The organism is Marinobacter sp. DUT-3 (assembly GCF_050379435.1).
Taxonomy (GTDB): domain Bacteria; phylum Pseudomonadota; class Gammaproteobacteria; order Pseudomonadales; family Oleiphilaceae; genus Marinobacter.
This window is the reverse complement of sequence record NZ_JBNRMG010000001.1, coordinates 345635-403305: the sequence shown is the minus strand read 5'-3', so window position 1 is coordinate 403305 and position 57671 is coordinate 345635. Positions and strand designations below refer to the sequence as shown.

General features: G+C 56.9%; 53 protein-coding genes and 1 pseudogene (2 of these 54 running past the window's edge). 17 read left to right on the top strand and 37 right to left on the bottom strand.

The window, feature by feature from the left end:
* Positions 1 to 960 carry the 5' portion of a maltose ABC transporter permease MalF gene (gene malF / locus ACQUWM_RS01850; RefSeq protein WP_428920996.1) on the bottom strand. The gene continues 534 nt to the left of window position 1, outside the view, so the window shows 960 of its 1494 coding nt (coding positions 1-960); the start codon lies at positions 958 to 960; its stop codon lies beyond the left edge, outside the window.
* Positions 961 to 1125: 165 nt separating this feature from the next.
* Positions 1126 to 2325, bottom strand: coding sequence for a maltose/maltodextrin ABC transporter substrate-binding protein MalE (gene malE, locus ACQUWM_RS01845; RefSeq protein ID WP_428920995.1), 1200 nt, complete (start codon positions 2323 to 2325; stop codon positions 1126 to 1128).
* A 262-nt stretch (positions 2326 to 2587) separates the two neighbouring features.
* Here malE and ACQUWM_RS01840 point away from each other — a divergent pair, with 262 nt between their 5' ends.
* Together ACQUWM_RS01840 and ACQUWM_RS01835 are read left to right on the top strand one after the other, a co-directional pair.
* The gene (locus ACQUWM_RS01840; protein ID WP_428920994.1) at positions 2588 to 4414 is read left to right on the top strand and encodes an alpha-amylase; all 1827 of its coding nucleotides are present in this window, start codon (positions 2588 to 2590) and stop codon (positions 4412 to 4414) included.
* Positions 4415 to 4416: 2 nt separating this feature from the next.
* Positions 4417 to 5304, top strand: coding sequence for an aldo/keto reductase (locus ACQUWM_RS01835; protein WP_428920993.1), 888 nt, complete (start codon positions 4417 to 4419; stop codon positions 5302 to 5304).
* 26 nt (positions 5305 to 5330) lie between these two features.
* Here the strand turns inward: ACQUWM_RS01835 and ACQUWM_RS01830 are convergent, their stop codons facing one another.
* From ACQUWM_RS01830 to ACQUWM_RS01805, 6 genes are all read right to left on the bottom strand, one after another.
* Complete coding sequence (locus ACQUWM_RS01830; RefSeq protein WP_428920992.1) at positions 5331 to 7079, bottom strand: ABC transporter substrate-binding protein; 1749 nt, start codon at positions 7077 to 7079, stop codon at positions 5331 to 5333.
* Positions 7080 to 7338: 259 nt separating this feature from the next.
* Complete coding sequence (locus tag ACQUWM_RS01825) at positions 7339 to 7614, bottom strand: DUF2160 domain-containing protein (RefSeq protein ID WP_428920991.1); 276 nt, start codon at positions 7612 to 7614, stop codon at positions 7339 to 7341.
* Positions 7615 to 7625: 11 nt separating this feature from the next.
* Positions 7626 to 8432, bottom strand: a complete 807-nt coding sequence (locus ACQUWM_RS01820) for a carbohydrate ABC transporter permease (RefSeq protein ID WP_407000165.1) — start codon at positions 8430 to 8432, stop codon at positions 7626 to 7628.
* A gap of 10 nt (positions 8433 to 8442) precedes the next feature.
* The gene (locus tag ACQUWM_RS01815) at positions 8443 to 9309 is read right to left on the bottom strand and encodes a carbohydrate ABC transporter permease (RefSeq protein WP_407000163.1); all 867 of its coding nucleotides are present in this window, start codon (positions 9307 to 9309) and stop codon (positions 8443 to 8445) included.
* Positions 9306 to 10409, bottom strand: a complete 1104-nt coding sequence (locus ACQUWM_RS01810) for an ABC transporter ATP-binding protein (RefSeq protein ID WP_428920990.1) — start codon at positions 10407 to 10409, stop codon at positions 9306 to 9308. Before ACQUWM_RS01810 ends, ACQUWM_RS01815 begins: the two co-directional genes overlap by 4 nt.
* The gene (locus tag ACQUWM_RS01805; protein ID WP_407000159.1) at positions 10409 to 11503 is read right to left on the bottom strand and encodes an ABC transporter ATP-binding protein; all 1095 of its coding nucleotides are present in this window, start codon (positions 11501 to 11503) and stop codon (positions 10409 to 10411) included. The genes ACQUWM_RS01810 and ACQUWM_RS01805 overlap by 1 nt, the downstream gene beginning before the upstream one ends.
* Positions 11504 to 11837: 334 nt before the next feature.
* Between ACQUWM_RS01805 and ACQUWM_RS01800 the strand changes: the two genes are divergently transcribed.
* On the top strand, positions 11838 to 13736 hold the full coding sequence (locus ACQUWM_RS01800; protein ID WP_428920989.1) for a sigma-54-dependent Fis family transcriptional regulator: 1899 nt from the start codon (positions 11838 to 11840) through the stop codon (positions 13734 to 13736).
* On the opposite strand, the gene glpK is transcribed toward ACQUWM_RS01800, so the two are convergent.
* The gene (gene glpK / locus ACQUWM_RS01795; protein WP_407000155.1) at positions 13737 to 15209 is read right to left on the bottom strand and encodes a glycerol kinase GlpK; all 1473 of its coding nucleotides are present in this window, start codon (positions 15207 to 15209) and stop codon (positions 13737 to 13739) included. It lies immediately after the preceding gene.
* Positions 15210 to 15413: 204 nt separating this feature from the next.
* Here glpK and ACQUWM_RS01790 point away from each other — a divergent pair, with 204 nt between their 5' ends.
* Both ACQUWM_RS01790 and glpD read left to right on the top strand, forming a co-directional pair.
* On the top strand, positions 15414 to 16172 hold the full coding sequence (locus ACQUWM_RS01790; protein WP_407000153.1) for a DeoR/GlpR family transcriptional regulator: 759 nt from the start codon (positions 15414 to 15416) through the stop codon (positions 16170 to 16172).
* Positions 16173 to 16334: 162 nt separating this feature from the next.
* Positions 16335 to 17864 (top strand): glycerol-3-phosphate dehydrogenase, encoded by a 1530-nt coding sequence (gene glpD, locus ACQUWM_RS01785; protein ID WP_428920988.1) that lies wholly within the window; start codon positions 16335 to 16337, stop codon positions 17862 to 17864.
* A gap of 9 nt (positions 17865 to 17873) precedes the next feature.
* On the opposite strand, the gene ACQUWM_RS01780 is transcribed toward glpD, so the two are convergent.
* The 4 genes from ACQUWM_RS01780 to edd form a co-directional block, all read right to left on the bottom strand.
* A complete protein-coding gene (locus ACQUWM_RS01780) occupies positions 17874 to 18491 on the bottom strand; it encodes a uracil-DNA glycosylase family protein (protein ID WP_428920987.1) in 618 nt (205 codons plus the stop codon).
* Positions 18488 to 20008, bottom strand: a complete 1521-nt coding sequence (locus ACQUWM_RS01775) for a sensor domain-containing diguanylate cyclase (protein WP_428920986.1) — start codon at positions 20006 to 20008, stop codon at positions 18488 to 18490. Before ACQUWM_RS01775 ends, ACQUWM_RS01780 begins: the two co-directional genes overlap by 4 nt.
* Before the next feature lie 154 nt (positions 20009 to 20162).
* A complete protein-coding gene (locus ACQUWM_RS01770; RefSeq protein WP_428920985.1) occupies positions 20163 to 21128 on the bottom strand; it encodes a glucokinase in 966 nt (321 codons plus the stop codon).
* Complete coding sequence (edd, locus tag ACQUWM_RS01765) at positions 21125 to 22945, bottom strand: phosphogluconate dehydratase (RefSeq protein ID WP_428920984.1); 1821 nt, start codon at positions 22943 to 22945, stop codon at positions 21125 to 21127. Before edd ends, ACQUWM_RS01770 begins: the two co-directional genes overlap by 4 nt.
* A gap of 169 nt (positions 22946 to 23114) precedes the next feature.
* Between edd and gap the strand changes: the two genes are divergently transcribed.
* Complete coding sequence (gene gap, locus ACQUWM_RS01760; protein ID WP_428920983.1) at positions 23115 to 24119, top strand: type I glyceraldehyde-3-phosphate dehydrogenase; 1005 nt, start codon at positions 23115 to 23117, stop codon at positions 24117 to 24119.
* Between the two features lie 68 nt (positions 24120 to 24187).
* Positions 24188 to 25636 carry a pyruvate kinase gene (gene pyk, locus ACQUWM_RS01755; RefSeq protein ID WP_428920982.1) on the top strand — a complete coding sequence of 483 codons (1449 nt, stop codon included), beginning with the start codon at positions 24188 to 24190 and terminating at the stop codon, positions 25634 to 25636.
* A gap of 20 nt (positions 25637 to 25656) precedes the next feature.
* Here pyk and ACQUWM_RS01750 read toward each other — a convergent pair whose 3' ends face one another.
* The 4 genes from ACQUWM_RS01750 to ACQUWM_RS01735 form a co-directional block, all read right to left on the bottom strand.
* A complete protein-coding gene (locus ACQUWM_RS01750) occupies positions 25657 to 26604 on the bottom strand; it encodes a sodium-dependent bicarbonate transport family permease (protein WP_428920981.1) in 948 nt (315 codons plus the stop codon).
* A gap of 60 nt (positions 26605 to 26664) precedes the next feature.
* Positions 26665 to 27027 (bottom strand): DUF7352 domain-containing protein, encoded by a 363-nt coding sequence (locus tag ACQUWM_RS01745; RefSeq protein WP_428920980.1) that lies wholly within the window; start codon positions 27025 to 27027, stop codon positions 26665 to 26667.
* Between the two features lie 76 nt (positions 27028 to 27103).
* Positions 27104 to 28021: a LysR family transcriptional regulator gene (locus tag ACQUWM_RS01740; RefSeq protein WP_428920979.1), complete on the bottom strand. Its 918-nt coding sequence runs from the start codon at positions 28019 to 28021 to the stop codon at positions 27104 to 27106.
* Between the two features lie 133 nt (positions 28022 to 28154).
* Entirely contained in the window at positions 28155 to 28661 is a 507-nt protein-coding gene (locus ACQUWM_RS01735; protein ID WP_428920978.1) for a hypothetical protein, read from the bottom strand.
* A 214-nt stretch (positions 28662 to 28875) separates the two neighbouring features.
* Here ACQUWM_RS01735 and ACQUWM_RS01730 point away from each other — a divergent pair, with 214 nt between their 5' ends.
* Together ACQUWM_RS01730 and ACQUWM_RS01725 are read left to right on the top strand one after the other, a co-directional pair.
* Positions 28876 to 29457: a TetR/AcrR family transcriptional regulator gene (locus tag ACQUWM_RS01730; protein WP_428920977.1), complete on the top strand. Its 582-nt coding sequence runs from the start codon at positions 28876 to 28878 to the stop codon at positions 29455 to 29457.
* Positions 29458 to 29597: 140 nt separating this feature from the next.
* Positions 29598 to 31868: a molybdopterin-dependent oxidoreductase gene (locus ACQUWM_RS01725; protein ID WP_428920976.1), complete on the top strand. Its 2271-nt coding sequence runs from the start codon at positions 29598 to 29600 to the stop codon at positions 31866 to 31868.
* A 64-nt stretch (positions 31869 to 31932) separates the two neighbouring features.
* Here ACQUWM_RS01725 and ACQUWM_RS01720 read toward each other — a convergent pair whose 3' ends face one another.
* Together ACQUWM_RS01720 and ACQUWM_RS01715 are read right to left on the bottom strand one after the other, a co-directional pair.
* Positions 31933 to 32658, bottom strand: coding sequence for a hypothetical protein (locus tag ACQUWM_RS01720; RefSeq protein WP_428920975.1), 726 nt, complete (start codon positions 32656 to 32658; stop codon positions 31933 to 31935).
* Positions 32655 to 33161: an RNA polymerase sigma factor gene (locus tag ACQUWM_RS01715; protein WP_428920974.1), complete on the bottom strand. Its 507-nt coding sequence runs from the start codon at positions 33159 to 33161 to the stop codon at positions 32655 to 32657. The genes ACQUWM_RS01720 and ACQUWM_RS01715 overlap by 4 nt, the downstream gene beginning before the upstream one ends.
* Before the next feature lie 127 nt (positions 33162 to 33288).
* Here ACQUWM_RS01715 and ACQUWM_RS01710 point away from each other — a divergent pair, with 127 nt between their 5' ends.
* Entirely contained in the window at positions 33289 to 34608 is a 1320-nt protein-coding gene (locus ACQUWM_RS01710) for a S8 family serine peptidase (protein WP_428920973.1), read from the top strand.
* 10 nt (positions 34609 to 34618) lie between these two features.
* On the opposite strand, the gene ACQUWM_RS01705 is transcribed toward ACQUWM_RS01710, so the two are convergent.
* The 4 genes from ACQUWM_RS01705 to ACQUWM_RS01690 all read right to left on the bottom strand — a co-directional run bounded on the left by ACQUWM_RS01705 (position 34619) and on the right by ACQUWM_RS01690 (position 37877).
* Positions 34619 to 35587, bottom strand: coding sequence for a surface lipoprotein assembly modifier (locus tag ACQUWM_RS01705; protein WP_428920972.1), 969 nt, complete (start codon positions 35585 to 35587; stop codon positions 34619 to 34621).
* A gap of 66 nt (positions 35588 to 35653) precedes the next feature.
* Positions 35654 to 36163, bottom strand: coding sequence for a hypothetical protein (locus tag ACQUWM_RS01700; protein WP_428920971.1), 510 nt, complete (start codon positions 36161 to 36163; stop codon positions 35654 to 35656).
* 96 nt (positions 36164 to 36259) lie between these two features.
* A complete protein-coding gene (locus ACQUWM_RS01695; RefSeq protein WP_428920970.1) occupies positions 36260 to 36865 on the bottom strand; it encodes a GNAT family N-acetyltransferase in 606 nt (201 codons plus the stop codon).
* 31 nt (positions 36866 to 36896) lie between these two features.
* Complete coding sequence (locus ACQUWM_RS01690; protein WP_428920969.1) at positions 36897 to 37877, bottom strand: helix-turn-helix domain-containing protein; 981 nt, start codon at positions 37875 to 37877, stop codon at positions 36897 to 36899.
* An 11-nt stretch (positions 37878 to 37888) separates the two neighbouring features.
* Here ACQUWM_RS01690 and ACQUWM_RS01685 point away from each other — a divergent pair, with 11 nt between their 5' ends.
* The 5 genes from ACQUWM_RS01685 (at position 37889) to ACQUWM_RS01665 (ending at position 44504) form a co-directional block, all read left to right on the top strand.
* Positions 37889 to 39364, top strand: a complete 1476-nt coding sequence (locus tag ACQUWM_RS01685) for an alanine/glycine:cation symporter family protein (RefSeq protein ID WP_428920968.1) — start codon at positions 37889 to 37891, stop codon at positions 39362 to 39364.
* A complete protein-coding gene (locus ACQUWM_RS01680) occupies positions 39342 to 40745 on the top strand; it encodes an aspartate ammonia-lyase (RefSeq protein ID WP_428920967.1) in 1404 nt (467 codons plus the stop codon). Before ACQUWM_RS01685 ends, ACQUWM_RS01680 begins: the two co-directional genes overlap by 23 nt.
* The gene (locus tag ACQUWM_RS01675; protein ID WP_428920966.1) at positions 40742 to 41773 is read left to right on the top strand and encodes a type I asparaginase; all 1032 of its coding nucleotides are present in this window, start codon (positions 40742 to 40744) and stop codon (positions 41771 to 41773) included. The genes ACQUWM_RS01680 and ACQUWM_RS01675 overlap by 4 nt, the downstream gene beginning before the upstream one ends.
* A 160-nt stretch (positions 41774 to 41933) precedes the next feature.
* Positions 41934 to 43178 carry an FAD-dependent oxidoreductase gene (locus tag ACQUWM_RS01670; protein ID WP_428920965.1) on the top strand — a complete coding sequence of 415 codons (1245 nt, stop codon included), beginning with the start codon at positions 41934 to 41936 and terminating at the stop codon, positions 43176 to 43178.
* Between the two features lie 147 nt (positions 43179 to 43325).
* Positions 43326 to 44504: a magnesium transporter gene (locus ACQUWM_RS01665; RefSeq protein WP_428920964.1), complete on the top strand. Its 1179-nt coding sequence runs from the start codon at positions 43326 to 43328 to the stop codon at positions 44502 to 44504.
* A 24-nt stretch (positions 44505 to 44528) separates the two neighbouring features.
* Here the strand turns inward: ACQUWM_RS01665 and ACQUWM_RS01660 are convergent, their stop codons facing one another.
* The 13 genes and pseudogenes from ACQUWM_RS01660 to ACQUWM_RS01600 form a co-directional block, all read right to left on the bottom strand.
* A complete protein-coding gene (locus tag ACQUWM_RS01660) occupies positions 44529 to 44681 on the bottom strand; it encodes a hypothetical protein (RefSeq protein ID WP_407000123.1) in 153 nt (50 codons plus the stop codon).
* A complete protein-coding gene (locus tag ACQUWM_RS01655; protein ID WP_428920963.1) occupies positions 44668 to 45291 on the bottom strand; it encodes a GNAT family N-acetyltransferase in 624 nt (207 codons plus the stop codon). Before ACQUWM_RS01655 ends, ACQUWM_RS01660 begins: the two co-directional genes overlap by 14 nt.
* Positions 45292 to 45303: 12 nt before the next feature.
* Positions 45304 to 46623, bottom strand: a complete 1320-nt coding sequence (locus ACQUWM_RS01650; RefSeq protein WP_428920962.1) for a glycerophosphodiester phosphodiesterase family protein — start codon at positions 46621 to 46623, stop codon at positions 45304 to 45306.
* 152 nt (positions 46624 to 46775) lie between these two features.
* The gene (locus ACQUWM_RS01645) at positions 46776 to 47252 is read right to left on the bottom strand and encodes a GNAT family N-acetyltransferase (RefSeq protein WP_428920961.1); all 477 of its coding nucleotides are present in this window, start codon (positions 47250 to 47252) and stop codon (positions 46776 to 46778) included.
* A 50-nt stretch (positions 47253 to 47302) separates the two neighbouring features.
* A complete protein-coding gene (locus ACQUWM_RS01640) occupies positions 47303 to 47713 on the bottom strand; it encodes a hypothetical protein (RefSeq protein WP_407000116.1) in 411 nt (136 codons plus the stop codon).
* Positions 47714 to 47824: 111 nt separating this feature from the next.
* Positions 47825 to 48538: a glutathione S-transferase family protein gene (locus ACQUWM_RS01635; protein WP_407000114.1), complete on the bottom strand. Its 714-nt coding sequence runs from the start codon at positions 48536 to 48538 to the stop codon at positions 47825 to 47827.
* A gap of 226 nt (positions 48539 to 48764) precedes the next feature.
* Positions 48765 to 49310, bottom strand: a complete 546-nt coding sequence (locus ACQUWM_RS01630) for a GrpB family protein (protein ID WP_407000112.1) — start codon at positions 49308 to 49310, stop codon at positions 48765 to 48767.
* Positions 49311 to 49972: 662 nt separating this feature from the next.
* Positions 49973 to 50125 (bottom strand): annotated as a pseudogene (locus ACQUWM_RS01625) (glutathione S-transferase family protein); the annotation flags it as partial.
* 44 nt (positions 50126 to 50169) lie between these two features.
* Positions 50170 to 50673 carry a GNAT family N-acetyltransferase gene (locus ACQUWM_RS01620; protein WP_428920960.1) on the bottom strand — a complete coding sequence of 168 codons (504 nt, stop codon included), beginning with the start codon at positions 50671 to 50673 and terminating at the stop codon, positions 50170 to 50172.
* A 288-nt stretch (positions 50674 to 50961) separates the two neighbouring features.
* Positions 50962 to 51456 carry a GNAT family N-acetyltransferase gene (locus ACQUWM_RS01615; protein WP_428920959.1) on the bottom strand — a complete coding sequence of 165 codons (495 nt, stop codon included), beginning with the start codon at positions 51454 to 51456 and terminating at the stop codon, positions 50962 to 50964.
* A 40-nt stretch (positions 51457 to 51496) separates the two neighbouring features.
* Positions 51497 to 52417 (bottom strand): alpha/beta fold hydrolase, encoded by a 921-nt coding sequence (locus ACQUWM_RS01610; RefSeq protein WP_407000104.1) that lies wholly within the window; start codon positions 52415 to 52417, stop codon positions 51497 to 51499.
* Between the two features lie 407 nt (positions 52418 to 52824).
* The gene (locus tag ACQUWM_RS01605) at positions 52825 to 53328 is read right to left on the bottom strand and encodes a hypothetical protein (protein ID WP_428920958.1); all 504 of its coding nucleotides are present in this window, start codon (positions 53326 to 53328) and stop codon (positions 52825 to 52827) included.
* 437 nt (positions 53329 to 53765) lie between these two features.
* Entirely contained in the window at positions 53766 to 54620 is an 855-nt protein-coding gene (locus ACQUWM_RS01600) for a helix-turn-helix domain-containing protein (RefSeq protein WP_428920957.1), read from the bottom strand.
* A gap of 341 nt (positions 54621 to 54961) precedes the next feature.
* Here ACQUWM_RS01600 and ACQUWM_RS01595 point away from each other — a divergent pair, with 341 nt between their 5' ends.
* Positions 54962 to 55921: an esterase/lipase family protein gene (locus tag ACQUWM_RS01595; RefSeq protein ID WP_428920956.1), complete on the top strand. Its 960-nt coding sequence runs from the start codon at positions 54962 to 54964 to the stop codon at positions 55919 to 55921.
* Positions 55922 to 56006: 85 nt separating this feature from the next.
* A complete protein-coding gene (locus ACQUWM_RS01590) occupies positions 56007 to 57059 on the top strand; it encodes a lipase secretion chaperone (protein WP_428920955.1) in 1053 nt (350 codons plus the stop codon).
* Between the two features lie 207 nt (positions 57060 to 57266).
* On the opposite strand, the gene ACQUWM_RS01585 is transcribed toward ACQUWM_RS01590, so the two are convergent.
* Positions 57267 to 57671, bottom strand: the 3' portion of a protein-coding gene (locus ACQUWM_RS01585) for an HAD family hydrolase (protein ID WP_428920954.1). 234 nt of this gene lie beyond the right edge of the window; 405 of the gene's 639 nt are visible here — the last part of the coding sequence; its start codon lies off the right edge, out of view; the stop codon is at positions 57267 to 57269.

The following is a 57671-nucleotide window of genomic DNA, read 5'->3' as shown; positions in this document are numbered from 1 at the left end:
CACCAGGATTGAGATGAACGCCGGCACCGCATAGGGCAGGATCAGCATGGTGCGGTAGAAACCCTTGCCGCGGATCTGGTCCCACTGCAGCAGGTTTGCCAGCAGCAACCCAAGCGCCAGGGTAAACACCACTGTGGCCACCGCAAAGGACAGCGTCCACACGAAGATCTCGAAAAACGGCCCGCGAATCGTCGGGTCGGAAACCACCTTCAGGTAGTTGTCCCAGCCAATATTCACCGTCCATCCCGGCGACAGGGCTTCACCATCGGCACTTCGGTAGAAGCCGGTGTCGTGATCCGGAAAATAGGTCACGTCCGTCTGATTGTTGGTAATGCTGCCATTGTCGTGCAGGGTGAACTGGTCACTGATCGCTGCAAATGAACGCAGGCTGGCCATGCTCAGCGCACGACCGTCTTCGGTCAGCAGATCCAGTTGCGACAGCTCCGATCTGCGCTGAATGATAGCCCGTATCGCCAGTGGATCTCCCGCCGGCTTCGTTGAGGCGGGCAGAACCGGCACGTCCGTTTCCGAGCCGTCCAGTTCCAGAGGTGCCGTGACCAGGTTCTGGTGCTCACCCTCCAGGTAAATCACGTAACCGGCATCGGTTTCGTACAAGCCGTAAACATAGCGAATGTCACCGGACTGATAGGTCCGGTCCAGCAGGTTATCCTGTACCTGCTCGAAGCTCAGGAGATTACTGGCACTGTAATTGGTAAAACCAATGCCTACGGTGTACATCAGCGGGAAAATAACAAACAGCCCCATGCCGGCCACAGCGGGAAAGATGTAGCGGTGGGCGTATAGTTTCTTGTTTACGAAGACAAATACCGCTGATGCCGTCAGTACCAGGAACAACATCGCAAACACAAATTCCTGCTGGGCGTAGAGCGCCAGTATCAGGTAGAGCGCCATTCCCACCAACGCGGCCAGAGCACCCCACTTAAGAGTCATTCGCATCATTGGAAGTCTGCTTTCGTGTCCGTAGGAGGACAGGGATTCCGTTATCATTGTAGTCAGCCTGTTTAATTCCGTCGCCACGATCGGCGACGGCAGATGTTCAACAACAGGTCAGCACAACCCGAAACACCGCCAGCCCGGTGGCTGACGGCGCTTCCGGCTGAGGCATTACCGTGTAATGCGCTGTGCTGCGGAGTTCAGGGCATCCTCAACGGACTGTCTTCCAGAAGTGATGTTCTGCAAGGCCGGCGCCATGGATGACCAGAACGCGCCCATGGCGGGCACACTCGGCATGGGCTCACCCAGTTCGGCGTTTTCGAAGGTTGCCGCGATGTTGGGGTCAGCCGACAGCTCGTCCATGAATTCCTTGTTGGCAACGGCCCCCAGGGGCACGTCGTCATTCACCATCTTCAGCCCCTTGACCGACAGCGCGTAGCTCTCCAGGAACTCAACCGCCAGTTCCTTGTTCGGGCTTGCAGAATTCAGCGTTGCCGCCATGACACCCACCATCGGCTTGCTTGGCTGGCCGTCAACGGTCGGCAGCGTGGTCACACCAAAGTTGATACCGCTTTTTTCCAGGTTGCCCCAGGCCCAGGGGCCGTTGATCATCATGGCAACCTCGCCCTTATTGAAGCCGGACTCCATGGCACTGTAGTCCGCACCACGGGGCATCACTTCTTCTTCAATCAGGGTGGCCAGCATGTTGGCGCCTTTCAGAGCGCCTTCGTTGTTAACACCGGTATCTTTTACGTCGTAGGTGCCATCGTCGTTTTGGGCGAAGATGTAACCACCAGCCGCGGCAATCATCGGCCAGGTGAAATAGGTGTTGTTGTAATCCCACAAAATGGCGCGCTTGCCATCTTCCGCGAGTTTCTCGTTAAGGGCGGGGATATCCTCGAATGCCGTCGGCGGCTCGGGCACCAGGTCCTTGTTGTAGATCAGACCGATAGACTCGACAGCCATGGGGTAACCATACATTTTGCCGTCGACAGTCACCGCATCCCAGGTGAAATCGAAATTGGCATCGATGACCCGCTGTGACGGCTTGACCTCAGAGATAATGCCACTCTGGGCCCATTCGCCAAAGCGGTCGTGTGCCCAGATGAAGATGTCCGGGCCATTTCCGGTGGCGGCGGACTGCTGGAACTTGTCAGTGGCGCTGTCCGGATGAGCCACTTCAACGGGAATACCGGTTTCTTCGGTAAACCAGTCGCCTACTTCCTGCAGGCCATCGTAGCCCTTGTCGCCGTTGATCCAGATCAGAAGCTTACCTTCCTCGATCTCGGCGTGGGCGGGTGCGGACAAACCAAAGGTTGCTGCAACAATGGAAGCGGCGAGCGTGCTGCGGATAAAGGTTCGACGATTCATCAGGTGATTCCTCTGCTTGTTCTAGCCTTATTCTTGTTGTCCGCCCTGGCACGAGGTTGGCCGGACGGGCTTAACGCAAATCTTTCTATTGCGAGTAACCGAACTGTGTTGCAATTTGCCGTTGCTGGCATCAGCCCTGTTTTCATTCCCTGAGGCGTAGAACGGGGGAGTAGTGAGGAGGAGAAAATTCCGTCTACCCCCCTCCCCTCAACTCTGGTTTGATTGCGGTACCACAACAATAAACGGAACCGGAGCTCATTGCATGAACCGCCACCCGAAAAAACTCAGGTTAACCGCCAGCCTTGTGACGTGCCTCTCCCTTGCCGGCTGCGCCGGCGGCCAGCCAGGGACCGCCGCCCCTCCCTCCGGCAACCCGTCTGCTGCAAACGGCGACGGCCTGTGTATCGCCACCCAGTCGGCAATGACCGTTTCCGTGGGTGACACGTTTGCCGACGGTGAATGGGTGCGGGATTTCTACAGCGGCGAGAAGACCCGGGTGGAAAACGGCGAAGTCACCCTGACACCGGCCCCGGAAGCCGAAGGTCTGTTATTGCTTGAGGCGGCAGATGCCCCCCAACAGAGCTTCAACTGGGCCGGTGCCACGGTGTATTTTACCGTGACCGACCGTTTCGCCAACGGCCGGACCGATAATGACCGGAATTACGGCCGCCAGCCCGACGGCAAGGACGAAATCGGCACGTTCCATGGCGGCGATTTTGCCGGCCTGACCGAAAAGCTGGATTACCTCGAAGAGCTGGGCATCAATGCCGTCTGGATCACCCCGCCCTTCGAGCAGATTCACGGCTGGGTGGGTGGCGGCGACCGTGGGGATTTCCAGCACTACGGTTACCACGGCTATTACGCCCTGGACTTTACCCGACCCGACGCCAACTTCGGTACCCGCGAGGAATTCCGCACCCTGGTGGAAGAAGCCCATGCCCGCGGCATTCGGGTGGTCGTGGACGTGGTCATGAACCACCCGGGCTACGCCACACTCCAGGACATGCAAACCTTCAACTTTGGCGGGCTACGTGACGGATTCGAGAAACACCTACCGGACCCGTGGGGCCACTGGCAACCGGAGTCCTGGGAGGATTTCCATGCCTACCACGCCCTGATCGACTACGATCACCCGAACTGGAGCAGCTGGTGGGGCAAGGACTGGGTTCGCGCCGGCATCGGCGACTATGATACCCCGCCGAAGGCCTCCATTGACCCGGTCCGTGGCTCCCTGGCGTTTCTGCCGGACTTCAAGACCGGATCCGCCAAAGCGGTTGACCTGCCGGCGTTCCTCCAGAACAAGGAGAACACCCGCGCCAGACAGCTTGATGACGCTACCGTGCAGGATTACCTGATCACCTGGCTCGCAGACTGGGTGCGGGAATTCGGTGTTGACGGTTTCCGGGTGGATACCGCCAAACACGTGGAGCCGGAAGCCTGGCAGGAACTGAAGACCGAAGCCCAGAAGGCACTGGATGCCTATCGCAGCAAGAACCCCGGGCAACCGCTGCCAGCGGAGGACTTCTGGATGGTGGCGGAGGTCTTCCCCCACACCGTCACCCGCAGCAGCTACTTTGATGCCGGCTTCGATGCGGTGATCAACTTCGACCTGCAGGAAGACGCCCTTGCCGGCGCCGCCTGCCTGCCGGAGATGGAGCCCATCTACAGCGATTACGCCGACAAGATGAACAGCGACAAGCCATTCAACGTGATGAGCTACATCTCCTCCCACGACACCCGGTTGTTCAGCCGCATTGCCGATAACGATCCTGCCATGCAGAAGCGCGCAGGCAGCGCCTTGCTGTTCACACCGGGTACCACCCAGATATTCTACGGGGATGAGACCGGGCGCCGATTCGGGCCTACCGGTTCAGACGGCCACCAGGGCACCCGTTCGGATATGAACTGGGCCGACATCGAAAACGGCAAAGCCGAACCGGTCTTGTCCCACTGGAAAAAGCTGGGGCAGTTCCGGGATCGCCATCCGGCCATTGGTGCAGGCGAGCACAAGCGACTTGGCACAGAACCCTACGTTTTCTCAAGAACCCATGGCAACGACCGCGTGGTCATCGCCTTCGGCAAGGAGTAACCATGCAAAACGCCCCAACAGAAGGATTCACACCGGAAACACCCCTGATTCTGGGGATGATGCGGCTCCACGACCATCCCGAGCTCACCCGGCCAGCAAAGCTGGCCGACTGGGTATCAGCACGAGTAGATGAAGGGCTGACTGTGTTCGACCACGCCGACATCTACGGCGCGGGCGACTGTGAACGACTGTTCGGGGATGCGCTGCGGGCATACCCGGCACTGGCCAAACGGGTTCGCGTTATCACCAAGGCAGGTATCGTACCGGCTGGCCAGGACAGTTCGTCGTGGCAGGTAAAGCACTACCGTGCCGAAGCCGATTACCTGGAGAACGCCATCAACAACGCCCTTGCATCACTGGCCGTGGAGCAGATTGATACCTTCCTGATCCACAGGCCTGACCCATTGCTGCAGGCGGGGGACGTAGCTCGGATTCTGGAAAACGCGGTAACGTCGGGAAAGGTACGGCAGATCGGTGTGTCCAACTTCCTGCCGGAACAGTGGCGATGGCTGGCCCAAAATACCGGCCTGCCACTGGTGTGCAACCAAAGCCAGTTGTCCCTCGCCCACACCGGCCCGCTGTTTGATGGCACGCTGGAAGCTCACCTTATGGACGGACTGCGCTGGCTGGCCTGGTCTCCGCTGGGTGGCGGCAACCTGGCCGAACAGATTCCCGCCGATGTTCTCGACAGGGCGCGGAATGAAACCGGACTGGATGAAACCGCACTGGCCATCGCCTGGCTGCACCAGATTCCGGGAGCACCGGTGCCAGTGCTCGGTTCCATGAACCCTGGCAGGATCCATTCCGCCCTTCGCGGCGCCCAGAGCCCACTGCCCCGCCCGCTCTGGTACCGACTTCTGGAATCCGTTCGCAACAGGGCTGTGGCCTGATACAACCGGGCAGGGCACTGCAGGCATTAACTCTCGCGAGCTTCTTCCCAGGTCTTCAGCAATTCCTCGTAGCGGACGGTTTTGCCTTGCGGCTTTTCGTTGTCCAGCTTCGGCTTGGGCGCACCTGGCTGATCCAGCCAATACTGCGGGTCACGCGGCTCGTTCAGCTTCGGACCACAGGTTTCCATTACGTTGGCACGCTCAAGACGCTGCAGGACACGATCCTGAGCTTCCGCCAGACCGTCCAGTGCTTTCTGGGGCGTTGCCTCGCCACTGGCAGCCCGGGCAATATACTGCCACCACAGCTGGGCCAGCTTCGGATAGTCAGGCACGTTGGTGCCAGTGTCTGTCCACTGAACCCGGGCCGGGCTACGGTAGAATTCCACCAGGCCACCCAGCTTTGGCGCCAATTCAGTCATCTGCTGAGAGTTGATGTCAGACTTACGAATCGGAGTCAGACCAGCGATGGTCTTCTCAAGAGAAACCGTCTTGGACACGGTGAACTGGGCGTACAGCCACGCCGCCAGACGACGCTCTTTGGGCGTGGATTTCATGAAGGTCCAGGACCCCACGTCCTGATAACCCAGCTTCATGCCCTCTTCCCAGTAGGGCCCACGAGGGGAAGGCGCCATACGCCATTTTGGTGTGCCGTCTTCATTAACGACCGGCAGGCCGTCCTCGATCATGCTGGCGGTAAAAGCGGTGTACCAGAAGATCTGCTGGGCAACGCCACCTTGCGCCGGTACCGGGCCGGCCTCGGAGAAGGTCATGCCCTGCGCCTCGGGCGGAGCGTACTTCTTCAGCCAGTCAACATACTTGTGGGTCGCGAAGACTGCTGCCGGGCCGTTGGTGGCACCCCCCCGACTCACGCTGGAGCCCACCGGATGGCACTCTTCAACGCGGATACCCCATTCATCCACCGGCAACCCGTTTGGAAGACCCTTGTCGCCCGCACCGGCCATGGAGAACCAGGCATCCGTGAAACGCCAGCCCAATGAAGGATCTTTCTTGCCGTAATCCATGTGGCCATACACGCGCTCGCCATCTATTTCCTTGACGTGCACGGTGAAGAACTCGGCAATATCTTCGTAGGCAGACCAATTAACGGGAACACCCAACTCATAGCCGTAGAGATCCTGGAACTGCTCCCTCAGATCCTCACGCTCGAACCAGTCGGCGCGGAACCAGTAAAGGTTGGCGAACTGTTGATCTGGCAACTGATAGAGTTTGCCATCAGGACCCGTTGCGAAATCCAGCCCGATGAAATCATCAAGATCCAGCGTAGGCAGCGTCACGTCCTTGCCCTCACCGTTCATGATGTCCTCGACGGCCATAACTTTACCGTAACGGAAATGGGTACCAATCAGGTCGGCGTCGTTTACCCAGCCGTCATAGATATTGCGGCCGGACTGCATCTGAGTCTGCAGCTTCTCGATAACATCCCCTTCCTGGATCAGCGTGTGGGTCAGTTCAATGCCGGTGATCTCGCTAAAAGCTTCTGCCAGTACCCTGGATTCATATTCATGAGTAGCGATGGTTTCGGAGACAACATTGATCTCCATACCACGGAAAGGTTCGGCAGCCTTGATAAACCACTCCATCTCCTTCATCTGCTCTTCTTTGCTCAGAGTTGAATTCTTGAATGCCTCATCAATCCACTTCTCGGCGGCATCAGAGTACTGATCTGCGCTGACCTGAAAGCTGAGCCCCAACCCCACCGAGCCGATAGCAGCACTCAGGAGCAGGGTTTTCGGATATTTATTGTTGTTGAACATATCCAACCTCGTTCATTTTGTTTTGGTTTGTTCGAAACGCGACGTCTTACTTCACTACACTGCGTTCCGGTTTTCCCTGTATAGCGTTTTGACCGCTGTTACTGACACCGGAGCCGAACCCACTTATTCGCTTCCGATCATTAGAAATGAAAATAGTTCGTTATAGAAATTTTACAAACGTTCTCAACGAGCAGTTACAAGGATCTTTCGGCCGTCCCTGGCAAACGAACATTTGACGTAACTCCCCTGCCATTTCCCATCACCCCCAGCGCAACAGCGCCAGAAGCCAGAGCACCGAGACCGCCAGCGCAACCCAAAGGGTTATGTCGCTGACAGCCAGAAATGCCAGATGAATGTATGCCGCAGAAAGCAGACCTATGAAAAGCCGGTCTCCACGTGTTGTCGAAATTGGCAGGAAGCCCTTACGTTCCGTGCAAGGCGACACAATTTCGTAAACGGTCATCACGGCCAGTATTCCGGCAATCACTGCAAAGAAAATGGCTACGGACGGTGTCCAGTTCATCCACGCAATCATGAGAACTCTCCCTATACCCGGCCCAGCGCGAAGCCTTTGGCGATGTGATTACGAACAAACCAGACCACCAGTACGCCTGGAACAATGGTGAGTACACCGGCTGCTGCCAGCACGCCCCAGTCAATACCGCTGGCCCCGACCGTTCGGGTCATGATGGCGGCGATGGGTTGCGCATCCACGGAGGTCAGTGTTCTTGCCAACAGCAGTTCCACCCACGAGAACATGAAGGCAAAGAACGCGGCGACACCAATCCCCGACCGGATCATCGGCAGGAAGATCTTCACGAAGAATTTCGGGAAACTGTAGCCATCAATATAGGCCATCTCGTCGTATTCGCGCGGTACACCAGACATGAAGCCCTCCAGTATCCAGACCGCCAGCGGCACGTTGAACAGGCAGTGCGCGAGCGCCACGGCAATGTGGGTATCGAATAACCCCACCGACGAATAGAGCTGGAAGAACGGCAAAAGGAAGACCGCAGGCGGCGCCATACGGTTGCTGAGCAGCCAGAAAAACAGGTGCTTGTCACCCACGAATTTGTAGCGACTGAACGCATAGGCGGCCGGCAGGGCAACCAGCAAGGTGATGGTCATGTTCATGGACACGTAGATCATCGAGTTGATGTACCCCGAGTACCAGCTGGAGTCCGTGAAGATCACTGCGTAATTATCCAGCGTGAAATTCTGCGGCCAGAAGGTGAGCCCTCCCAGAATTTCACGGTTGGTTTTGAACGACATGTTCAAAAGCCAATAGATCGGGGTCAGCAAGAGCACGATGAACAGCGTCATCCCGATGCCCTTGGAACGTGAGTAGCTCATCACTCTCTCCTTATTTTTCTTTGTCGAGGTGAGTTATGGCGGTAAAGAACAGCCAGGACACCAGCAATACGATCAGGAAGTAGATCAGCGAGAATGCCGCCGCACGGCCTATATCAAACTGACCAATCGCCATGGTTGTCAGTGTCTGACTCAGGAAGGTTGTCGAGCTGCCAGGCCCGCCACCGGTGAGAACAAAAGGCTCCGTATAGATCATGAAGCTGTCCATGAATCGCAGCAGCACCGCAATCACAAGCACACTTTTCAGGCGAGGCAACTGGATGTAGCGGAACACAGCCCACTTTGACGCACGGTCGATTTCCGCCGCCTGATAGAAGGCCTCGGGAATGGCTCTCAACCCTGAATAGCACAACAGCGCAACCAGTGGCGTCCAGTGCCACACATCCATCAGCAACACCGTCAGCCAGGCATCCACCGTGTCGCCGGTGTAGTTGTAATCAAGACCGAGCGTGTTCAGGGCCCAGCCAAATAGGCCGATATCACCGCGACCGAAGATCTGCCAGATGGTGCCCACCACGTTCCAGGGAATCAGCAACGGTATGGCCAGCAGGATCAGGCACAGAGAGGCCTTGATGCCGGACTTCGGCATCATCAGCGCCACACCAATACCAAGGGGAATCTGGATAGCCAGCACGGCACCGGAAAACAGGAATTGCCTGAGTAGCGACTCTCTCAATCGCTCATCAGCGAGCACTTCCCGAAACCACTCAGTGCCTACGTAATAGGCGTTTCCCGGACCGAAGATGTCCTGAACCGAATAGTTCACAACCGTCATCAGCGGTATCAACGCTGAAAACGCAACAAGAATGAATACTGGCAGTACGAGCCACCAGGCACGATTGTTGGGAACCTTGTTCATTGGCCCTTCTCCTCCACCAGAAACTCGTCCACGTACAGCTTCAGCCACTTTTCCGGGAAGCTGAGCTGAACCTGGCTGCCAACATCGAAATGCTGGTCCTCCGTCAGTCGGACTTTCAGTGTTTCGAAACCCAGCTTTACCGTCATGATCTTGTAGGTGCCCAAGTCCTCGACATCCAGCACCTCGGCTTCAAACGTATCGTCTGCCACAATATCCGATGCTTGAATAAACTCCGGGCGGATACCGATCTTGAGATTGTTGGATTGCAGGCGCTGCAAAAGCTCAACCTGCTGCGTATCCAGTGGTACCACCGTGCTGCCGAAGCAGACACCACGAGGGCATCGCTCCACCTCAATCAGGTTCATGCCGGGGCTGCCGATGAAGTACCCCACGAAGGTGTGATTGGGCTGTTCAAAGAGCTCCGTTGGCGTTCCGAACTGGACAATCTGGCCGTCGTACATCACCGCGATCTTGTCGGCGAAGGTGGATGCTTCCAGTTGGTCGTGGGTGACGTACACCATGGTGATGTCAAATTGCTCATGGATCTGTTTGAGCTTGCGGCGCAGTTTCCATTTGAGCTGGGGATCGATCACCGTCAGCGGTTCATCGAACAGGATGGCGGAGACATCGCCCCGAACCAGGCCACGCCCCATAGAAACTTTCTGTTTCTGGTCCGCGGAGAGGTTCTTGGCCTTTTTGTGCAGCTCGCTCTCAATTTCCAGAATCCCGGCAATTTCGTTCACTTTGGCCTTGATCTGGGACTTGGGCACACCGGTATTCTTGAGGGGAAACGCCAGGTTCTGGAACACCGTCATCGAGTCGTAGATAACGGGAAACTGGAAAACCTGGGCAATGTTCCGGTCCCGCGGAGACAACTCATTGACCCGCTTGCCGTCGAACAGCACATCGCCTTCCGACGGCTGGAGCAGTCCCGAGATGATATTCAGCATCGTACTCTTGCCACAGCCGGAGGGCCCCAGCAAGGCGTAGGCACCGCCCTTCTCCCAGACATGGTCCAGATGGCGGATTGCGTAGTCATCGGGCCCCGCCGGCGTATCGCTGTAACTGTGGGCCAGAGACTTCAAATGAATTTCAGCCATCAGATCGTCCCTCCTGTTACCTGCGTCGGGGTATGCACAAGCTTTTCGTCTTTATCGAATACAAACAGCTTGTGAATAGGCAGATAGATCTTGATGGGCGACCCGGTGTGATACTGGTGTACCCCCATCAGTTGCATCACCATCTCGAAGTGCCGGTTACGCACGTGCATGAAGGTTTCCGAGCCACTGATCTCGCTGAGTTCCACCTCCATGGACATCTCAAGGTCGTCCTCATTGTTGGGAACAAGCCCGATATGACTTGGCCGGATACCAAACCAGTAATCACCGGGCTCGATTTTCGCCAGCTCCCGGGTCAGTGCATGGTGAGAATATTCATCAAAGGTGACCTCGGTGTCGGTAACGCGCCCTTTGATCATGTTCATGGGCGGCTCACTGAACAGCTGCGCTGCCAGGGTGTTCACCGGGTTGCGGTAAACCTCCATGACCGGGCCGGACTGAACGATGCGCCCCTGGTCGAGCAGCGTGGTGACGCCCCCCAGCGCCAGCGCTTCGTTTGCTTCGGTGGTTGCGTAGATCGCAATGCACTGGCGTTCACGGAACAGATCCCGCAGTTCAGCACGCAACTCCTCACGCAGTTTGTAGTCGAGGTTCACCAGGGGCTCGTCAAACAGAATCAGCGTCGCGTCTTTGACCAGCGCCCGGGCCATCGCTGTGCGCTGTTGCTGACCGCCGGACAGTTCCAGCGGATAGCGCTTCAACAGCGGGTCAATCTGCAACATGTTCGCGGTTTCTTTCACTCGCCGATCAATCTCACTCTCCTTCATCTTTGCCAGACGCAGGGGCGAGGCGATGTTTTCGTAAACCGTTAGATTGGGGTAGTTAATGAACTGCTGATAGATCATCGAGACATTGCGTTGCTGAACGCTTTGCCCGGTCACATCATGGCCGTTATAGATGAGGCGACCTTCGTCAGGCTTGTCCAGACCGGCCATCAGCCGCATCAGTGAGGTTTTACCAGCCAGTGTGCGCCCGAGCAGTACGTTGAACGACCCCGCCTCAAACGTGATGTTCGCGTCCCGGATGTAATCGACTCCATCCACGGCACGGGAGAGATTCTCCAGCGTTAAGGACATAGGCTTTCCTTTGTTGTTCTTGTTAAACGTTATTCGCCGGCAGCTGACCGACGGAAATTCGATTTCGAATACACAAAGGCAAAGCCCGTACCAGTAAGGGCCATAATTAGGAGCGAAATCCTATATTATTGTTTTTAATAGATTTAATATTACATGGAATTTCTTTACTGAAAACAAAAATGTTCGTTATCAAACTTTTTGTTCAATTTGAACATTGACCTGAACAATCATTGAGCACATTATTGAACACCATTGCGAACAGATTCGTTGTACCCACCGGCCTGGACGGCCACCACAAAAACAAAACGAAATCGCAGGAACGCGGAGGACTCGCGTGAAACCACAACACGAACGGACGGAATACCGGTCTACCATTGCCGATTCCTGGAACCGCTGTCTCGGCTACGGGCTCCACCACGACCATGAACCTGAGCCGGCGAACCTTGACGACCAGGCACGTGAAGCTCTGGAACATGACTACGAAGCATTACTGAGCACCACAGAAACAGAAGTGCTGCCCTACTACGACAACATCATGTCCAACAGCCGCTGCCTGATCCTGCTTGCGGATTCCGAAGCCCAGGTATTGAAGGGCTGGGGCGATCGCCGTGTTACCGAGAGCTACCGACACCCCTGGTTCAGCGCAGGGGCAAGCTGGCATGAGCGTCATGCCGGCACCAATGCCATCGGCACTTCCATTGCGATTCGATCGCCGATACAGGTGCAGCGAAACGAACATTTTCTCAAGCTGAACCGCGGCATCATCAGTTCCGCCGCCCCCATCTTCGATACCGACAGAGCCCTGGTGGGTGTACTCAGCGCCTTCAGCGACGCCTACCTGCCCCAGGCCCACACCCTGGGAATGGTCCGGCTGCTATCGCAATCGGTGGAGAACCGCCTGATTGTCCGGCAACTGGGGGGAGACCATTTTATCCTTACCCTCAACACCACGGCGGATAACATCGACAGCCCCTGGTCCGGTCTGATTGCGTTTGATCAAACCGGGCGTGTTATTGCGTCCAATCAGCGGGCCGACCAGTTGCTCGGTGAACCGGTCTTCGGACGCAACCTGAGCTCCCTGTTTACTGAAAACCGGAGCCAGGTACTTAACCATTCCCACAACGCGCCTCTCCAGCTCACAACCACCAAAAGGGTACGATTGTCAGGGCTCCTCAAACGCCCGGTATCGGTTTGCGCCCCCGGCCCGAAGCCGCTACGCTCCGCGCCCCGCCCCAGGCCATCGGAGCCTCGCCAATCCGGCGTTTCCCCGGGTGATATCGAGTATGGCGACCCACGGGTCCGACGTTGTGCCAGCCAGGCCGGCAAGGTGCTGGAACGGGGGGTTCCGATACTGATCTGTGGCGAAACCGGTGTTGGCAAGGAAGTCATGGTCAAAGCCCTGCACGGGACCAGCAAGCGGCGGGGCCAGCCTCTGGTGTCGGTCAACTGTGCGGCCATTCCTCCGGAACTGGTCGAATCCGAGCTCTTCGGTTACGAGGCGGGCGCGTTCACCGGCGCCCGCGCCCAGGGCTCCCTTGGCCTGATACGAAAGGCCGACAAAGGCATCCTGTTTCTCGACGAGATCGGTGAAATGCCGCTTGCCGCCCAGTCCAGACTGCTGCGGGTACTGCAGGAACGGGAAGTCACGCCGGTGGGGTCGACAGAGCGCATCCCGGTGGACATCCTGCTGGTGTCGGCCACCAACCGCCCGTTATCCGACCGGATCGACAGCGGTGATTTCCGTGCTGACCTCTATTACCGCATCAACGGCTTATGCGTTGAACTGCCGCCACTGCGGGAGCGGATGGACAGGCGCGAACTCATCCGCAGAATTTACCAGGAGCACCGCGATGACGGCCAGCCTGCCTCCCTGAACACGGAGGTGATGGCGGCACTGGAAAACCATCCCTGGCCCGGCAACATTCGCCAGCTGGTGAACATCGTTCGTGTGGCTGTTGCCATTGCAGACGGCGATGAAGTGCAGCTCTGGCACCTGCCGGAGGACTTTCTGGCGGAATACGAAGACCGTAAGGAAACGACGCAAAAGCCGGTATTCGATGCCTCGTCGTTCCGCGAAACGCCCCAGGCCAACGATAACTCCCGCAACGACACCATGAACCAGACCCTCGTGGTCTATCAGCAGTGCATGGGAAACGTGTCTCGCGCTGCCAGGGAGTTGGCCGTCAGTCGCAACACCCTGTACAAACGCCTTCGGGATCTTGGGGTGAGGTAGTCAGAGTTTACGGATGGCCGTGCTCCAGCCCTCATACAGCTTGTCGCGCCGGGCCTTGGTCATCACTGCCTCGAAGCTTCGGTCGCAACGCCACATACTGCTCAGGTCATCGAGGGACTTGTAAACGCCAGCCTGAAGGCCCGCCAGGTAGGCCGCCCCGAGAGCCGTGGTTTCCACCAGCGCCGGTCGGTCGACCCGCGCCCCCAGAATATCCGCCAGGAACTGCAGTACCCAGTTGTTGGCAACCATGCCACCATCCACACGCAGGGTGATGGGCCGGATCCCGTCCTTTTCCATGGCTTTCTGCAGATCCTTGGTCTGGTAACAAACCGATTGCAGGCCCGCGGTCACAATTTCCTTTATACCGGTATCCCGGGTCAGCCCGAAAATGGCGCCACGGGCATTGGGGTCCCAATAAGGGGCGCCCAGCCCGGTGAAGGCCGGTACCAGATAGACACCGTGGTCCACCGGCGTGCCCTCAGCAAGCGGCTCGGTCTCGCATGCATCTCTGATCAGCTGCAGGCCATCGCGCAACCACTGGATGGCAGCACCGGCGATAAAGATACTGCCTTCCAGCGCGTAGACCGGTTTGCCATTCAAACGATACGCCACGGTGGTCAGCAGGCGGTGCTCCGACGTCAGTGCCTTGTCGCCAGTATTTAGCATCAGAAAGCAGCCGGTCCCGTAGGTACTTTTTGCCATGCCGGTTTTAAAGCAGGTCTGTCCAAACAGCGCTGCCTGCTGATCACCGGCCATACCCATGACCGAGACACCATCCAGACGCCCGTTACCCACAATCCGGCCGAAGTCCGCCGCCGAATCCATGACATCGGGTAACAGGGATTCCGGTATCCCGAACAGATCCAGCAGCTCCTGATCCCATTGCTGATCATGGATATTAAAGAGCATGGTTCGGCTCGCGTTGGTGGCGTCAGTACGATGCACCTTACCGGCAGTCAGGCGCCAGAGCAGGAAGCTATCGATGGTGCCAAAGGCCAGCTCGCCCTTTTCAGCCCGTTGCCTGGCCCCGGGGACGTTATCAAGAACCCAGCGAATTTTCGTCGCCGAAAAGTAAGGATCGATCAACAACCCGGTTTTACTGTTCACCGACGGTTCCCGGCTCTGTTTTTTCAGGGTTTCGCACCATTCTGCGGTTCTTCGGTCCTGCCAGACGATGGCTGGATAGACCGGTTCACCGGTCGCCCGGTCCCAGAGTATGGTGGTCTCTCTCTGATTGGTGATTCCAACGGCAACCACCTCGTCGTTTTCGCTGCAGCCCTTGTCCATGACGTCATCACAGGTTTCCCTGACCGTGCGCCATATATCCTCGGGGTCGTGCTCTACCCAGCCGCTGGCGGGGTAGTGCTGGGAAAATTCCTGTTGGCTAACGGCGTGTATATTGCCGTCCAGCGTGAACAAAATGGCACGAGAACTGGTGGTTCCCTGATCGATCGACAGAATGTACTGAGTCATGGTTGCTTTGCCTCGGGTGTTCTTATTTTTTCGCATTTTTACTTTTCTGAAAACAAAAGCCAACCCTTTTCACTAACGCGAAACACCCATACCGCCACAAGCCCCTAAAAAGGCTGCATAAAGACGTAAAACACTCTAGACTGACCGGGAGCAATGAATCGCTATTTCGTTCGTTACAGAAAACCGAACGCCGGAGGAAGTTGAATGGCACAGCGACGCAGGCAGGATCTGATCATGGAATTGATCCAGCAGAACGGCTTTGTCACGACAGAACAGCTGGTGGACCAGTTTAAAGTCACGCCGCAGACCATTCGCCGGGACCTGAACGACCTGGCCAGCCAGAAAAAACTCCGTCGCCACCATGGCGGCGCCGGTATCGATTCCAGCACGATGAACACCGCCTACCAGGCTCGCAAGATCATGGATCTGGAAGCAAAGGAACGTATCGCTGAAGCCCTGGTGGAGATGATTCCGGACAACTCCTCCCTGTTCATCAACATCGGAACCACCACGGAAACCATCGCCAAGGCACTGCTCGAAAAAAACAACCTTCAGGTGGTGACCAACAACCTGCACGTGGCCTCTATTCTCTCCGCCAAGGAAGACTTTCATATCATCATCGCCGGCGGTGAAGTCCGGAATCGCGATGGTGGCATTGTGGGTGAAGCCACCCGGGACTTTATCAATCAGTTCAAGATGGACTTCGGCATCATAGGGATCAGCGGCATTCACGCTGACGGCTCATTGCTGGACTTCGACTACCGGGAAGTCCGCGTCGCCCAGTCCATTATCGAAAATTCCAGCCAGGTTCTGCTCGCCGCCGACCACTCCAAGTTTGGCCGCAATGCCATGGTTCGTCTGGGCAGCATCGCCCAGGCCGATCACGTGTTTACCGACGAGCCGCCTCCCGTCGAGATCCGCCAGTTGTTGCGCGAGAACAACGTGGAACTGCACCTGGTCTGACCTTCCCTGCTGATTACGGTTTTCGCTTGCTGAATGCTATTGAGAAGGCCCCCTGCTTGCTCGCCCTCTCCTTTTCGTTTTTTTTCTTTATTTTCCTTTACGAATATATCTTGCTTTCGCATAATGGATGAACACGTTATTGGCGTCAGGAGATGACACAGGATGGCCGAGGAGAACAACCAATTCGACGTTGTCGTTGTGGGAGGCGGTGTTAACGGAACGGGGATCGCAATGGATGCCGCGGGCCGGGGTCTCAAGGTGTTGCTTTGCGAAATGAATGACCTCGCCTCGGCGACATCCTCAAGCAGCAGCAAGCTGATCCACGGCGGATTGCGTTACCTGGAGCACTATGAGTTTCGACTGGTGCGGGAAGCCCTGGCAGAGAGGGAGTCCCTGTTGCGAAATTCTCCCCACATCATGTGGCCAATGCGCTTCCGGCTGCCCCACCGCCCTCACCTTCGCCCCGCCTGGATGATCAGAATGGGGCTGTTTCTCTACGATCACCTCGCCAAGCGGGAAGTTCTGCCGGGGTCGCGGTCCATCAGGTTCGATGAAAAGGACCCGCTCAAATCTGACATCACCAAAGGATTCGAATACTCCGACGGCTGGGTCGACGACGCCCGCCTGGTTGTACTGACGGCCAAGAAGGCACAGGAATACGGCGCTACCATTCTGACCAGAACCAAGTGCATCAACGCCGAGCGCGGAGCGGATTCATGGAATGTCTCGCTTCAGGACATGAACGACGACCGCGTTCACCAAGTGTCTGCAAAAGTCATTGTGAACGCCTCCGGCCCCTGGGTCAGCCGCCTGTTCAGTGAGAGCCTCGCCATGAAGGCTCCGAAAGTCATTCGCATGGTCAAGGGCAGCCACATTGTTGTTCCCCGCCTGAACCGCGAGACAGAGGCTTATATTCTTCAGAACGAGGACGAGCGCATTGTTTTCGTCATCCCCTACGAGGATGAGTTCTCCCTGGTTGGCACAACCGATGTGGACTACGAGGGGGATCCGAAGAAAGCAAAAATTTCATCGGAAGAAACCAGCTACCTGCTGGATATTGTTAACTCCTACTTCAAGCGCCAGCTGACAGAGAGCGATGTCATCTGGTCCTATTCCGGTGTTCGCCCGCTGATGGACGATGAAGAAGGTGATGCCAAGAAAGCCTCCCGGGACTACTCGTTTGAGGTCAGCGCCGAAAAGGACATGGCCCCGGTAATTTCCGTATTTGGCGGCAAGATCACGACCTATCGCAAACTGGCAGAAGCCGCGACAGACAAGCTGTGTCAGTTCTTCCCGCACGCCAAAGGCCCCTGGACCAAAAACAGCGTTCTGCCCGGTGGTGACTTTGAAAACCACGACACCCTGGAGGCTCGCATATCCACGGATTATCCATGGCTTCCAGAAGTCGTCTACAGCCGGTATGTGCGCACCTATGGGACCAATGCCTATGACATTCTGGGCGGCGCGACATCCATTCAGGATTTGGGCTTCCGGTTTGCGGGTACGCTCTATGAACGGGAAGTGGAATACCTGATCAGACACGAATGGGCAATGACGTCAGAGGACATCCTTTGGCGCCGCACAAAACAGGGGCTATACGCCACTGACGAAGATGTCCGCGAGCTGGAAAGGTATCTGTCGGCTCAGGCAACCCCGCAGCCACAGACCGCGACTCTACACGACAGCGCGTGACTCGTTCTTTCAGGCATTATGCGTGGAAAAAGGCCCGAGAATGTCCCCGACCCGTTGCTGCAGTGCGGGTATCACATCCTTTTCAAACCAGGGGTTCTTTCGCAGCCAGAGATTGTTGCGGGGGCTGGGATGAGGCAAAGGTAATACTTCTGGCCAGTGCTTTTCCCAGTCCTTCACATTGTCCGTCACGGATTTTCGCGGTCCAGACAAGTGCCAGGCGTGGGCATACTGCCCGATCACCAGCGTCAACTCTATGTGTTTCAGTCGTGCCAGCAACGCTTCCCGCCAGGCTGGCGCGCATTCGGGACGCGGCGGAAGATCACCCGATTTGCCGGTACCGGGGTAACAGAATCCCATGGGCAATATCGCCAGCGTACTCTCATCGTAGAAGACGTCACGACCAATCCCCATCCAGTCCCGCAGCCGGTCGCCGCTGGGATCATTGAACGGCAATCCGGTTTCATGAACCCGCCGGCCCGGCGCCTGCCCGACCACCAGTATCCGCGAGGATTCACTGAGCTGCACCACCGGTCTCGGCCCCAGTGGCAGGTGTTCCTCACAAAGGGTGCATCGACGAACCCTGGTAACCAATTCGTCAAACGACAGCGATGGGTAGAGTTCTGTCATGACACCTTCCTGGCCTTCTTGATGGCGTACATGGCCTCATCCGCCCTCGCCAATAATTTGTCCGGATCACTTTCGCCAGCGCGACTGGTCACCCCGCCCACACTTGCCCCGGCATAATCCAGGGACTGCTCCGGCAACTCGAACTGCCCCCGGGTCGCGACCCTCAGTCGGTCAAGGAACGCCTCCAGGCCAGATCGATCTTCCCCCGCCCTGGCCGCCGACAACACCACAAATTCGTCACCGCCGTAACGACTGGCCAAATCCCCCGAACGGATCACCTCCCGCAAGCGCTTTGTCATGCACTGCAAAAAGTGATCACCTGCATCATGCCCATAGTCATCGTTAATCTGCTTGAAGTTATCCAGATCGATAAAAGCAACGTAGACACTGCCGCCGTTTCGATGGGTAGCAGCCAGCATTCGTGCCAGCTCTTCCACCAGATAACGGCGATTGGCCAGCCCGGTCAGCGGGTCATGAAGGGCATACACCGAGAGTTCCTGGTTGGCACGCTCAAGCTGCTCGTAATACTCTGCCCGGTCAGCCAGCAGAGACAGGTAATTGGAACAACTGATGATGATCTGCCGGTCGTTCTCCGGTTCCGCCGGCGCCTGCTCAAGGATCAGCAGAATACCTGCCACCCGCCCCTGATCTGTCTCAACACTGACCAGCGCGGCACTGGCATCGCTCGACAATCCTGCCTCCGGAGGAAGCGTTTCCAGTGCTCCCGGCCCATCAGCACTGACAAACGGGTCAGGGTGGACATTGTCGAACAGCGCATCTGTCAGCGGGATCAAGGCATCGGTCTTTTTAACAACCTCCAACCAGGCACTATCGGCCTGAACCAGGGCGCTGACGCTCTGGCCACTTCGGACAAACGGCACCGCCCTGAACCAGCCCCCGCGTTCCTCGAGCAAGGACGCGGTGTGTATCAACGCGGAGTCAAGGGTATCCGACCGGAAACACAATTCACCGATCTCAGAAATCAGCGCCAGCGATTGCAGCTTTTTCTCGGCCTTATTGGCCCGACGGATGGAGGCCTTGGCAGCAGCGTCTCTGGCAATCTGATAGGCAATCAGCTCGGAGCAGAGTTCCAGTAGATCAAATACCTCCTGATCTACCTTCGTGGCGCGGCTACTCGCACCGCAGAGAGTGCCGTAAATGCTCCCGTCCAGGTTACTGACGGGAACAGAGAGATAGGTCTTCAGGCCCAGCTCCCGAGCAGCCTCGGAATCACCCCAGACACTCTCAACGTCCTCGGTAAAGTACAGCTTTTCGTCCATTGCGCGCTTACACAGAGTATCCAACCAGGGAATCTGCATTCCTTCCGGGAGATTGATACTTCCGGAGTTGTCCGCGAAAAGAATGACCTGAACACCTTGCGATTCATCAATCATCGTCAGGTAGGTGGATTCCAGGCCGGTAATGCGTTGCAACAGCAAAAGAATGGGACGGGTAAGTTGTTCCAGGTTTTCGGCACCCGACAATGAGCGGGCGAAATGGGTCAGTAACAATTCCATGCCGGGTAATGACTACTTGTATTGATGGCAATTTGGTACGTCTGTATCTGCCCGTACCTGTTAGCTCCAGAATAGACTCTTCCGTTGGCCACGGCCATACCCTGGACGGTCACCGGCCTTGTATGACTCGCGATCCTGGCATGGAATTATCCGCTTACACCTCCGGATTTGTCAGTGCTTCCGCTGCGCCCAGCAGACCGGTGTATGGCTCGGTCACTACAAACACCGGTGTAGCTTCCAGCAATGGTCGCATGCGCCCCTTATCCTCAAAGCCATTGCGGAACGGACTTTCCAGAAAGAAGTCGAGGAAGCGGGGCAGAATACCACCACACAGATACACCCCCCCGGTACCACCCAGGGTCAGCACCCCATTGCCGGCCACCCTGCCCAGCAGTTCACAGAAATGGCGGAGAGTATGGCGGGCCAGTGCGTCGTTATCCTCCAGCGCCGCTGCTGTGACTTTTTCCGGTGCATCCAATGCTGCGGGAACGCCCTGTATCTCAGCATGGGCCTGGTACAGATTCAGCAACCCCTGCCCACAAAGTATTCGCTCCACAGACACCCGGCCAAAACGGGCTTTCAGAATACGCAGGATTTTCATCTCGTCTTCATCGGTGGGCGCAAAGTCCACATGTCCGCCCTCGGTCATCAGCGGCACCCAACCCTCGTTGATTGGCACCAGACCGGATACCCCAAGACCGGTTCCAGGTCCTATCACCAGCCTTGCACGGCGACTGTCGCCCGGCCCGCCGCAGACATGCACAAGATGTTCTTCCGGAACGTGAGGAACGCCCAGTGCCATGGCAGTGAAATCATTGATTACCTTGAAGGTCCGCCATCGGAACTGCTTGCGGACCTCATCGGTATCAAAACACCAGTGATTGTTGGTCATTCGCACCCGCGTCCCCGTCACCGGGGACGCCACTGCAAGACAGGCCTCTCCGACCTCGGAAACCCCAACCCTGGCGAGATAATCAGTCACCGCATGGTCGAGGTTACGGTAATTACCACAGGCCAAGACTTCGATAGCCCGGGGCTGGAAACTGCCACGCTCTACCAGTGCAAAGCGCGCATTGGTACCACCGATATCGCCCACCAGGGAGTAATGTGTTGCTGTCATGCCTCGTGATTCCAGAAAAAGCTGGCGCCTTCCTCGGGGTTGTTGGCCGCACGACGCATCCAGCCAAACAGCTCCCGACCGTAGCCGTGATGATACCCGGTAAGATCTGCTTTTACAGGTTCACGGGCGGCAAATTCCTCTTGGTCCACTTCGATGGACAGCCTGCCCCTTTCGGCGTCCAGGCAGACCAGATCGCCATCCCTGACCCGGGCCAGCGGACCGCCGTCCAGTGCTTCGGGGTAGACGTGAATGGCGGCAGGTACTTTACCAGAGGCGCCGGACATGCGGCCGTCGGTCACCAGGCCGACCTTGAACCCCCGGTCCTGAAGCACGCCCAGGTATGGCGTCAGCTTGTGCAGCTCGGGCATGCCGTTGGATTTGGGCCCCTGAAAGCGGACAATCACCACGCAGTCCTTGTCGAGGCTGCCGGATTCAAACGCTGCTTTCAGGTCGTTCTGGTCGTTGAATACCACGGCGGGCGCTTCCACCATCCTCTGCTCACGCGCGACGGCAGACACTTTGATCACACCCCGGCCCAGATTACCGTCCAGCACCCTCAGCCCGCCATCCGGCGCAAACGGTTCCGCCGCGGAGCTGAGCACATCAGGCAGCAGGCTTTTTTCGGGCGCTGGCTGCCAGACCAGTTGATCGCCTTCCAGGTCCGGCATTTGGGTATAGCGATCAAGGCCACGCCCTACAACCGTTTCCACGTCGTTGTGGAGGTAGCCGGCATCCAGCAGCTCGCGAATCAGGAACGGCGTGCCGCCAGCCTCGTGGAACGCGTTTACATCTTCCTGGCCGTTGGGGTAAATGCGGGTCATCGATGGCACAACGGAAGACAGCTCCGCGTAATCGTTCCAGTCGATGATAATGCCCGCTGCCCGTGCAATGGCGATCCAGTGAATCGTATGGTTGGTGGAGCCACCGGTCACCAGCAGTGCAACGAGGGCATTTACAATGCTCTTCTCGTCAACCATGTCGCCCAGACCAAGCTCGCCGCCGTGGGGCTTGGACAGTTTAATGACCTGCTCCGTAGCGGCACGGGTGAGCCGGTCACGCAGTGGTGTATTCGGATTAACAAAGGCCGCGCCCGGCAAATGCAGCCCCATCACTTCCACCAGAAGCTGGTTGCTGTTGGCGGTTCCGTAGAAGGTGCAGGTGCCCGGGCTGTGGTAGGACTTGCTCTCGGCCTCCAGCAACTCGTCCTTGCCCACCTTGCCTTCCGCATACAGCTGGCGAATCCGCTGCTTCTCCTTATTGGGGAGCCCTGACGGCATCGGGCCGGCGGGCACCAGAATGGTCGGCAGGTAGCCAAAGCTCAGGGAGCCGATCAGCAGGCCCGGCACAATCTTGTCACAAATACCCAGTAGCACCGTGGCATCAAACATATTGTGACTCAGGGCCACCGCTGTACTCATGGCGATAGTATCCCGGGAAAACAGGCTCAGTTCCATACCCGGCTGCCCCTGCGTAACCCCATCACACATGGCGGGTGTGCCGCCGGCAACCTGGGCAACCGACCCCATACCCCGGGCCGCTTCACGAATCACATCCGGGAACTTTTCATAGGGCTGATGGGCCGAAAGCATATCGTTGTAGGCAGAAACCATGGCCACATTCGCCTTGTTCATAAACTTCAGGGTGTCTTTGTCCCCCTGACTGCAGGCGGCGAAACCATGGGCCAGGTTACCGCAGGAGAGAGAGCTCCGGTGCGGCGACTGGGCCTTGAGTTCGTTCATGCGGTTGAGATAGTCCTGCCGGCTGGCACGGCTGCGCTCAATGATTCTCTGTGTAACCTTGTCAACGGTCGGATGCATGGTGGGCTCCGTAGCAAATATTATTAATATCGTCACTTTTAGACGTAATTTTACTTTCTTTATTGGATGATTTCATCCATTAATCGTTCATTTCTTCTCTTTTTGTTGTTATATTTACTACATCGCAATCGGAAATCGAACAAAAAATAACCACAAGAGGAGTCAGAGAATGACTATTCGCATCGCAATCAACGGTTTTGGTCGCATAGGCCGCAATGTCCTTCGCGCCCTTTATGAAAACAACTACCGGGATCAGATTCAGGTCGTTGCCATCAACGATCTGGGCGACGCTGAAACCAACGCACACCTGCTCAAGTATGACAGCGTTCATGGCCGTTTTGACGGTGTGGTCAACCATGACGCAGAGTCGCTGACTGTTAACGGTGATCGCATCGCTATTACCGCCATCCGCAACCCCGAAGAGTTGCCATGGAAGGATTTCCATATTGACGTGGTCCTCGAGTGCACCGGGCTCTTCACCAAACGTTCCCAGGCCCAGGCACATTTAACGGCGGGCGCTCGCAAGGTGATCATTTCGGCGCCCTCGCCCGATGCCGATGCCACCGTGGTTTACGGCGTTAACCACGACAGCCTGACTGCAAGCCACGACATTATCTCCAACGCCTCCTGCACCACCAACTGCCTGGCACCGGTGGCAGAGGCGCTCCACAAGGCTGTCGGTATCGAAAGCGGTCTGATGACAACCATCCACTCCTACACCAATGACCAGAAACTGAGCGATGTATACCACTCCGACCTTTACCGGGCCCGCTCGGCAACCCAGTCGATGATCCCCACCAAGACCGGCGCGGCCGCTGCCATCGGCAAGGTTATTCCCGAGCTTAACGGAAAACTGGACGGGCTCGCGGTCAGGGTGCCCACCATCAACGTTTCGCTGGTCGACTTCGGCTTCATTGCTAACCGGGAAACCTCCGTTGAAGAAATCAATGAAGCGGTCAGGGTGGCAGCGCAGGATAGCCCGATTCTGGGTTACAACACCGAAAAACTGGTCAGCGTGGACTTCAACCATAGTGCGCTTTCCAGTGTTTTTGATGCCAACCACACACGGGTACTCGGCCGTCACGTGAAAGTCATGGCCTGGTACGACAATGAGTGGGGTTTTTCGAACAGAATGCTGGATAATGCCATCGCCCTGATCAAAGCCGGCCAGTAAAGTTGGTCGGCTGGCGAACATCCGCTAGCCTATTCGGAATGCCTCCCATCAACCAAAGGACAACAAACATGCTCAGGCGTACCAAGATCGTCGCCACCCTCGGCCCCGCAACCGACTCCCCGGAATCCCTCGCCGCCATTATTGAAGCGGGCGTTGACGTAACCCGGCTTAATTTCTCTCACGGCAGCGCCGAAGAACACATTAATCGCGCTCGCCGCGTCCGTGAAACGGCAGCCAGCCAGAATCGCTTCGTGGCGCTTCTGGCGGACCTTCAGGGTCCCAAGCTGCGTATCGCCCGCTTTACAGAGAACAAGGTCACCCTGAAGGCAGGCCAAACGTTTATCCTCGACGCCGCAATGGACAAAGAAGCCGGCACCGAAGAGCGTGTGGGTATCGATTACGAGCAACTCATTGAGGACGTGGAACCTGGCGACATCCTGGTTCTGGATGACGGCCGCATCGAGATGGAAGTGACCTCGGTAGACGCCACCAGCATTACCTCCAAAGTCCTTATTGGCGGCCCCCTGTCCAACAACAAGGGCCTGAACAAGCGTGGCGGCGGCCTCTCCGCCGACGCGCTGACAGAAAAGGACAAACAGGACATCGTGACGGCGGCCCGCCTGGGCGCGGATTACGTGGCGGTGTCTTTCGTTCGAACCGCTGAAGACATGCACATCGCCCGCCGGCTACTGAAGGAAGCCGGTTCCGATGCGGGACTGGTCGCCAAGATTGAGCGCGCGGAACTGGCCCACGACGTGGAAGCCCTGGATGCGGTGATTGAAGCCTCCGATGCCGTGATGGTTGCCCGTGGTGACCTGGCGGTAGAGATTGGCGACGCCGAACTCGTGGGTGTACAAAAACACATTATCTCCCGCGCCAGGGTACTGGACCGCGCCGTAATCACCGCCACCCAGATGATGGAGTCGATGATTACCAACCCCATGCCCACGCGGGCCGAGGTTTCAGACGTGGCCAACGCCGTCATGGACTACACCGATGCGGTGATGCTGTCCGCGGAGACCGCCGTAGGCGACTACCCGGTAGAGGCAGTGGAAGCCATGGTGCGCATCTGTCTCGGCGCTGAAAAGCAGCCCTCCATGCACCAGTCGAAGCACCGGATTCACGAGAGCATGGAGCAAGTGGACGAAGCCATTGCGCTGTCCGCCATGTACGCAGCCAACCACCTGGATGGTGTGTCAGCGATCATCTGTATGACGGAAACCGGCGCCACGCCACGACTGATGTCCCGCATCAAATCGAGCCTGCCGATTTTCGCCTTTTCCCGTCACCACTCCACCCAGCACCGGGTTGCGTTGTTCCGGGGCGTTCAGACCGTTCCGTTCGACTCCGCCAAGATCCCCAACGAACGCACCAACGCGCTGGCGATCTCCGAGCTGATCAGCCGGAATGTGGTCAAGGAAGGCGACCTGGTGGTGATGACCAAGGGCGATTACGTGAACGCCCAGGGTGGAACCAACACCATGAAGATTGTCCGGGTTGGTTCCGACATTCGCTGAGTTTCCCAAGGCCGGGTTGTTCACGTTGTCAGAAATTCCAGGAAGTAACTGTACAATCCGATACCAATCAATACGTTGAACGGGAAAGTCACGCCTAACGAGGCCAACATTGCCAGCCCGATGTCGGCCTCGGGAATAGCGTGCCGTACGGCCACCGGGGCCGCAATGTAAGAAGCACTGGCAGTAAGGGCCCCAAGGATTACGATGGAGCCCGGCTCCAGCCCCAGCCATAGGCCGGTTGCCAGCCCCGGCAGGGACAAAAGCGGCGGCATGCATAGCGCAAAGGCAATCAGCCGCCAGTGTCGGACTTGAATCTTACGCAGGGTTTCGGCCGCTACCAGCCCCATCTCCAGCAGGAACAGTGAGAGCACCAGAGAGAAGGCGCCTGTCAGCGGAGCGGTGACGCCGTCCCCTTTGTCGGGCCCGTAGAGGATGCCTATAACCACACCGCCAACCAGCAATACCACACTTCGGTTGGTCAACGTTTCCTGCCACAGAGGCGTTCCCGCACTGGTGGACTGGGCAGCTCCCTGGGTATAACGACGGTATAACCAAAGGCCGGTCAGAATCGCAGGCAGCTCCAGTAACACAAGATACAGTGTAACCTGCCCTCCAGTGGCCAACCCCCGGGACTCCACCCAGGCCAGAGCAACTGCAAAGGTACCCGCGCTAACGGATCCATAGTGGGCACAAAAGCTGGCGGCATCCGCCACGTTTAAACGAACCAGATGCCGCAACATTGGAAATAGCACCAGGGGAATGGCAAAGCCCAACGCCATGATCGCCAGGACTTCCGTTACCAGCCCCCAGTGCAGGTTGCCGTGCAGGGCCATCCCTCCTTTCAGGCCAATGGTCAGCATCAACAGCAGACTGAGAATATCGTAGGCGGCCTTGGGAATCGTCAGGTCCGATCGCAGGGTCCCGGCAATCACGCCGAGCAGGAAGAACATCACGATGATGTCAGGCATTTCTATAGAACTCCGCTAAAACAAAGGGCCCCGCAGGGCCCTCTCTAAAATCCGAATAATCTATGCAGACCCCGCCTGCTGATAGGATGGCCGGAACAGTACAGGGCTTGCCTTCTGGTTCGCTGCAAGAGCTGAATCATTTGTGGCCTCGGCCACCTCAAAAACATGGTAGGCCTCAGGGCCAAACGGGTCGAGTGCAGTATCCAGGTACTGATAACTGCCCGGTACCGGGTCGCCCGAATACACCACCAAAAATTGCCGCTCGACCACCGGTATATCGACGTTCAGCGGCTGTTCCACCCAGAGGTAAACACCTTTCTGAGGTACGACGTACTCGCAGCGAACCACACGATACCCCTTTCGGAGTTTCAGAGTATTGGGTTCTTTTCCGCACTCAAGACGAAACTTGTGAATCGTTTTCATGGCCGCTTCTCCTTCTGTGGGACACGATGCCATCATCCACAATCAATCGATCGAAAGGAACATAGTTTTTTCTGGTTTATTGTTCGGTTTTTTCGATCTTATCATCCAGCTCCGGTCGCTCTCTCAGAAGTTCCGCCACAGCCGCGTTGTGACTACCCCGGGCACGCGTAACTGCATACAAGGTATCCCTCACCTCCTGAATACTGGCGACGTGAACCACCCGGTACTGCCGACAGACCTCTTCACTGATGGCGGTGGGTGCCGCGAAATACCCCAGCCCCTCACGGCCAAATACCTTTATCAACGCACTGTCATCGACCTCGGCCACCACTTTCACCCGGATATTCTGGCTCGAGAACCAGTTCATCAGTGCGCTGATATAGGGGGCATCGAGAGAGGTTGCCAGGAATGGCTGCCGGTCAAGGCTCGCGGGAAAATCAGCCGACAGTCTGGCAGCCAGTTCCGGGGCAGCGAACAGCGACATGGAAGAACTCGCCAGACGATGACTACGAAAATGGCCCGCCTCCGCAGACGCCGGCTGCCGGTCAGTCAGTACGATGTCCAGCTCCCGCTGGCCAAGACGCTTCAACAGCTCGGTGGTATCTCCGGTACGGCAGCTCAGCCGAACCTCTCGGGAAAGAGACAGGGCGGGTTCAGTCAAATGATAAGCAATCAACTTGTGAATAGACGCGGCAATACCGACGGACAGGCTCAGGGGTCTGTTCTCCGGCGGCTGCCGAAGCACATCCGTCAGCGCCTGGGCGGTCTGGAACATCTCGTCTGCGTAACTGAATACGGTTTGCCCGAATTCCGTCAGCTGCAACGATCGATTGGCACGACGAAACAGTGCATTGCCCAAAGCGGATTCGAATGTGGCCAACTGACCACTAAGGGTCTGGGGAGTCAGCCCGAGGTTATCTGCCGCACGAGCAATGGACCCATCGCGGGCAATCACCCAGAAATAATAGAGGTGGCGAAAGTTCAGGTTATCCATCTCCAACATTACTCACATTCTGAGAAGCAATGCCTATCCTGCCTGAAAAACCTGAACTTACGCTACTGGCCGTACCGAATCACCGTTCGGAAATCACATCATTTATGGCAAACGGTACAGCCGAGAGCGACCGTTAGAGCATGCCGCCGCTGCCAGAACCTTTCACTGATCCCTCAACGCTGCTCTGCATTTCACCCTTGGCGCCTTCGGAAACAGACGTTCCCATCTGCTGATTGGATTCAGCCCGGATCTCGGCATTTCCGGCTCCTTTCATGCGTTCCTTTGCCTGCTGGCGCTTTTCGCCCGCCTTCTCGGCACCTGCCTTCGCAGAACCAGTGGCAGTACTGCGGACCTTCTGGCCAGTTTCAACACCCGCACTTACGGCCTGGTCGGCGCTCTCGCGAGCCTGGCTACTAACCGCCTTCCCCTTTTTACTGGCTTCATCTCGCATCGCTTTTCCGTCAGCACCACCTTCCGCCTTGACCGATGCGCCACCCTTGGCGGAAACGCCATTCTGCGCGCTGGCCTCAGCACTCATGTTGGTCCTGGCCTCTGCACTGGCATTGGCTGAACCTTCTTGAGCCAGAGCCCCGGTGGACAGGATGGAACAGATTGCGATGGTCAGTACATGCTTTTTCATAGGTACGTTCTCCTTTTTACCTTTCCTGGTTGGTATGCATTAAGGAGAACGGCCGGCGAAAGGTTTTTGTTCCAAAAAATAGTGAATCGGTGAAAATTAGCGGTATGACTCCGACTTGTGCATCCGACTCTTGGTGGTGCCCCCAATTGGCCCCATCGTGCCGGGTCTGCTTTCCTGCTAGACTAAACGATCATTCAGTCATCAAGCTGTCACCATGCGCTACTCAGTCAGCCACAAAGCCGAAATACGCGAAAAACTGATTGCCGCCGCCGGCGCCCTCAGCAAGAAGGAGGGTTTCGGCACCACTGGCGTCGACGCCCTGATGGCCACTGTCGGCCTCACTGGCGGTGCCTTCTATGGCCACTTCAAGAACAAGGGGGAGTTGCTGGAGGCCATAGTCGACAATGAGATGCGCTTGACCCGTGCTCAGTTTCTCAACGACGGGTCAAGCCCGACCCCACTACGGAACAGGCTGCAACGCTACCTGAGCCGCAGCCACGTGACCCACCCTGAGCAGGGCTGTCCGTTGCCCTCGCTAAGCAGCGAAGTCGCCCGTGCGAACGCCAGCGTAAAGGCAACCTATGAACGCCACCTTGAAGAGCTGGTAACCAACCTCAGCGACGCTATGCCAACTCCCGATCCGGACCGAGCCTGGGCGATACTGGCCATGGCGGTAGGCGGTATCACCCTGGCAAGAGCGCAGAACAACCCGGCACTGCAGGAACAGGTATTAAATGCCTGTGTAGAGCAGGCCATGGTCATTGCCGACAATAATGGCCCGAATTGCACTGATTAGCACGCCCTAACCATCGCACTGTTACAGGACAGGACTTGCCTTTGGCCGTTAAATAAACGATCGTTTATTTAACGGCCATTGAGTTAACCAGGCAACCAAATCCCCACGCTCCGGCGCCAGGGAATTATAACGAGGTCATCATGACGACTACCGACACCACCGCCTGTATCCTCTGCTCCCGCAATTGTGGTCTGAGCGTGGAGATCGACGATAACCGCTTCAAGAAGATCAAAGGCGATAAGGCGCACCCCTTCAGCCAGGGCTATATCTGCCAGAAGGCAGCGCGGCTGGAGCATTACCAGAACCACGATGACCGCCTGACCACACCACTACAGCGCCAGAGTGATGGCTCCTTCAAGCCGGTAAGCTGGGACGAAGCGCTGGACGATATCGCCCAACGACTGGTGGCGATCCGCGATCAGCACGGCGGTAACGCCTTCGCCTTTCTCGGCGGTGGCGGCCAGGGCAACCACCTCGGCGGCGCCTACAGCCGGCAACTGCTGGCAGCGATGAAGAGCTACTTCAGTTACAACTCCCTTGGCCAGGAAAAAACCGGTGATTTCTGGGTCAACGGCCGCCTGTTCGGTAAGCAGACCTGCCACACCACTGAAGATGTGGAACACGCGGACTACGTGCTTTTCATCGGCACCAACCCCTTCCAGGCCCACGGCATTCCCAATGCCCGCGACACCCTGAAGCACATCAAGAAGGACCCCAACCGCACCATGGCAGTGGTGGATCCGCGCCGCACCGAAACCGCCAAAATGGCGGATATTCACCTGCAACTGCGCCCCGGCACCGACGCTTACCTGATGAGTGCCATGCTGGCGATCATCGTCACCGAGGGCCTGCACGACCGGGACTTTCTGGCCAAACACTGCCGGGGCTTCGATCAGGTGGAAAAGGCCCTGCGCGCCATCCCCATTGCCGACTACGCCGCCCGCGCAGATGTGCCGCTGGCCACCCTGGAGGAGGTTGCTCGGGGTTTTGCCAAAGCAGACAGCGCCTGCGTGCGGATCGACCTGGGCATCCAGCAGACCCTCAATACGACCCTGAACGGCTACCTCGAAAAGCTGCTCTATCTGGTTACCGGCAACTTCGGCAAACCTGGTGGTAACAACCTGCACACGATGCTGCTGCCGATTCTTGGCGACACCGACGAGCGCAACCCCAAGTACAGGCGCACCGCCCACCACCGGATGTTCCCCATTGCCGGCATTTACCCACCCAATATCCTGCCGGACGAAATTCTTCATCAAGGCGAGGACCGGATTCGAGCAGTATTCGTGGACAGTGCCAACCCGTTAGTGACCTGGGCGGACACCCGGGCCTATGAGAAGGCATTTGCGTCCCTGGAGCTGTCGGTGGTGATCGACGTGACCCTCACCGAAACAGCCCGCGCCGCCCATTATGTGCTACCCGCTTCCTCCCAGTTCGAGAAGTGGGAAGCCACCGGCTTCAACCTGGAATTCCCGGTGAACGGCTTCCACCTGCGCCATCCCCTGTTCCCGCCAAAAGAAGGCACCCTGCCGGAGCCAGAAATCTACACCCGGTTGCTGGAAAAAATGGGCGTACTACCAGAGTGTTTTCCGAAACTGGAACGACTGGCACGACTGGAAGCCAAACGCGGTCAGTACCTGGCGACCCTGGCCGCCCTCGGTACCCTGCTGGCCAGAAACCGTCAATGGATTCCCCAAGCCGCATCGATTGTCTACCGCACCATCGGCAAAACCCTGCCGGACAACGCCGCCGCCAGCGCACCGCTTTTGGCCCTCACCCACGTCTATGCCCAATTGCACTATAAGGCAGTAAAACGTGCCGGGCACCAGGGCAACCGCCTGACGCTGGGCTCCAACCTGTTCCAGGCTATTCTCAAAGGCCGCTCCGGCATCACCCTCAGCGAACATCGCTTCACGGATATCTGGTCGCTGATCGCCCACAACGATCGCCGAGTTCATCTGGCCATACCGGAAATGCTTGACGAGCTGGCCGGCCTGACAGCCAGCATCACCGATCAGGCTTACCCCTTTGTGCTGATGGCCGGCGAGCGGCGCAGCTACAACGCTAACCAGATCTACCGCGATCCGGCCTGGCGTAAAGTAGATCCCCATGGCGCCATGCGTATGCACCCGGAGGATGCCGAGCGGCTGGGTATCGGAAATGGCGACAAGGCGCTGTGCCGTTCCGCCCGGGACAGCATCGAGGTAGTGGTGCAAGTGGATGACAGCGTGCGTACCGGCATGGTCACCCTACCCCACGGCTTTGGCATGCGTTATAAGGACAGTGCGCCGGTCGGCCCTGAACTGAACCGGCTCACCGATAGCCAGCACTGCGATCCTCTGTCACGCACCCCGTTCCACAAACATGTGCCAGTGCAGATCGAGAAGTGCTCAACCGCAGGAGCAGTATGACCTTGGAACCCCGTCGCACAAAAACCATGTCCGGTATTCAACCCTGCGGCGTCAGCTCAAGCTGTTACCGGTCACCCCACTCATGTTGGATCAGAGCACGCTCGGCATCGGGCCCGATTGGAACGTCTGCCATCATCCGGTCCAGCGTCTGGTCAAGTGCGCTTCCCCCACTGGCCGTCTGATAGGTATCGGGCGCGGCGACGGGTTCGCCTTCCACCTGCGCCACACGTTCCCAGGTGCCCCCATCACTGCGGCAGGCAATCTGCTCCGACACAGAGCCCCCTATGTCCAGACGGAACTGGCGGCACCACTCCCCGGACTGGCTCCGGAACGTCAGCCTCGGTGTCAGTGTTGTCTCACTATCCAGCTGATAGACCTCGCCGCTGGGCTGATTGTCCAGAATGCGCGCCACCGCAGGCCACGCCGGATCTCCGTCGGATGGCAGGGTCAGCCATTGTGTCAGCGCCACCCCCGCAATCACCGCAGCAGCGACCGCCTTACCGGTGCGCCCCTTAACCCTGCGCCACCATGGAAACATGACCACATTATCCTTTGCGGGCGCGACATTTTTAGAAGGCTCCGCCTTGAGCATACCGATCACCGAAGCCGGCATAGGGCGCTCGTCGATCGAACCATAATGCACCTGCAGCTCAGCATCCACCGATGCCAGCTCCGCCAGACGGTCTGCCAGCGCGGGATTCTCCGCCAGCCGGTCCCGAACCGCTTCCATCTCTGCATCGTTCAGCTCGTTGTCGAGGAAAGCCGACAGGGTTTCATCAGTTATGTTCATGCATCGGTCCTCATGGTTACAGGCGACAACGTCTCACTCAGTGCCGCCCTGGCACGGGCCAGCCGACTCATCACCGTGCCCCTGGGCACCCCCAGGATTTCGGCCACAATCTTGTAGGGCATCCCCTGGATCGCCACCAGGGAAATGATCTGGCGCTGATCCTCCGGCAGCCGGGCCATGGCCGCATCCACCCGGTTCCACTCAATCGATTTGGTGGTCTGATGCTCACCATTCACCACCTGCCCCTCACTCAGCTCCGGGCGCTCTGATGCTTCCCGCCGAACCTTTCTGGCCCGGCATTCGTCTATCCAGACATTACGGCAAACCCTGAATGCCCACTTGGTGAGGTCGGCGTCGTCCGGGGTACCCCGGGTCAGCAAACGCTCAACCGTATTCTGCAGAAGGTCATCGGCATCGGCCATGGAGCCTGTCAGCGAATAGGCAAATCGTCGGAGCCTGGGTAGTAGTTCGGTGATTTCCTGTTGCATAGCCTTCTTTTTCAATCGGTGTTACCTGTAAAACGGATCGGCAACCGGTTTATTCCATCAACAAAGGAATTTTTTCCGCACCGGGCCGTTGTAACCTGTGAAACACACTCAAATCCGGACTGGCGCGATGAAAGCTCACTTCATGACACACTTGCTCCCCGTTATTGCTCTCTATTCGCTTGCCACACCAGCTCTGGCATTGGGTGGAGGCAGTCTTCCGGATACCCAGGCAACCCAGATCACCCGGCAGGTGGAACAGAAAGCGGGACGGGTGGTAGAGCGGGCCATGGACAGACGCCTTGAGAAACGCGCTGAGGCAAAGGCCAACAGCGTCAGGGAGCGACTTGCCGAACTGCCCCGGGCACTTTCAATAAACACGACCACAGGACAGAAAGCGTTCAATGAGGTAGCGCTGGACGATGGCTTCCGGGCCGTTGAACGTCAGTGGCTTGTCACAGGCACGGCTTCGGACATGGACAGCCTCAGCCACCCGGGAATCACTCTTCTGGAACGACGCGAGCTGTCCGGACTGGGGATGACCGTAGCCCGGTTCCGGGTCAGTCCTGAACTGGATTCCCGTGAAGCCCTGGAAGGCGCTTTACCGGAGCTGGCCGACCGGCTGGACCGAAACCATATTTTTGAGCCACAGGCCGGGCCTGAAGCAGCCGGCCCCGAGCCGGACCTTCCTCAGTGGCAAAGCCTCTGTGATACGCCTGCTCGTGTCGGAATGGTGGATACCGCCATTGCCACCGACCACCCGGTGTTCAGAAACGCACAGATCGAGCAGCAACGCTTTCTGGATTTGGCCGATGTGGAAGGTGAGCTTCGGGAGCCCAGGATCCATGGCACCGCCGTCGCCAGCCTGATGGTGGGTAGCCGCGCGGATCAATGGCCCGCCCGGCTGCCGCAGGCCACAGTGTTCAACGCCTCGGTATTCTATGACCGGGAACGCAACCTCTCCGGTGCCACCCTCGGGCATCTGCTGGAGGGTCTGAACTGGCTGGCCGATCAGGATCTTTCGGTCATCAACATCAGCCTGACAGGCCCGGATAACCGGCTGCTTGCCACGGCAGTGGAGACCCTCCGGGAACAGGGCATCCTGCTGGTGGCGGCCGTCGGCAATCAGGGGCCCGCCGCCCCGCCATTGTATCCGGCGGCCTATCCGGAGGTAGTGGGTGTGACGGCAGTGGATGCCTCAGGCGAGCTTTACCGATGGGCAAACCGGGGGGAGCAGGTGCTGTTCGCCGGCCCGGGGGTGTCTGTTGCCGTGGCGCACCCCGATGGCGACATGGTCGCGGACAGCGGCACCTCGCTGGCAGCACCGGTGATCACCGCCGCCCTCGCCTGCCGCCGCGGCGATCAGTCGACGGACCAGGCTATCAAAGCCCTGACTGAAGAAGCCAGGGATCTGGGCAAGCAGGGCCGTGACACCAGCTTTGGTCACGGCTTCCTGGACCTGTGACAAGGGATGGTCAGAAATCTGCCCGGAGCGAAACGCCCGCCACAGTCTTGTCATAGTCAGCGGAGTCCACATTGGAGGTGTAATTACCCCATGAGATGCTGGGCTCCAGGCTGAACACTTCGTTGAGACCGATCCGCCAGCTTGCTTCCAGAATACTCGCTTCGTCCGACCGTTTGCTTGTCGAACGCTCCCTCAGGTCACCGGTCAGAGGGTCATTCAGCAAGGGATCCGAGCTGGTTACGGTGACCTCGTCGTACTCACGGTCCTCGTAGCGCCAGCCAAAGCGGAGCCTGTTGTCCTCTCCTCCCAGGGTGAACTTGTGTACCAGTGCCAGCCGAACCCGCAGCAGGTCATTGTCATAGGCGTCTGACTTCGCATCCTCGCGGTCACCATCAAGACCGATCAACAAATGGCTTCTAGCCTGATTGAAAAAGAAAAATGAGTCCAGGCTGACACCGCGAATGTCCGCATCCCGGGCCTCGCTGTCATCAAAGTCCTTACTCTTGTCCTGCAGGCTGGCCAGCAGGTAGACGTCCTCCCCGATGAGACGCCCCAGGTAGACGCTGGCCCGATGGAAATCCAGGAACGGGTCCGAGCCCAGGGTCGCGTGGGAATAGTGATAGCTGGTGCCAACGGTTACCGGATCAAATTCGTAACTGATATCAGCCGACAGCAGGTGAATATCCTGATCGAACTGATTCAGGTTCTGGTATCGCCTGCCTGACAATGAATAACCGAGGGTCACGTTCAGCGCCCTGGTGGGTTTCAGCACTCCCTCAAGGCCGGCATCAAACACCGAGGCCTCATCACTTTGATCGGAAGAGGTGTTGAGTTCATCCACGGTCACATTGCTGTCATGTTCGAAACCGCCCTCAAGGTGGCCGTTCAACCGCGCATGCTCCTCCGCCTGGGCCACCAGGGACGGCACAGCGATGCCAAACGCCAGGGGTATAATCAAAATGCGTGGAATTGATTGCATGTCTGCTCCTTGTCGGCAGCTGAAAGAAGGCCGGGCACGGTGGCCCGGCCGATCCGAAGTGAATCGTTACAGTGAGCCGCCACTGGAACCTTTTACGGTCCCCTTGACGGTATTCTGTACTTCACTCCTGACGCTTTCAGACACAGACGTGCCGATTTGCTGATTGGTTTCAGCCCGAATCTCGGCATTTCGCGCCTCTTTCATGCGCTCCTGCGCCTGCTGGCGCACTTCACCGGCCTTATCCGCGGCCGCATCCGCAGAGGCAGTGGCGGTGCTGCGAACCTTCTGGCCGGTTTCAACGCCGGCTTCTACTGCCTGTTTGGCGCTCTGACGGGCCTGGTTACTGACGGCCTCGCCTTGCTCGGAGGCCTCATCACGAGCCACTTCGCCGTTAGCATCGCCTTCCGCATTGGCCGACGCACTACCGTTGGCGGAAACGCCGTTGCGGGTACTGGCTTCAGCGTTCATGTTGGCCTCGGCCTCCGCCCTGGCATTAGCCGCGCCGGAGCCTTCAGCAGCCAGAGCCCCAGTGGAGAGAATGGAACAGATTGTGATCGTCAGTAGATGTTTTTTCATGGTTACTTCCTCCTGATTTACCCTTATCGGGTGGCTTTCATCAGGAGGACGGTTGGGGAGAAGGTTTATTCCAGAAAAACAGCGAAACGATGAAAATTAGCGGTATGAATCCAGCTTGTGCATCAGGCTTTGTTTCACAACAGGCCACTCAAGATTAATGATGGAAAATACCACCGTGTCACGGTAGCCACCATCCGGCATTCTTTGATGGTTACGTAAAACCCCATCCTGCTTGGCACCTAATCTCGCAATCGCAGCCCTGGACTCCAGATTATGCCAATGGGTTCGGAACTCCACGGCTATGGCATTCAGATCCTCAAAAGCATGGCCCAATAACAGCAGCTTGCACTCCGTATTGACCGGGGACCGCTGATAGCTTTTGGCGTACCAGGTGTAACCAATCTCGACGCGATTGTTCTGGCTATCCGCATTGCAAAAACGTGTTGAGCCAATGACCTTGTTGGATGCTTTGTCGATGACGACGAACGGTAACGCCCTACCCGCTTCTTTTTCAGACAACGCTTTTTCAATGTAGCTGTGAATGGTGTCGCGTCCGGGCACACCGGTAAACCACAGCCTCCAAAGCTGACCGTCTGACGCCGCTTCCACCAGTGCGTCAGCGTGGTTCCTGTGCAGTGGAGCCAGCTTGACCGTGTCAGATTCCAGAACGACATCCCGAAGCCATCGGTTTTCATCCATCATTTCAAATTCCTTTTATTGGGTACATTTCCGATCAATGCCGGGCGCGAAACAGGAACTCCCCCGCCACCATGTCATTGTGGACGGCCTCCAGGATGGAGGGATCCAGGGCGTCTCCCCGTAAATCGTGCAGGCCGCAGCTCGCGAGAGCCTTACGCACCCGCACGTTGGGCCCCAGGTATTCATAGAGCACCCGTGCGCAACAGGGCATCCGTTCGCTGTTATCAGACACACCGATCTTAAGCCCGGTGAGCCGGCTCAACCGGTTGCGGAAGCTGGGAAACAGGATGGTCTGAGTGATCTCGTGACGATTCAGGGTTTCATAGTCCACCAGGAACAACCGGTCCGTCAGCAGGTAGGCCACCCCCTGATATTGGTTGTGACAGTACGGTTCGTGCTTGCTGGGACGCATCCGCTCGGTACGCTGGAACACCACCTGGTCGCCCCGACGTTCCAGGCAGACCAGGTTCTGCAGCAGCTTGCCCGGTGTCGACATCGACAAATAGTACTCGTAATAATAGCCGAGGTAGCGATCTATATCGTTGCGCCCTTCCTGCCCCAACTGATCCAGGTGTTCGAGGAGGGTGTCATCATTCCCCTGCCGTTTCTTCTCGGGAACGGGCCTTACCCGTACCAGCCGCTGGAACTGCCAGTGCGGCAGCAGGATTTCCTGTTCATCAACCCCGAAGAAGTCGCACAGACGGCGCAGGATATTCGCCGAGGGCCTGTGCTGACCACTGAGGTACCGGTTAAATTGCGGGCGGTTGATGTCCAGACGACGGCACACCTCCGCAATCGACTTGTAGTAGCTGCACAGCAACCTGAGGTTCTGAGCCAGGTCCTGATGCGTGCCGCCATCATCCATCGTGTTCGCCCTCTCATCCGGAAGCGCCAGCCTGCGCTGACGCGTGTTGGCGCTAATGGTGCGCCAGATCGCACCATGTTGACGCCAGTCTACGAATTCTACCAGTCGCCCCGGGCTGGTTAAATAAAACCTCCTGATAAAAACAACCACCGGAGTTCCCTATGTTGGAGTTACTCAATGACCTGCTTTGGGGCAAGGTCCTGATTGCCCTGCTCGTTGCCGTTGGCATCGGCTTTACCGTTGCTTCCCGCTTCGTCCAGTTCCGCTACTTTGGCCGCATGTTTCGCATCCTTAGCGCCAGCCAGGCTTTCCAGCGAGACAAACACGGCCATCTCAGCTCTTTCCAGGCCCTGTTACTGTCTGTCGCCGGCCGTGTCGGCGGGGGTAACATCGCAGGCGTGGCGGTGGCCATCACTCTCGGCGGCCCCGGCGCGGTTTTCTGGATGTGGGTCGTTGGCCTGATGGGTATGGCCACCAGTTTCCTCGAATGCTCCCTGGCCCAGACCTACAAGCAGGCAGAGGCCGACGGCACCTACCGCGGTGGCCCGGCACACTACATCGCCCGGGGCATGGGCCCGAAATGGAAATGGCTGGCGGGCGTGTACTCGGTGTTGCTGCTGATGACCTTCGGTTTCGGCTTTACCGCGCTGCAGTCCTACGCCGTGGCCACCTCTGTGGACGACGCCTTTGGGGTGCCAGTCGTTGCGACCGGCATTGCACTCGCGGTGCTGGTCGGTGTGATCATCTTCGGCGGGGTAAAACGCATCGCCCGTGTGACCGAATTTCTGGTGCCGATCATGGCAGGCGGCTACCTGCTGATTACCACGGTCGTGCTTGCCCTGAACCTGGAGCAGATCCCCGATGTATTCATGCTCATCGTCAACAGCGCTTTCGGGCTTGAGCCGGTTGTTGGCGGCGGCATTGGCGCAGCCATCATGATGGGCGTCAAGCGTGGGCTGTTCTCCAACGAGGCAGGCTTGGGCAGTGCCCCCAACGTGGCAGCGGTTGCCTATGTGCCCCACCCGGCCAACCAGGGCGTGGTGCAGTCGTTCTCAGTGTTTATCGACACGCTGATCATCTGCTCCTCCACCGCCTTCATTATCCTGCTCAGCGGCATCTACGAGCCGGCGGGCATGGGCGATGTGGGCGGCGTAGCGCTGACCCAGTCTGCCCTGGCAGATCATGTCGGCGACTGGGGCCGCAGCTTTGTGAGTATCGCGCTGCTGCTGTTCGGGTTCAGCACCATCCTCTACAACTACTACCTGGGCGAGAACAGCATCAGCTTCTTCAATTCCGCCAACCTGAAATTCTTCAACATCTTCCGGGTCGCCGTCATCGGCCTGGTGTGCTGGGGCGCCACCACCGACCTGGGCACCGTCTTTGGTTTCGCCGATGTCACCATGGGGCTGCTTGCCCTGGTCAACCTGATCGCCCTGCTGTGCCTGTTCAAGCCTGGGCTGCGCGTGCTGAAGGATTTTGATCAGCAGATCGCCGCCGGCATTGAACAACCGGTGTTCGACGCCGCCCGCTTCAAGGATATGAACGTGGACGCCGCCGCCTGGACCATTGAGCCCGAAGATCTTGAACGTATCACCTCGCAGGAAATAGCTACCAATGAACACCCGTCTCGAACATGATCTCCTGGGCGACCTGGCGGTGCCCGCAGACGCCTGGTACGGCATCCAGACCCAGCGCGCCCTGGACAACTTCGCCATCACCGGCGTGCCCATAAGCCACTTCCCGGATTTTGTCCGCGCTCTGGCGATGGTCAAGAAGGCTGCCGCGCTGGCCAACCGGGACCTGGGGGTACTCGCCCCCCACAAGGCGGAAGCCATCGTGGAGGCCTGCGACGACATCGTCGCAGGCCAGTTGCACGACCAGTTCGTGGTGGACCTGATCCAGGGTGGAGCCGGCACCTCCACCAACATGAACGCCAACGAAGTGATCGCCAACCTGGCACTGACCAAGCTGGGCCATAGTCTCGGGGACTATCAGCACCTGCATCCCAACGATGACGTTAACCGCTCCCAGTCCACCAACGATGCCTATCCGACCGCAGTGTGCCTCGCGGTCCAATTCGCTGCCGCCCCCCTGGAGCGAGCCATCATTCAACTGAAGGAACGACTGGAGGCGAAAGGCCGCGAATTCGCCGATGTGGTGAAGATGGGGCGCACCCAGTTGCAGGACGCCGTGCCCATGACCCTGGGGCAGGAGTTCGAGGCCTTTGCCGTCAACCTGGGCGAGGATATCGACCGCCTGCACGAAGCCAGCCTGCTGCTGTGTGAGGTGAACCTGGGCGGCACCGCCATTGGTACCGGCATCAATACGCCTCCCCGCTACCAAAGTCTGGCAGTGAGCTACCTGGCGGAGATCTCCGGCAAACCGCTGGTGTCCGCCAGCAATCTGGTGGAAGCCTCCTCCGACATGGGCGCCTTCGTACTGTTCTCCGGAATACTCAAGCGCTTCGCTGTTAAGCTCGGAAAAATGTGCAACGATCTTCGGCTGCTGTCCAGCGGGCCAAGAACCGGGCTCGGCGAAATCATGCTGCCAGCTCGCCAGCCGGGCTCTTCCATTATGCCCGGCAAGGTCAATCCCGTGATCCCGGAAGCCGTCAACCAGACCGCCTACCAGGTGATCGCCAGCGACCTGGCCGTCACCATGGCAGCGGAGGCAGGCCAGTTGCAGCTCAATGCGATGGAACCGCTGATTGTCTACAACCTGCTGAACTCCATGAAAATGCTGGAATCCGCCTGCACCATGCTCGACGAGCGCTGCATCAAGGATATCCGCGCCAATGTCGAACAGTGCGCCCGCCACCTGGACAACAGCATTGGCATCATCACCGCGCTGGTGCCCCGGATTGGCTACGCCAATGCCACCCGCATTGCTACCCAGGCGCTGAACTCCGGGGCCACTGTGCGTGAACTGGTGCTGGCCGAGTCGCTGCTGCAACCGGAAGAACTGGACCGCCTGCTCAGCCCCCGTTCAATGCTCGCCCCGGTCGGAGACAGCGCATGAACCGCAAGTTGCTGGTGGTCTACACCGGGGGCACCATCGGTATGGTGGCCTCCGGCAAGGGGTACGTACCCAGCCCGGATTTCCGGGGCCGACTGCAGAGGCACCTTGACCTGCCGGGCCTGGACGTCATCGAACTGGACCGGCTGATCGACAGCGCCAACCTCACCCCATCGGACTGGACCGGCATCGCCCGGGTGTTGGAGAGCCACTGGAACAGCTACGACGGCTTTGTGGTGCTTCACGGCACGGACACCATGGCCTACACCGCCTCTGCCCTCTCCTACATGCTCTGCGGTTGCGATAAACCCGTGATCCTGACCGGTGCCCAGATTCCCCTGGACCAGGACCGGAGCGACGCCCTGGATAACGTGACCACTGCGCTCGCCATGGCGGCCATGCCCCACCTCCGGGAGGTTTGCATTTACTTCCGCAACCGTCTGCTCCGTGGTAATCGGGCACGGAAAATCAGCACCAACGGGCTCTGCGCATTCGACTCCCCCAATGCACCCTGGCTCGGCGACGCTGGCATTGAGATCAGGCTTCGGGACGAATGGCTGTTACCGCCAGGCCTTCCGGACTTCCATATACCGGAGTTCGACAACCGGGCCGTGGCAACACTCACCCTCTATCCTGGCATTCCCGCCGAGCTGATCCAGGCGACACTGGGACTGCCAGGCCTTCAGAGCCTGATCATCCACAGCTACGGCGCGGGCAACCCGCCCGACGCCAACCCCGCCCTGATCCAGGCCCTGGAACATGGCGTCAATCAGGGATTCACCATCCTGAACATCACCCAATGCTTGCAAGGCAAGGTGTCCCAGAACGCCTACGCAACTGGCGCAGCGCTGGACAGAATCGGCGTTATCCCCGGCTCGGATCTAACACCAGAGGCGGCCTTCGCCAAGCTGCACTACCTGTTGGCCACAGGTCATAAGGGGCAGGAACTCAGGAATGGCCTGATGCAGCCATTGTGTGGCGATAGTGGGAAGCCGCCCCATCGTTCCGAACCCGATTTGCTGTTAGACTAAGCCACGGGCGTCGATCCCCACGACGCCATTGTGGTCCGCTTTCCGGAACGCCCTCTCACAAGCATGTATCAGTGCAGATTGAAATGATCGCGTGATAACATTCCCGCCCTATCGCGACAACCGCCAGAGTTATCAAACGCATGTCAGACAAGAGATCAGGATGACCTATTCCATAGCAGTGATTGGCAGCGGCATGGCAGGCTTGGCGGCGGCCTATCGGGCGCGTCGCGCCGGCCACGATGTCACCGTATTCGAAGCCAGCAACGGTCATGGCATGGACGCCCACGCCCTCACGGTGGATGGCGGCCTGGTGGATGTGCCCCTACGCGTGATGAGCCCGGACGCCTGGCCCAGCGTACTTCAGCTCGCCAAAGAAGTGGGCGTGGGCACCTTCGAAGTAGGCGTACACACCTCTTGCAGTTGGACCAACCGTCACACCTGGTTTCGCAGCGGGGAGATTCCGATACTCGGCTGGCCCTGTCTCGGTTCCTGGCGCTATCTGAACACCCGCGCACTGCGAATGGCTAAAGGCATCTGGCAACTGAGTCGCCTGACTCAGAAGCTGGCGCGGGATAAAACCGACGTCACTCTCGGCGAAGTCCTTAAGCACCAAAACTTCGACCCGTTATTCTGGCGCGGACTGGTGCTTCCCATACTCTCCACTATCTGCACCTGTGAAGAAAAACACCTGCTGAACTGGCCAGCAGCGCAACTGCTCTCGTCACTCCACGGCATTCTCTTCGGCTCGGAGCTCTATCGCCTGGAGGGTGGCACCGCGGCGTTGGTCGAAGGCTTGGCCGTAGACCTGCCTCTGTACTCCGGCAGCCCCGTTGCACAGGTCGAAGTCAGCGACCTGGGGGTGAAGGTCTACAACCAGCGGGGGTACGGTGGCGTGTTTGACCGGGTGATCGTCGCTACCCAGGCTAATCAGCTGAGTTTTCTGGATGACACACAGTTTGGTGACGAACGGAAAGTGCTGGAAAACATCGGGTTCGACGCGGGCGAGCTCTGGGTCCATCAGGACCCACGCTTCATGCCCTCGAAAAAAGAGGACTGGACCGCGCTGAATTTCCAGATGGACGAGGCGCTGGAAAAACCCATGTTCACCGTCTGGGTCAATGAAGTGGAACCCACGCTCACCGGCAGCGCGCCCGTGTTCCAGACCTGGAATCCGCTGTTCGAACCGGACCCGGACACGGTGCTGGCCCGGGTAGCGCTGGAGCGCGCCGTCGTCCACCGTGGCACAGCGCGCGTCCACGAGGCCCTCGGCCAGTGGCACCGCAGGCCCGGCCGAAAAGTCTTCTTCTGCGGTTCCTGGGCCTACGAAGGCGTGCCGCTGCTGGAATCCGCCGTGCGCTCAGCCAATGCCGTGGTGGACGCCATCAATCAGCCTCCGTCCGCTTAAACATCGAACGGATGACTCAGCTCCCGGCTTCGCCCAGGGAGCGTCCAGATAGCTGGCTCGAGCTCCGGAACATCTGATCAGGGCGTGTCGCCCCGCCCTGGTCCGCCTGATATAGTCTGGTTATAAACAGCGATGGCGGACCGAGATATGTCACATAATATGGGATTGATCGAACGGGTCGAGCATATCCGCGAACTGACACCCCTGGATGCGGCCGAGGAACTGGCCCGGCTGCCGGCGGACGATATCCAGTTCATTCTCTCTCGGTTGCCCGCTGAACAGGCCCTCACCGTAGCCTCCCACCTCGCCGAAGTAGCCGCCCCGGACGAGTCGGCCACCCGCGCGGTGCTGACCGGCATGGAAGAAACCATCGGTGAGCTGATGACCCCGGCAGCGGCGATGCTTCCGGCCAGCTATACCGTCGCCGAAGCGCTGACCTTCATGGTAAAAAGCGCCGACGTCTCCGAGATCAGTTACATTTTCGTGACCGAGGAGCATCGCCTGGTGGGGGTGGTGGGCATGCGCGACCTGATTCTCGCCAAACCCTCTGAGGCACTTGCCAGCATCATGGTGCGCGAGCCCTTCGCCTTTCACCAGGACACGCCAATCGAGGAAGCAATCGGCGAAGTGCAGTACCGGCACTACCGCATGTACCCGGTGGTGGACGAGCAGCAGCACGTGGTGGGCGAGGTGCGTGGCTGGAAGCTGTATGAACGCATCGCCTCGGAACTCACCGCCCAGGCCGGCTCACAGTATGGTGTAGCAAAGGAAGAGCAGATCAATACACCGGTGCTGGCGGCCTTCCGCATGCGACACCCCTGGCTACAGGTGAACCTGATCACCGCTTTCGCTGCCGCCTTCGTGGTGGGCATGTTCGAAAGTACCATCGCACAGATCGTCGCCCTGGCCGCCTTCCTGCCAGTGCTCGCCGGCCAGAGCGGCAACACCGGCTGTCAGGCGCTGGCGATCACCCTGCGCGGCATCACCCTCGGGAAGATACAGGACTATCCGATCAGCCGATTGTTGCGCAAAGAGATCCTGCTGGGTGCGCTCAATGGCGCCGCCGTGGGCGTGATCGCCGGCATCGCCATGTTCGCCTATGCCCTGTCCACCGGCTCTGCCAACCCGGCTATGCTCGGCCTCGTCATTTTCATTGCCATGATCGGCGCCTGTATCGGCAGCGGCATCTTCGGCGTCGCGGTACCGTTGCTGCTCAAACGCTTCGGCGCCGACCCGGCCACCGCCAGCAGTATCTTCCTGACCACCTTTACCGACATCATCGGCATGGGTCTGATGCTGTTCCTGGCCACCTCGCTGGTGCTGTAGGCTTTATTTTGTGCTGGCTTGTATTTACTCCCAACCGAACCGCTTGGGGTCCGTTTGATCCCGAAATTCGTCCGATAATTCCATGACCTCTTCAAACTCATCCAGGGCCTGAGTGCAGAACTGCTCTATGGCTTTTTCCTTGATGACTTTGAACTTTTTCCAATCACTCTCTTTCATGCCCCTCCCCCCTTGTGCCTGCGCTTGTTAAACGAAAATTCGCCCATTGGTCACGGGTAATTCTCCACTCAACATTGCTCCAGCCTTTGCTTCGCATCCACTCAGGGCTCGGCCGTATGATTGCCGTAGCACCCAGTGCATTTACAAGGCGTGCTATGCGCGAATTAGCACTGACAGTGCCACCGTATATGGTATGAAGATTGAGCGTACCAAACCCAAACTCAACCAAAGCATGCATGACTTCCGTAGCGTACGCATACCGCCCCCAATACTCTGGTGCCAGTTCAATTCCCAGCTCTGCAGTACCTTTCTCCTCACCGCCGCTCCGCAAGCCACAACAGCCGACGAGTATTTGGGGATCCCCGCGCCGAATGATAGCAAGCTGAAAATTTACCCTTGGCTGTTCCGCGGCCCATGCTCGAAAAAGTTCAAGAAGTTTACGAGCATACTCCGTCGTCGTGTGTTCCGTTCCATAGAACTCATGAGAGCGAGGATCACTATGATAGGCCTCAAAAGCATCGGAATCCGTGTCATTGAAATCACGGAGCAGGAACCTCCTTGTCGTTAACTCCACTATCCTGCCCCTCAGTTCGTTTGACGCTCGGCTCATGCCCCGGCTTGCCTAGTGACTCCGACCAGCAATCCCCATGCAATTGGCATAGAACGTGGTGGTCGCAGGCCAGTCAGAGAAGATACCAATTACCCCGACATCGCGGGCCAGCACATCTATCACAGTGAAAACATCACCATCATTATTGATGGCGTCGGTGATGGTCTGGTGGTACCAGCCACCTCCGTCAGCCAGCGGTCCGCTGCGTTCAACCGTCCAGGCAATCAGGTCCAGCCCCGCAGCCCTGGCGTTTTCCGCGTACTCCGACGGAACGATTTCCTGGTGGGCATCCAGGGCCAGCATCTTCCATAATGCCGGTGCCAGAATATTAACCCCTTGTGCGGAGAGATTCTCCATCCAGGCCAGGGACGAGTTTTCCGGCGTCAGCGGGGCCTGGTCCAGGAACACCGCCTGTTTCCCAAACCGGGGCGTCTCATTGACCCAAAACAGCACGTCGTCCAGCAGGAACGACTGCGGCCATACATCCGCCGGACTTACGCCCGCATCAATGTAGTCCTGAATCATCTGGCGGGCATAGTCTTGTTGGCTATAATCCCCTTCAAACGGCATATCCACCACAGGTGTTTTCAGTTCCGGTGTGAACTTCACACCCAACGCCTTGAACAACTCAATGCTTTCCTGGTGTGTCAGCAGAGTACCGCGGCTGCTGTACAACTCGGTACGCCAGTCGGCCGTCCCTTCCAGGTACTCCTCAGGGGTGGTTGCCATTGGGTTGAATGCGTCCATCTTGCCTTCCAGGGACTTGAATTCTTCCAGAGTGATATCGCTGGTACGGCATTCTGCCTGCGCCTCGGTGCCGCTTTCCGGATCCGCCGGCACAAACGGCTGGGTGCATTTTGCGTTCAGTTCGGGAATGGCCACGATATTGGTGGTGGTGTGAAGATCGTTTTGGGCATGGCGGCAGACCAGTTCCCTGTCCTTGGTGAAGGCAACGTCGCATTCCAGGATACCCGCGCCCATTTGAGCAGCTGCAACGTAGGACTCCATGGTGTGCTCGGGGAACTGCAAGGGCGCACCCCGGTGACCGATCGAGAAATCCGTAGGCCTGAAGTTTTTGCCATGGCAGGACTGCAGGGTGTCTTTTAGTGGCCCATCGTCCATGTCATTCACCAGCCAGAAAGGCCTGGGTCCGAGATGAACCTGGCGCTTGCCTCGGTGGAATTTACCATTCAGATCCGGCCACTTGTCGTGCCAGTTTTCCAGGCCCGGGGGCACCCAGTTCTCGCCTTTGCCATGCCCACCCGGCGCAGCATTAACGACGGAGAACAGTGACATCAGTAATGCCACAACCAGTAACATGCGTAACTTCATAACAAGCTCCCTATGTGATGAATGACACTCCACGACTACTATCAGCGGGGTGGGTTACGTTGTAGTGACGATTTGGTGACTGGCGCGGCCTGGTTATACAGATACATGTCCACTGTAAAAGCCATCAATATTGCAACCGTGACCTGCCCTGGTCATGTTTTCTGAATATCCAGTTTCATTTCCAACAGGGATCCCTGAAAACCAAACTTTTCATATGCCCGAACAGCCGAACCATTCTCCGCATACACGTCGAGATAGAAGTTGGTGACTCCTTGAGATTGGCCCCAACGAACCAGATCCTGCAAAATCACTTTGTTCAGCCCAAGCCCTCGATATTCCTCAGCCACGTACATGAAACCGAGGTATCCGTGACTATCATGCTCCAAGGCAGGCTTTGAGTGGCGGACCTGAACGTATCCTGTGGCGATAACGACTCCAGAAATCTCTCCCACTACCAACCTACTGAACTGATCAGCCATCAGTTTTTCGATATCGTAATAGTAAGCATCCTCTTCTTTCAGAGACGCGTTAAATGGACGCTCAGCGTCAATCACTTTTTGCTCCAGAGCCATGAGACAATCATGGTCTTCACCCCGTGCTTCCCTCACAACTAATCCATCTAAATTCATCAATACTCCAATGCAACTTTGAAAGACCGGCCGCGCACTGGCGCGAATTATTAATTGGTTACCCCAATGTACCACTTGGGCTTGATGCGCCCTAAGTCGCGGCGAGTATTTGATTTCAGTGTTTTTTTGGAATCCAGCACCATTTCTTTGCCGCCTTCTCTGACAAACACTACCCAATGCCAGAATGGCTTGCCCTGCTCCGTGTGCCACTTGATGGCCATGAGTGCCTTGTCCGGAAGGCGCTCCCAGGACTCGAATGGTGTTTCTTTGGGGGAAACCGAAATGCCGAACTCACGCAGGAGTTTCCGGACGTACTCAGTGTCCGACCAAAGCGCTTTGTCTGCGGCATAAATACCCAGAGCATTCGCTCTCTTTTTGGCCTCAGCATAGGTGACGCCGGCAATTGCGGCACTTGCAGCGATGCCGCAACCGGTTACTTCTTCCTGGATGACGGGTTCCATGTCTTTCCCAATTCACATTGAACTTACCGGGGCCAAAAGTCTCATGTCGCTGTTATGAAACCCTGCCCGGCGAAACGGGTTTCACCAAATCAGATAGTACCCCGCGACCGATTACACGCTATTGGGACCATCTTTCATCTTGAGCACGTCATCCATACGTTCCAAGTACGCAGGAATCGAGGCGTCCTCCAATGCAGCATGCTTGAGCGGCGTCTCTAGCGGTACCCGTGCGATATTGAAAAGGAACGCATAAAGAATCGCATCAAACGAGGTCACTTGGTCACCTACCGCATACTTGTGCTGACTTAGCTGCCAGGCCATCGCAGTAAGATCCGCAATGCCGGTGGCGTAGACCTCAGCCAATGGATAACGACCATAACCCTGCCCGATGAGGCTTTTTCTGATACCTCTTCGCGCCGCACCCGCCACCAAGTGGCGAGCCGCGGATGGCACCATGCCAAAAAACGCATCCCTGGTGTTGGGCCAGTACTTGTCGTCTATCCACCGTGACAAGACGATAGTGAAGTAAAGACTCTCCTCACACGTGCGACGCAGCAAATGGCCGGAGGCTAATTCAGCCGCGGAAAGCTGTCCGTCTAGCGGGTCACCGTATGTCATCTTCAGGTACGCCAGGATGTTGCCACTGTCGGGAACTTTCTGTGACTGGTCAATGATGAATGGGAGCTTGCCTCTTGGCCCTTTGAAAGGAAGAGTGCTCTTGGTCTGATAGGGAATCCCTGCCAAACGACAGTAAGTCTCCACCTTGAGACAGAACGGGCTTGCATTCAAACCCCACCCCGGCGCGAATTGATGTATCTCGATCACGGCATCTCCCCGAGTCTGATTTTCCCAAATAAAGTGCACCCAAGCCTATGAACTATCGCCAGTTTTTAGAACCAACAAGACGAGTGTTTGTCAGTTCCCAGGACGCGAACTGGCACAGTAACTCGGTTTTCAGCCCAACACTGAGCGCTGAGAAAGCCCGGCGTTGCGGATGAATCCTTAGATCCTTACCGGTACCTGTTATTGCCATGCATTCGCAGGTCCTTCCTCATAGTACTGATGCACCTTTCAGTGCCTCCCGTATGAAATCTGCCTTAGCCGCGGTATATGCCTCTCTATCTGACCTGAATTCTTCTGCCCACAGCCGCTTTTTCTGCTCATACTGTTCTGCTAGTTCAGTGTGGGCACGAAGTAAGTTCCGAAACGCCAAGCGCCGATCCCATTCGTGACTACCGTACACCACAAGGTGCAGGTGATGTGTCCGGCGCCCTTCGGCCCATCGCATAAGCCAACGCCGATCAACTAACGAGGCATTGAACTCCATTGATGTTGTATATTTTGCATGGCATAACGGTTCCATTAATTCATCGGCACGCGATATCGAATCCACTCCAGCCAGAATATCGATGATCGGCTTGGCTGAAAGGCCAGGTACTGCTGTGCTGCCAATGTGCTCTATCGCCAAAAAGTAATCAGGAAACAAACGAAGGAGGCGGTCTCGCTCTTCTTCAAATATGGTTGGCCAGTTCTCGTCATACGGGAAGATTGTCACCGGCTCCTGAATTGCTCTATTTAGGGATTCTTCTTCGTCCATGACCCACCATCTATAGCAATATGACGCAGAGCGTACCGGTGATCTTGACGCTGCGGAGCGGAGACAAGGGCATCCGAGTGCCGCGTTTGGTTAACTGGTTTTTGCGACATTGCCACGGAGCTTCCGCTCCTGCTCAATCATCTGTTCCTGGCGCTCCCCCCATAGTGCGACCTCAATACTTTATGACGGTGCCTGAAGACGAACCGGTAAACCGGTGCCAGAATATATGCCAATAGGGGCAACCTACACTGGAACTCGACGGTATCGGTAACCCGGCAAGATGACCCGTTCAAATCAATGTCCCGACAATGGTGCCACAACTTGTTGGTTAGAGAACTGGACTCTTCCACAAAACCACGTTGGCGATCAATGCTCTGGAAAAAGAACGTATGCCGATCGATGGGAATAAATCCGAAAAGTAGTATCCAGCTGGAAAAAAGTATCCTGCCTGTAGGCCACTCAAAGATTGCCTGGTTAGACCATTTGGGAGGTGCGGTCATGCGGATGAGAGGACTCAGCTCCGTATTGACCCCCTTCATGGTAAGAAGTCCGCCGACCTCCTTCGGACTGACTTCAAGATTGCTCGATACTTGAAACTTCACCACTGCCCTCCGTGACTGCGATGGTTACATGGCAATCACACCATACCTTTGAAATCCGGCTTTGCCATTGGAATTCTTTTTCAAAAACTCGTCAGATTCAGTGTCGCCAGCCAGGATATCGACATCAATCCATTCGTGGTCAATATTCAGCAGGCTGCAAACGAGCTGAGCCTTGTAGCAGTTGCCTGATTTGGTATCACCGTAAATCTTCACGCACTCTCCTTTGCTATGTAAAACCCCACCGGTGGATGGGATGGTTATACCTCTTCAACGGCTCTTGTCATGTATGTCGCCTCTTCCCCATACATGGAAAGGTCTCTCTTTAGCGACTCGTCCACGTCCACAACCTCAAAGCCATTACGTTTCCAGTACGATGATGCCCCCTGGATAGCGACAAGGAACAACCGTTCATATCCCCGCTGTTTTGCGGTATCTAGCACCGCATCCAACAATTGTTTTGCTGTACCAGCCTTACGGGCATTAGGGCTCACCGCCATATCGTGGATGCACAGGCTGTCCGGATCTGACGGAATAGAATACTCGACGCGATCCAGATCCAATATTTCTCCGAATACCCACGGCAGAGCAACGACATAACCCACGACACTTTCGCTCTGAACTGCCTTATAACAGAAATCCGGGTAAGCAGAGAGCTTTGCGGAAAACGAATCTGCTGACTCCAGGAAATCCTGGCTGTAGCACTCCCGCTGTATGCGCAACACCTCCGGGAGGTCAGGCTGCGATAATCTTCTGATCTTCATGGTGACAAACATCCCCGCCAAATTTGGTATAACGCCGCAATCACGCACTTGTCGCGTGCACGGCCTGGTTATGCTGTGCTGGATGGTCACTTACCAGTCGTCCATACATCGCCGAGTCAGAGACGATGCCGTTGACTTCCCAACGCTGCTTTAGCAGGCCCTGAGTTTGCTTTGTTCATATTGTTTCTTTTGGAATAGATCAGAGGCGCGATCATATAGAGGTTTTGCCATGGGATTTCGCCGATCCTTGCTGCCTCGATAGCCTCTGACAACGATCCCTCGACTTCCTTAAGCCATTCCAGGCCAGTGCCTCGAAACTCCGGCAACATCAAACGCGTAGAATTTGGTGCCAGGTACCGGATTATGAAAATAAGGCTCAATTTCAGTAAATCCCATTTTCTCGTACAAGGCTTGCGCTTTTCTCGTGGGAGGTACTGCATCCAGAACAAGCCGGTCGTAACCTAACCCTTTGAGTTTTAGCACGAGGTTTTCCATAAGCAACCATCCGATACCGCTCCCTTGCTGATCCGGACGGACGTACAAGCGCTTTACTTCCGCTGTATGTTCATCGATTCTCCTGAAGCCAACACCACCAGCAACGGCAGAGCCCACCATTGCAAACGTGTATTGTCCGCTTGGCAAAGAAAAGAGTGTTTCCAGGCTGGCCATCTCTCCCTCGAAATCCTGGTAGGAAAGATCAATGCCGAGCCAATCCGTGTACTCATAAATTAACCGTCGGAGTTCCCCGCTATCCGAGGGAAAACGCACATCCCTGATTACCATCAACTACTCCCTGTTTTCGGTCAGTGCTTAATGCCAGCCATCAGCCGCGCGAAGTATGAGCGTCGGCTACGTGGCTGTGTTCAGCATGATGGGCAATTTCATCTGCTATCCGAGGCAACAAGGCCTTTGGCAGACAATGCCCAAGCCCGTCAATTTCTACCAGTCGACCATTAGGCAACAAATTCGCAATGTGCTTGCCGTGGGGTGGCGGATTGAGAGGATCCTCAGAACCCTGAATCACCAAGGCCGGAACGCTCACCTTCCTCAGCTCCCTCCCCCTGGAAAGAGGTACTGGCGTTGTCATTGCGTGATTTCCAGGCTGTGTCCAAGTTCCAGCATGATCTATACATCGTTGCTCACGCAGTCGAAAATCCGACGCATCAAACTCAAGCTTTTCTCCCGAGAGGAGGCCCCACTCTTTCACGCGACGATCAAGTTCTTCTTCCATGCTCTCTGAGGGCTTTGCTCGTGCAGAAAGCGCTTCAAGCACTTCTTTTTTGGGAAGGGGTAAACCATCCGGTGAGCTCTCTCCTGAAAAGGCCCGTCCGATATTTCCTACAAAGTCCACATCAAGTGCTGCTCCACACATAAGGGTCAAGCTGTGGAGCCGATCCGGATGATCCAACGCAAGCAGTTGACCTAACGTCGCTCCTATCGATAAGCCTACAGTATGCGCTTTGTCTACTTCCCACGCGTCGAGAATCGAAACTGCATCTGACGCCAGGTCCTCCACGGTATAGGGGGCATCATCAAACTCAATGAAGGTAGAGCGCCCCGTATCACGATGATCATACCGAATCACTCGATATCCCTTGGACACGAGCAGCTCAACGAAATTATCCGGCCACATGAGGGCCGATGCATTAGCGCCAGCGACGAGAAGAATTGTATCGGCTCGACCAGAACCAACTGACTCACTCCAGAGTGATCTGCCGTCCACATTTACAAATTTTTCTGGCATTCAAACCCCTTCCATATTGCTACCCAAAACTGCTGAACGCCAAGCCCACCGGAGACCTTACTAGAGCGGAGAAAAGGGCATCCGAGTGACACGCTTAGTTATCTTGCACATGGAACCTCGCCGGTCTCAACAAGATTTATAAATTGCTCCGCACTAAGAAACTGCACTCCCTGAGATTCAGCTTTCTCGATTTTTTTGGACCCGCGTTTTCACTACCCACCAGAGAGTCAAGCTTCTGGGTCATCGAAGCGACAACCTTGAAACGATCATAATGCGCAAGACTGGTGAGCTCTTCTTTTTTACTTGTACCGAAGGGACTTTTTCTACAGCCTCAACGCTTGCAGCATGCGCGCTCTTAGAATGTAGTCGAAGGCGCAATGTAATGGGTGTCGCCGTGCCTGCAATGGTTAGGAAAATAAGCCCAAAAACCTTCGGTGCTCAATGAACGGATTTTTGTCCGGAGAATACCCAGCTATTATCTTATTTGCTGCCAAATCAAAAGATGACATGCCCGAATCCATCGCAAGCTCTTCAGTCCGAGACAAACGTGATACTCGCTTAACGAACGCCCGCGGCGGATCAATGGTGTACAGCCACCACTCTCGAGCCTTCATTCCCGGACGGTGTTCGTGGCACCCTTTCGTGAGATTTACCACCAAGTACTCATTTGGATCTTCAACCTTTCCAATTCTCCTCACTTCACCCTCTTTCTTGGGAAGCAGCAAGTCAGTGCAGATGTTGAATCCGGCTTTCTTGGGGCTTGGCTCGAAATGCTCAACCCTACTTCCATCTCCGTGGAACGCATAAACGATATTGCCACCAAACATGACGATTTTTGTGACGACGACCAAGTAATACCATTTACCCTCGAATCCGATTTCCAGGATGTCCCCTGGACTTTGCTGAATCACAATAATCTCCTAACGCCATCAGCACGCGGCTACGGAATGGAGGCGAAGCCGCAATGCAGTAGCCGTCGCCGTGCCTGTGATTGTTAAAACTGCTAATCGCTGCAGACCACTTTGAGCGGAAGACCGTCTTTGAGAGCGTAGTACTCTGTGCAGGTCCCGCCCTCAATGCTTACGGTCCGGGTACCATGGTCAAAAAAGTACATAATCTCAGAAACTCCAAGCCACCCATTCTTATTCAAGTCCATCTCGGCATAGGTAAATGGCAGGCTCACCAGCCAGAGGATTAGTGCCAGGATAAGGACTGCCAGAACAAAACCAATACTCAACCCCACTTTCATGTGATGCTATGACCAAGATACCGACCAACACTAAGGCTACCCAAAGCAATCTTCGTTTCACTTTCCGATGTTGTATGGGTCAAGGGCTGGGTCTCCCGCTCATCCACCAGCACGGTATTGCTCATGCCGATGCCCCATTGGCTGGGCAGGCGCAAAAATACAGCCGCGATGTCGGTGTGACAGTACCGTTGATGGCTTCATCCCGAGCATGGTGCGAAAGGTATTGGAAAAGTGGGATGAATCGGTAAATCCTGCCGCGATAGAGGCTTCCGTCAGCGAGTTACCCTGGGCCACACCCACCGCAGTTACATATAGCCTGTGCCATTGACGGTAGCGACGAATCGGCACACCCAGGTGCTTCTTGAACAGTTCCACCAGCCGGGGTACCGACAGGTCGACCTCACCTGCCAACTCCGTCAAAGACAAGTTGTCCGCTACCGACGACTTGATCCGTCGCACCACCTGTTCCACTCTCTGATCCACGGGCGATTGGTTGGCCGTATCCTGGGGAAAGAGCTGGTCCAACAGGGCGTAGAGTGCTTCAGGTGTCGGGGTCTCTCGAAGCACATCGGCAAAAGCTCCCTGAAAGGACTGCTCCTCCTGAAGGCAAACATACATACCATCCTGAACCTCCGTCATCACCGTTGCCAGGTTGGCATAGTCCTGCCCAAAAGGATCCAGATAGCACAAAGCGACAACCCCATTGGCCGAATCAGTGCATACCTGTTGTCCCGACCTGAAGAGCACACTGTGACAAACGATATCCACGCCACAATTCTCAGCCTGCACCCGCATGGGCCGATCGAGACTTACCGCCAACATCGGAGCAGCCTGGGAAACCTGGCGTGGCTCTGGCAAAACCCCGAGAAAAAACGTTCTTCGATCCCAGAGGTACAGCAAACTCCCGGACAACGGCGCATCCATAAGAACACCCTTCTGACTGAGCACCGGCACAATCGATCTATGTCCTTCAGGCAGAACTGCAAAGCTGGACAGGCCTGTCCGTCGATTGTTGCACTCGCATTCTGTTGTTTTTCGAAAAGCCTCAGTGAGCCCACCAGGGAATCATAGAACATGCACGACGAAAGGTCCTATCGGTATTTCGCTTTCGTGACCACAGACTCATACCCGCCTACTAACGCCCTCCGCCATCAGATCTTTCAAGTAACCCGAGTATGACACTGTGTAACTTTTAGGCGCCTGCAGAGCCCAAACAACCCCATAAACGTGATGCAGGTACCTATGTTTTGCGTTGTATCCAAAACAACAATGATTTCAAAGGCAAGGAAAACCCCATGAAGAAATTGCTCATATCAGCAGTCGCTACGCTAATGCTTGGCGCCACTCTACCCGCCCAGGCCGGCTTGCTCGATTTCTGGAAGAAGAATGAATCTCAAACCAAGCACCCCATTGTGCTGGTCCCCGGGATCTTGGCGTTCGACACCATCGCCGGCGTCGATTACTGGTACAAAATCCCTGCCGCCCTGGAGTCTCAAGGGGCCACTGTCTTCATACCAAAAATAAATTCCTATGACAGCTCCGCCAGGCGAGGTGAAAGGCTGATAGAACAGCTGGAAAACATCCAGGCCACATCGGATGGCAAGATTCAGAAGTTCAACCTGATGGGGCACAGCCAGGGGGGAATGACGGCACGTTATGTCATGAACGTGCGCCCGGACCTGGTGGCTTCTGTCACCACAATGCATACCCCGCACAAGGGTTCGCCACTCGCCGATGTGGCAACGGGCATCGCGGAGCCCGGCACGCTGCAAGGAGTGACTTTTGAAGTGTTCTCCAATGCACTGGGTGATCTCGTCAATCTAATGTCCGACAACAAGCAGGATGAGGCCGATATCAACGCCATGCTGGCGGAGTTCAATAAAGCCGGTGCCGCTGCGTTCAACAAACGCTTTCCAGTGGGCGTGCCAACCACCGACTGTGGTCAAGGGCAAGCCAAGGCCAACGTGGACGGTCACACTATCAGGCTGTATTCCTGGAGCGGCACTGCGACTGTGACGTCAGGTTTTGATATCTCGGATGCCCTTTTTGCGGTTACCGCTTCTGCTTTCGATGGGCCTACCGACGGTGTCACCGGACAATGCTCGAGCCACTTCGGCCAGGTTCTGAAAGACGATTACCGGATGAACCACATCGACGTGAACAACCATGTATTGGGACTGGTGTCGCTGTTCGAAACCAAGCCAGTAACCCTGTTCCAGAATCACGCCAATCGCCTGAAAAACGCAGGCCTCTGATCAAAACCTCCCGTTTTGCCTGGTGGCGGAACGGGAGTCTTCCATCGCGAAGATGTTGTCGCCAGTGCCTATCCAAGGAAAACGTATGTCAGTGTCTCACCGTCGTCTTATGTGTTGCGCCGCCGTCGCTGCGGTATTTGCCGTTATTGTGGGCGTGCAACCTCTGACTCAACCAGACCAGCACACCGCAGCCACCTCCGAAGTAGCAACTGTATCGAATCCGACAGCTTTTACGACAGGTTCCAAGTTGGACACCAACAACGACCAGGTTCATGCCAGCGCTCTGACTCAACGTTCGGAACTGGGTCCGCTACCGGCCTCTCTACAGGGTGCTGAACCCAGTGTGGTACTTACAACAGATGAGCAGGGAAACTTAGTGCCGGAGCATGACTTGCTTATCCTGTTTGATTTCTATTTGTCCGCACTAGGAGAGGAACCACTCGATCTGTTGTTGTCGAGAATTCGACAGTCACTGGGTGACCGCCTGGAAGGTCAGGCCCTGGCTCAGGCACAGGATCTATTACGCCGCTATGTGGATTATCGAATAGCACTCGGTGACATCGAAGGCAGCTCCACACCGGTCACATCAAACGGCATGGCTCCCGTCTCAAACTTACGCGAACGTTTTCAACAAATGACGGCCCTGCGTCAGGAACTGTTCTCCCAAGCGGAAGGCGAAGCTTTTTTTCAGCTAGACAACGTGCAGGACGAGTACATGCTGCAACGTTTAACGATCGAACAAAACCCTTCTCTCAACGACCAACAGAGGCAGCAAGCGATAGCGTCGCTTGATCAAACACTCCCGGAAGAAATCCGTGCCGTGCGCCAGCGCGTGACTCGTGATGCGGAACTCTACGTAACCACTGAAAGCATGCGGAGGACCGGTGCGGGAGAGGAAGAGATTTATAAAGTAAGAGCCGAAACATTAGGCCACACATCGGCCGCCAACCTGGCGGCGTTGGATCGCAAACGGGAGAAATGGGATCAACGACTTTCTGAGTACGCCCGGGAACGGGATGCCATTCGCGAGTCCGGCCTCAGTCGTGCCGACCGTGAAAGCGCGGTGGATACGCTAATCGAAGATCGCTTTGACGCGCTTGAGGGCAAGCGGGTTCGGGCATTGGATTCAGAGCTGTAAGGAATCGAGCCACTATGACAAGCTTCAATCAAAACAAAAAAAGCACCAGACCATGCAAAAAGGGCTGATTTTCGGGGGGATTACCGGGGAGCGTCAAAGATGCTTCTATACTTTGGCACAAGGTCTCCAGATGAGGCTTAACGCTCGGCTCACGCGCCGGTTTGGAGCCGCGAAGCGGCGAAAAACCGGTCGCCGTGCAGCCGTTGGTTATAAGCCAATGTACCCCAAGGCCACATCGACTTCTGTGTAATCCCGAACCGATTTAGGGCTCGTAATACGATCTCCGACAGAGACAAAGTTGTAACCGAGAGCCTTGGAAGCATTCTGATCCCAAGGTCCATCCCCAAAATAGGTCATGGAATCGTAATGACTCCTACCCGCACGCCTTTCGGCCAACCGCATGATCTCTGTTCTGCTGTAGTGATCCGAGGAAGAGGCCATCGGTATAGAAGAGAAGGTGATACCTGCAGCGCCAAGTTTCATCTTCGCGGATTCACTCCAGCCACCAGTCGCAAAAGCCACTGCAACATTCTTGCGGGCGACGAGCTGCGATAAAAACTCATACGCTCCGGGGATTGGGGATACAGCATGGCACGAAATGTAATCCGCTAC

Excerpts from the sequence above, each read along its gene's own strand:
- malE (WP_428920995.1), bottom strand. The coding sequence starts at position 2,325 with ATGAATCGTCGAACCTTTATCCGCAGCACGCTCGCCGCTTCCATTGTT.
- ACQUWM_RS01840 (WP_428920994.1), top strand. The coding sequence starts at position 2,588 with ATGAACCGCCACCCGAAAAAACTCAGGTTAACCGCCAGCCTTGTGACG.
- ACQUWM_RS01835 (WP_428920993.1), top strand. The coding sequence starts at position 4,417 with ATGCAAAACGCCCCAACAGAAGGATTCACACCGGAAACACCCCTGATT.
- ACQUWM_RS01830 (WP_428920992.1), bottom strand. The coding sequence starts at position 7,079 with ATGTTCAACAACAATAAATATCCGAAAACCCTGCTCCTGAGTGCTGCT.
- ACQUWM_RS01825 (WP_428920991.1), bottom strand. The coding sequence starts at position 7,614 with ATGATTGCGTGGATGAACTGGACACCGTCCGTAGCCATTTTCTTTGCA.
- ACQUWM_RS01820 (WP_407000165.1), bottom strand. The coding sequence starts at position 8,432 with ATGAGCTACTCACGTTCCAAGGGCATCGGGATGACGCTGTTCATCGTG.
- ACQUWM_RS01815 (WP_407000163.1), bottom strand. The coding sequence starts at position 9,309 with ATGAACAAGGTTCCCAACAATCGTGCCTGGTGGCTCGTACTGCCAGTA.
- ACQUWM_RS01810 (WP_428920990.1), bottom strand. The coding sequence starts at position 10,409 with ATGGCTGAAATTCATTTGAAGTCTCTGGCCCACAGTTACAGCGATACG.
- ACQUWM_RS01805 (WP_407000159.1), bottom strand. The coding sequence starts at position 11,503 with ATGTCCTTAACGCTGGAGAATCTCTCCCGTGCCGTGGATGGAGTCGAT.
- glpK (WP_407000155.1), bottom strand. The coding sequence starts at position 15,209 with ATGACTCAGTACATTCTGTCGATCGATCAGGGAACCACCAGTTCTCGT.
- ACQUWM_RS01790 (WP_407000153.1), top strand. The coding sequence starts at position 15,414 with ATGGCACAGCGACGCAGGCAGGATCTGATCATGGAATTGATCCAGCAG.
- glpD (WP_428920988.1), top strand. The coding sequence starts at position 16,335 with ATGGCCGAGGAGAACAACCAATTCGACGTTGTCGTTGTGGGAGGCGGT.
- ACQUWM_RS01780 (WP_428920987.1), bottom strand. The coding sequence starts at position 18,491 with ATGACAGAACTCTACCCATCGCTGTCGTTTGACGAATTGGTTACCAGG.
- ACQUWM_RS01775 (WP_428920986.1), bottom strand. The coding sequence starts at position 20,008 with ATGGAATTGTTACTGACCCATTTCGCCCGCTCATTGTCGGGTGCCGAA.
- ACQUWM_RS01770 (WP_428920985.1), bottom strand. The coding sequence starts at position 21,128 with ATGACAGCAACACATTACTCCCTGGTGGGCGATATCGGTGGTACCAAT.
- edd (WP_428920984.1), bottom strand. The coding sequence starts at position 22,945 with ATGCATCCGACCGTTGACAAGGTTACACAGAGAATCATTGAGCGCAGC.
- gap (WP_428920983.1), top strand. The coding sequence starts at position 23,115 with ATGACTATTCGCATCGCAATCAACGGTTTTGGTCGCATAGGCCGCAAT.
- pyk (WP_428920982.1), top strand. The coding sequence starts at position 24,188 with ATGCTCAGGCGTACCAAGATCGTCGCCACCCTCGGCCCCGCAACCGAC.
- ACQUWM_RS01750 (WP_428920981.1), bottom strand. The coding sequence starts at position 26,604 with ATGCCTGACATCATCGTGATGTTCTTCCTGCTCGGCGTGATTGCCGGG.
- ACQUWM_RS01745 (WP_428920980.1), bottom strand. The coding sequence starts at position 27,027 with ATGAAAACGATTCACAAGTTTCGTCTTGAGTGCGGAAAAGAACCCAAT.
- ACQUWM_RS01740 (WP_428920979.1), bottom strand. The coding sequence starts at position 28,021 with ATGGATAACCTGAACTTTCGCCACCTCTATTATTTCTGGGTGATTGCC.
- ACQUWM_RS01735 (WP_428920978.1), bottom strand. The coding sequence starts at position 28,661 with ATGAAAAAGCATGTACTGACCATCGCAATCTGTTCCATCCTGTCCACC.
- ACQUWM_RS01730 (WP_428920977.1), top strand. The coding sequence starts at position 28,876 with ATGCGCTACTCAGTCAGCCACAAAGCCGAAATACGCGAAAAACTGATT.
- ACQUWM_RS01725 (WP_428920976.1), top strand. The coding sequence starts at position 29,598 with ATGACGACTACCGACACCACCGCCTGTATCCTCTGCTCCCGCAATTGT.
- ACQUWM_RS01720 (WP_428920975.1), bottom strand. The coding sequence starts at position 32,658 with ATGAACATAACTGATGAAACCCTGTCGGCTTTCCTCGACAACGAGCTG.
- ACQUWM_RS01710 (WP_428920973.1), top strand. The coding sequence starts at position 33,289 with ATGACACACTTGCTCCCCGTTATTGCTCTCTATTCGCTTGCCACACCA.
- ACQUWM_RS01705 (WP_428920972.1), bottom strand. The coding sequence starts at position 35,587 with ATGCAATCAATTCCACGCATTTTGATTATACCCCTGGCGTTTGGCATC.
- ACQUWM_RS01700 (WP_428920971.1), bottom strand. The coding sequence starts at position 36,163 with ATGAAAAAACATCTACTGACGATCACAATCTGTTCCATTCTCTCCACT.
- ACQUWM_RS01695 (WP_428920970.1), bottom strand. The coding sequence starts at position 36,865 with ATGATGGATGAAAACCGATGGCTTCGGGATGTCGTTCTGGAATCTGAC.
- ACQUWM_RS01685 (WP_428920968.1), top strand. The coding sequence starts at position 37,889 with ATGTTGGAGTTACTCAATGACCTGCTTTGGGGCAAGGTCCTGATTGCC.
- ACQUWM_RS01680 (WP_428920967.1), top strand. The coding sequence starts at position 39,342 with ATGAACACCCGTCTCGAACATGATCTCCTGGGCGACCTGGCGGTGCCC.
- ACQUWM_RS01675 (WP_428920966.1), top strand. The coding sequence starts at position 40,742 with ATGAACCGCAAGTTGCTGGTGGTCTACACCGGGGGCACCATCGGTATG.
- ACQUWM_RS01670 (WP_428920965.1), top strand. The coding sequence starts at position 41,934 with ATGACCTATTCCATAGCAGTGATTGGCAGCGGCATGGCAGGCTTGGCG.
- ACQUWM_RS01665 (WP_428920964.1), top strand. The coding sequence starts at position 43,326 with ATGTCACATAATATGGGATTGATCGAACGGGTCGAGCATATCCGCGAA.
- ACQUWM_RS01660 (WP_407000123.1), bottom strand. The coding sequence starts at position 44,681 with ATGAAAGAGAGTGATTGGAAAAAGTTCAAAGTCATCAAGGAAAAAGCC.
- ACQUWM_RS01655 (WP_428920963.1), bottom strand. The coding sequence starts at position 45,291 with ATGAGCCGAGCGTCAAACGAACTGAGGGGCAGGATAGTGGAGTTAACG.
- ACQUWM_RS01650 (WP_428920962.1), bottom strand. The coding sequence starts at position 46,623 with ATGAAGTTACGCATGTTACTGGTTGTGGCATTACTGATGTCACTGTTC.
- ACQUWM_RS01645 (WP_428920961.1), bottom strand. The coding sequence starts at position 47,252 with ATGAATTTAGATGGATTAGTTGTGAGGGAAGCACGGGGTGAAGACCAT.
- ACQUWM_RS01640 (WP_407000116.1), bottom strand. The coding sequence starts at position 47,713 with ATGGAACCCGTCATCCAGGAAGAAGTAACCGGTTGCGGCATCGCTGCA.
- ACQUWM_RS01630 (WP_407000112.1), bottom strand. The coding sequence starts at position 49,310 with ATGGACGAAGAAGAATCCCTAAATAGAGCAATTCAGGAGCCGGTGACA.
- ACQUWM_RS01620 (WP_428920960.1), bottom strand. The coding sequence starts at position 50,673 with ATGAAGATCAGAAGATTATCGCAGCCTGACCTCCCGGAGGTGTTGCGC.
- ACQUWM_RS01615 (WP_428920959.1), bottom strand. The coding sequence starts at position 51,456 with ATGGTAATCAGGGATGTGCGTTTTCCCTCGGATAGCGGGGAACTCCGA.
- ACQUWM_RS01610 (WP_407000104.1), bottom strand. The coding sequence starts at position 52,417 with ATGCCAGAAAAATTTGTAAATGTGGACGGCAGATCACTCTGGAGTGAG.
- ACQUWM_RS01595 (WP_428920956.1), top strand. The coding sequence starts at position 54,962 with ATGAAGAAATTGCTCATATCAGCAGTCGCTACGCTAATGCTTGGCGCC.
- ACQUWM_RS01590 (WP_428920955.1), top strand. The coding sequence starts at position 56,007 with ATGTCAGTGTCTCACCGTCGTCTTATGTGTTGCGCCGCCGTCGCTGCG.